This window comes from Phreatobacter sp., assembly GCF_052440005.1.
In the GTDB taxonomy this organism is placed as follows: domain Bacteria; phylum Pseudomonadota; class Alphaproteobacteria; order Rhizobiales; family Phreatobacteraceae; genus Phreatobacter.
This window is the reverse complement of sequence record NZ_JBQVQL010000008.1, coordinates 1-57062: the sequence shown is the minus strand read 5'-3', so window position 1 is coordinate 57062 and position 57062 is coordinate 1. Positions and strand designations below refer to the sequence as shown.

The window sequence follows — 57062 nt, the reverse complement described above, 5'->3', positions numbered from 1 at the left end:
CGGAACCCCTCCGCCTCGGTCAGCGCCTTCAGAAACCGCACATTGGTGCGCGGACCCGCCACCACCGTGCCGGCGAGCGCCTGACCCAGCCGGTCCAGCGCCTCGTCGCGCGTCGCGCCATGGGCGATGACCTTGGCGATCATCGGGTCGTAATAGGGCGAGACCTCCGCGCCCTCTTCCACACCCGTATCGATGCGCACGCCCTCCGCCGAACCGAATTCCAGCGCGTGCAGCGTGCCCGTCGACGGCAGGAAGCCCTTTTCCGGGTCCTCGGCATAGAGCCGCGCCTCGACCGCGTGACCCCCGATGGCGAGGTTCTCCTGGAGGAGCGGCAGCCGCTCGCCGGAGGCGACCCGGAGCTGCCATTCCACCAGGTCCTGCCCTGTGATCGCCTCGGTGACCGGATGTTCCACCTGCAGGCGGGTGTTCATCTCCATGAACCAGAACCGGTCCGGCTGCAGCCCCTGCGACCCGTCGGCGATGAACTCGACCGTGCCGGCGCCGACATAGCCGACCGCCTTCGCCGCCTCCACCGCCGCGCGGCCCATGGCCTCGCGCATCGCCTCGGGCATGCCGGGCGCGGGGGCCTCCTCGATCACCTTCTGGTGGCGGCGCTGCAGCGAGCAGTCGCGCTCGAACAGGTGGACGACATTGCCCTTGGTGTCGCCAAAGACCTGGATCTCGATGTGGCGGGGCGACAGAACATATTTCTCGATGAGCACGCGCGGATCGCCGAAGGCGCCCTGCGCCTCGCGCTGCGCCGAGGCCAGCGCCTCGTCGAAGTCCATCGCCTTGTCGACGCGCTTCATGCCCTTGCCGCCGCCGCCGGCAACCGCCTTGATGAGCACGGGATAGCCGATCTCGTAGGCCTTCTCCTTGAGGAATTTCGGCTCCTGCATGGCGCCGTGATAGCCCGGCACCACCGGCACGCCCGCCTTCTGCATCAGGGCTTTCGCGCCGTCCTTCAGTCCCATGGCGCGGATGGCGGAGGCGGGCGGGCCGACGAAGACGATGCCGGCCTCGGCGCAGGCTTCCGCAAATTCGGCGCGCTCGGAGAGGAAGCCGTAGCCCGGGTGGATCGCCTCGGCCTTCGCCTGTTTGGCCACGACGATGATCTTCTCGATGACGAGGTAGCTCTCCCGCGCGGCAGCCGGGCCGATGCAATAGGCCTCGTCGGCCATGCGCACATGCATGGCATTGGCATCTGCCTCCGAATAGACCGCGATGGTCCTCAGGCCCAGGCGCTTCGCCGTCTTCATGACGCGGACGGCAATCTCGCCGCGATTGGCGATGAGGACGGAGGAGAGCATGCACGCCTCGGGTTCAGGTCCAGGGGCGGCGAATGTACCCCGTTCGCGCGGCGATGCCAGCATGCCGAAGGGGAGAAGCCGGCGCATGGCATGTCCCCTGCCCCACGGCTTGCACGGGGGCGCGCGCGGCGGGACAAGGGCGCATCTGCCGGAGCCTGCCATGACCCATCTCGCCGACCTCACCGCCGCCGCGCTCTCCAAAGCCTATGCGGACAAGACGCTCTCGCCGGTGGAGGTGACCCGCGCCGTGCTCGCCCGCATCGAGGCCTGCGAGCCCGCCATCAACGCCATGTACATCGTCTCCTCCGACGCGGCGCTGGCTGCCGCGCAGGCCGCGGAAGCGCGCTGGGCCAAGGGCGCGCCGCTCTCGGCGCTCGACGGCGTGCCGGTCACGGTGAAGGAGAACATCGGCACGAAGGGCGACCCCGCCCCCATCGGCGTGCCGATCGCCGACATGACGCCGCGCGCCGAGGACACCCCGGTGCCAGCACGTCTCAGGGAAGCCGGCTGCGTCATCCTCGGCAAGACCACCATGCCCGACTACGGCATGATGTCCTCCGGGCTCTCCTCGCTGCACGGCGTCACCCGCAACCCCTGGGACCTCTCGAAGAACCCGGCCGGCTCGTCCTCCGGCGCCGGCGCCGCGGCGGCAGCCGGCTACGGGCCGCTGCACATCGGCACCGATATCGGCGGCTCGATCCGCCTGCCCGCCGCCCATTGCGGGTTGTTCGGGCTCAAACCTTCCTATGGCCGCGTGCCGATCCACCCGCCCTTCCTTGGCCGCGTCGCCGGGCCCATGACCCGCACGGTGGAGGACGGCGCGCTGCTGATGAACGTCATTTCGCGGCCCGACCCCCGCGACTATGCGAGCCTGCCCCATGACGGACAGGATTTCTCGACGGACCTCGGCGGCCTCGACCTCAAGGGCCTGAAGGTCGGCTTCATCACCGCCATGCCGGCGGGCCTGCCCGCCGATCCCGCCATCGTCGCGGCGGTGGAGGCGGCGGCCGCGGCGCTCGCGGCGGAGGGCGCCATCGTCACACCGGTCGAGGGCTATCTCACCGAAGCCATGCTCGACGGCATCTGCCGCTTCTTCGAGGCGCGCTCCCACGGCGACGTGGCGCGGCTCTCTGCGGCGGAGAAGGCGCGGATCCTGCCCTATATCGTCGAATGGGCGACCTGGCGCGCCGGCGCCTTCACCGGCGAGGACGTGATGAGCGGCTTTCTCGCGGTGCAGGCCATGCGCGAGGCCGCCACGAAGGCGATCCAGGGTTTTGATGTCCTGCTCTCGCCCTGCACCTGCCCGGTGAACTATGCGGCGGAAGCCCATTCGCCCACCGACGATGCGCACCGGGCGCTGGAACACATCCCCTTCACCGTGGCGCAGAACTTCTCCGAACAGCCCGCCGCCAGCGTCAACTGGGGCTGTGACGGAACGGGCTTTCCCATCGGCGTGCAGGTCACCGGCCACCGCTTCGACGATGCGGGGGTGATCCGTCTCTGCGCGGCGATGGAGACGCTGCGGCCGGAACAGAGGGATTGGCCGGTGGTTGCATAGATCGTTGCGTCTGCGCCCTGCATCAGCCAAGTGCGTCCTTCGAGGCTCGCCACCGGACGATGCTGCGCATCGCCGGGGCTCGCACCTCAGGATGAGGAGGGTAGTGGTTTGCACTTGAGGTGTTGAAGCGGGCCTCCTGAGCCTCTTTCGACGCTGATACCATACACTATCCTCCTCATCCTGAGGTGCGAGCGAAGCGAGCCTCGAAGGACGCAATTCGGTTTTGCCAAGAATTGCTCGCTACCGGAACTGCGCGCATATTCGCCTCATGCGGGCCTTCGTCTACATCCTGCGCTGCTCGGACGGGTCCTACTATGTCGGCTCCACCCGCGGAGAGGATATGGCGAGGCGCCTCTCCGAACATCAGCAGGGTCTTCATGACGGCTATACGGCCGCGCGCCTGCCGGTGACGCTCGCGTGGTCGGGTGAATTCGATCGCATCACCGAAGCCATCGCCTTTGAAAGACGGTTGAAGGGCTGGAGCCGCGCCAAGAAGGAAGCGGTGATCCGTGGCGAGTGGAACCGGCTGCCTGGCCTCGCGTCGCGCGCCCGTCGCCCCGCCTGAAGGCGTCCTCCCCTCAAATCGGCGCGACGCCCACCGTCATCCCGCCGCACACGTAGAGCACCTGCCCCGTCACGAAGCTCGCTCCCTCCGACAGGAAGAAATCGGCGGCATGGGCGATGTCCTCGGGCTGACCGAGACGCTGGACCGGCACGCCGCGGATGATCGCCTGGGTGCGCGGCGAATTGTGCGGGTTGGCCGACTTGAACAGCTCCGTCTCGATCGGGCCCGGGCCGATGGCGTTCACCGTGATGCCGTGGGGCGCGAGTTCCAGCGCCCAGGTGCGGGTGAGGCCGATAACCCCCGCCTTGGTGGCCGAATAGGCGGTGCGCAGCTCCTTTCCCAGCGCCGCACGGCTGGAAATGGTGACGATGCGCCCCTGCCCTGCCGCCTTCATGGCGGGCAGCGCCGCCTGCGCGGCGAGAATGCAGGCGCGCAAATTGATGGCCACGACCTTGTCGAAATCCTCCATCGTCGTCTCTTCCAGCGCCGCGGGCGCGGCGATGCCGGCATTGTTGACCAGCCAGAGGATGGCGTTCTCGGCGGTGATCTCGGCCAGCGCGGCCTGTGTCGCTGCGAGGTCGGTGAGGTCGCAGGCGACGTAGCGCGCCGCCGTCGGCTCGGCCGGCGCCTCACGGTCGAGGATGACCACCGGCAGGCCGCGGACCAGCAGTCTTTTCACGATGGCTGCGCCGATACCGCGGGAGCCACCGGTGACCAGGGCAGTGGGAGGAAGGGTATCGGTCATGCATTTCGTCCCCGTGATCGGCCGTTAGCGGCGCTTGTCGGGGTGAGACTAGACGGCTTGATGTAGGTCAGGCGAGCCGTTGGACTGCATGACCCAAGTGCGTCCTTCGAGGCTCGCTATCGCTCGCACCTCAGGATGAGGGAGGTAGAGCGTGGCATCAGCCTCCTCCGCAACGAGTCGTTCGCGCGCTTGCCCGTTGATGCAGGTCTCTCCCCTCCTCATCCTGAGGTGCTCGCCTGAAGGGCGAGCCTCGAAGGACGCACTTGCGTCGTGAAGCACTCGCCTTGTCGGGCCACCCTCACATCCGGAACACGCCGAACTTCGTCTCCGGGACCGGCGCGTTCAAGGCAGCGCTCAGCGCCAGCGCCAGCACCCGCCGGGTCTCGGACGGCAGGATGATGCCGTCGTCCCAGAGCCGCGCGGTGGCGTAATAGGGGTGGCCTTCGGCCTCGTAGTTCGCGCGGATCGGCGCCTTGAAGGCCTCTTCCTCCTCGGCGCTCCAGTTCTTGCCCTCGGCCTCGAAATTCTCGCGCTTGACGGTGGCAAGCACGCTCGCCGCCTGCTCGCCGCCCATCACCGAGATGCGCGAATTCGGCCAGGTGAAGAGGAAGCGCGGGGAATAGGCCCGCCCGCACATGCCGTAATTGCCGGCGCCGTAGCTTCCCCCCACCAGCAGCGTGATCTTCGGCACCTGGGCGCAGGCGACCGCGGTGACGAGCTTTGCCCCGTCCTTGGCGATGCCGCCGGCCTCGAACTGCCGGCCGACCATGAACCCCGTGATGTTCTGCAGGAAGAGGAGCGGGATGCGCCGCTGGCAGCACAGCTCGATGAAGTGGGCGCCCTTCTGCGCGCTTTCCGAGAACAGGATGCCGTTGTTGGCGATGATCCCGACAGGAATGCCGTGCAGGCGCGCGAAGCCCGTCACCAGCGTCGTGCCGTAGAGCGCCTTGAACTCGTCGAACTCGGAGGCATCCACCAGCCGGGCGATGACCTCGCGGATGTCGTACTGCGTCTTCAGGTTGGTCGGAACCAGGGCCTCGAGCTCGGCCGGGTCGTATTTCGGCTCGCGCGGCTCCGACAGCGCGATGTCGACGGTCTTCACCGAGTTGACGTTGGCGACGATGCGGCGGGCGATGGCCAGCGCGTGGGTGTCGTCCACCGCATAGTGGTCGGCGACGCCGGACTGGCGGGCATGGACGTCGGCGCCGCCGAGGTCCTCGGCCGTGACGATCTCGCCGGTCGCGGCCCGCACCAGCGGCGGCCCGCCGAGGAAGATGGTGCCCTGGCGGCGCACGATGACCGTCTCGTCCGACATGGCCGGGACGTAGGCGCCGCCCGCCGTGCAGGAGCCCATCACCACCGCGATCTGCGGGATACGCGCCGCCGAGAGGTTCGCCTGGTTGTAGAAGATGCGGCCGAAATGCTCGCGGTCGGGGAAGACCTCGGTCTGGTGCGGCAGGTTGGCGCCGCCGGAATCGACGAGATAGACGCAGGGCAGCCGGTTCTGCAGCGCGATTTCCTGGGCGCGCAGGTGCTTCTTCACCGTCATCGGATAGTAGGTGCCGCCCTTGATGGTGGAATCGTTGGCGACGATCATCACCTCGCGGCCCTCCACCCGACCGATGCCGGTGATCACGCCGGCGCCGTGGATGGGCTCGCCATACATGCCGTTGGCGGCGAGCTGGGAGAGTTCGAGGAAGGGCGAGCCGGGGTCGAGCAGCCCCATGACCCGGTCGCGCGGCAGCAGCTTGCCGCGGGCGACATGGCGCTGCCGGCTCTTCTCGTTGCCGCCGAGCGCCGCTTCCGCGCGCTTGGCCTGAAGGTCGGCGATGATCTCGCCCCAGGCCTCGGCATTGGCCCGGGCGTCGGGCGTGGCGGCGTTGAAGGATGACTTCAGGATGGCCAAGGCGTCACGGCTCCGGCAGGGTCTGCGGGGACGCCTTGGTTAGCGCGCCCCGGCGGGCCTGTCATCCGGGCGGAGCGGCGGAGGGCTCGCCCGGGGGTCAGGGCGTCACCGGCTCCATATGCGCCGCGCGGATGAGGGCCGCCGCCTCGGGGCTTCGCATCACCTGGAGAAAGGCACGCGCCGCCTCAGGCGCGGCGGGCGCTGCCGCGAGGCCTGCCGAATAGGTCGTGGTCAGCTGGATCTCGGCCGGCAGCGGGCCGATCATGCGCACGCCGCGCACCGGCATGATCTCGCTGATCTGGTGGAATACGACGTCTGCTTCGCCCTTCGCCACGCGCTCGGCGACGTAGCCGCCCATCTGCGGCCGGGCCCGCGCCGCGAGCTGGTCCTTCAGCCCCAGCCGCTCGGCGAGCTGCACGAAATAGATGCCGCTGGTGCCGCCGCCGGCCGGGTCGACATAGGCGACGCCCTTGGCCGCGAGGATGAGCCGCCGGATATCCTCGACCGTCGCGATGGCCGGTACCGGCGCGCCCTCGGCGATGCCGATGCCGATTCCCGTCCGCGCCATGTCCTGCCGCGATCCCGCGGCGAGACGGCCGCCAGCCATCAGCGCGTCGATCACCACCGGCGTCGCCACCACAACGTCGGCCGCCTCCCCGGCCTCGATGCGACGCCTGACCCCGCCGGCCGTATCGGTCACGAGGCTCACCGCATGGCCGCTGCGGGCCTGGAACAGGGCGGCGATCCGCTGGACGACCTCCTTCGAGGCCCCGGTCGCTATGACCCGGAGTTCGGCGGCGGAGGCCGGGGCGATCCCCCAGCCGAACGCCACGAGCGCCGCCATGGCGATAAAACCGCGTCGCGACATGGTCCTGGCTCCCACAACGACGTCTCCCGGAACGATTGAGCCCCGAACTCAGCCCTTCGGCTTCGGCGCCCATTCCTCCACCGGCCCGCCGGTCTTCTTCCACGCGCCGAAACCGCCCTCGACATGGGCGACGGGCTTCAGGCCCATGTCCTGCGCCGTCTTGGCGGCGAGCGCCGAGCGCAATCCCCCGGCGCAGAAGAAGACGAACTTCTTGTCTTCCTGGAACTGCGGCTTGGCATAGGGGCTCTCGGGGTCGATCCAGAACTCCAGCATGCCGCGGGTGCAGTGGAAGGCGCCCGGCACCTTGCCGTCGCGCTCCAGCTCGCGCGGGTCGCGGATGTCGACGAAGACCACGTCGTCGCGCCCGTGCAGGGCCTTGGCGTCCTCGATGGACAGCGTCTCGACGGCGGCATTGGCTTCGTCGATCAGGGCCTTGTAGCCCTTGGTGATGGTCTGCGGCATGTCATTCCTCCGGCCTTGCGGGCTGCGACAGTAGCACCATGCCTGCCCGGCCGGACACCCGCCGGACGGCGGACGAGTAGACGGGGCGGCCCGCCCCTTGCTACCGATGGTCCATGTTCGGCATGACTCTCCTCGACGGCCTCGCCTTCGGCTATTTCGCGCTCGCCTGGGCCGCCTATGCCTGGCTGGTGGAGGTCTGGGGCGGTAGGCGACGTGGCCTCACCGCCACCATGGCGGAATATCGCCGGCGCTGGATGGCCGAGATGCTGGTGCGCCCGAACCGCATCGTCGACACCCAGATCAACATGACCCTGCAGCAGGGTTCGTCCTTCTTCGCCTCCACCTCGCTGCTCGCGGTCGGCGCCTGCCTCGGCCTCATTAACGCCTCGGACCGGGCCCTGGAGGTTGTCCAGTCGCTGTCCTTCGGCCATGCCGGCTCGCGCGAGCAGTGGGAGATCAAGCTGGCAGGGCTGATGGTGATCTTCGTCTACGCCTTCTTCAAGTTCGGCTGGGCCTACCGGCTGTTCAACTACTGCGCCATCCTCATCGGCGCGACGCCCGAGGGCGAGCGCCGCAATTCCGAGGAGGCCGAGGCCATGGCCGCCCGCGCGGCGCGGATGAACACCATCGCCGCCGCCCACTTCAACCGGGGACAGCGGGCCTTCTTCTTCGCCCTCGGCTATCTGGGCTGGTTCGCCGGGCCGGCCATCTTCATGGTGGCGACCACGGCCGTCTTCGCCGTGCTCTATCGCCGCCAGTTCTTTTCCGAGAGCCGGCAGTCGGTGATCTAGCGTACCATCCCGCCAAGTGGATCACGGTCGGCGGATGAGGATGATGCGCCCAGATCATCGCTAGCCGCGCCTTCGCGGGTCCGGATGTCCGTCCAGGCGCATCTGGAAGAGAAAATAGGTCGGCGAGCAATAGCCGAGGCCGGCGACGCGCTCCACCTCCGGCAAATCGGCCGGCAAGGCCTGGCACATGAAGTCCTCGCGGCAGAGCCGCTCCGCCGAACAGGTTGCCCGCATGCCACGGACGATGGCGCCGCCGAGGCAGCTGGCGAAATCATTGGTGGCGACGCAGATGTCGAAGGCCCGCCCTCCCGCGAAACCGCAGATCTCGTTCGGCGGCGGCCCCCCCGGCCGGAAGGCGGCGAAGCGCCGGTCCGCCTCGTCGCACTGGCGATAGGCGAGGCCCGCCGGGGCGCCGCCCACCGGCGGCCGGCATGTGTGGTCGCGGGCGTTGATGCGGGCCGCGCGGCTGTTGATCTGGCCGGTGACGGCGAAGCGGTCGAGCCAGGGGCGCGCCGGATCGGTGGTGGTGATGCGCCCCGTGAGGCAGGCTTGGCCGGAGAATGCGTCGCGCCTCTCGTTCAGCACGCATTGGCCATAGGCGACGCCGACGGCGTCGCTCTCGGCGAGCTCGGAACAGCTGGCGCGGCCCTCGCAGGAAAAGCCCGCGGCGATATGGCGGCGCTGCGCCTCCGGCAGGCAGGCCTGGCCGAGCCCCGCGCGCCGGAAGGCCGGTGCGCCCTCCCCCTCCCAGCGCGCCGGCGGGCTGAGTGGCAGCGGCCTGTAGCGGTTCGGCGCGCGATCCTCCGCGAGCGCCTCGGCATAGGCGGTGCGGCGCGGCCGCTCGGCGAAGAAGTGCGGTGAATAGCCGACGAGTACGCGGTTGACCGGGGTCATCGCCCGCTCGTCCTCGCCGATGAGGTGGAAACCGGCCGTCGCGCCGGACTGGTGGCAGCCCTGGCAGGTGCCGGCATCGAGCCGTTCGACGAACCCGGCGGGGCTCGCGACGGTCGTCATCCCGCCGAAATCGAGGCCGGAGAAGGCATCGCCGGTGGCCCCGTAGATCTGCGCGAAGGGGCGGTTGGCGAGCCGGGCGGAGCCATAGGTCGAATAGGACAGGGCGCGGGTGGCGAGAAACCGCTCGGGAAGCAGGATGACCCCGCCGTCCACCGCCGCGGCCCGCTCGGACAGGAACCGGGCGAGATCGGCCCGCAGCGCCGCATCGCCCTGGAGCCGCGTGACATCGGGCGTGTTCTCCAGCCCCTTCTCGACGAGACGGACCCCGCCCCCGCCCGCGACGCCGAAGACACGCATCAGATAGGCCGCCTGGCCGCCGAAGGTCGTCTCCTGTCCGGAGGGGAAGCGGACGATCTGGGCGTTGATCTCGATCTGCCGCGGCAGACCGCGCGCTCCGGCCAGCGGCCCGTCGGCGAGCCATGTGGCGCGGGCTGCGGCATCGGTGCGTCCCTCCGGCACACGGAATCGGCGGGCGAGCGCCCCGCAGCCGTCGGCCGGCCGTGGCAGGTCGTGCACGACGTTCACCGAGAAGGGCATGCGCGAGGCATAGACGCGCCCGCCGCGCTGGAACCGATAGGCGAGCCGGTAGACGAGCCGGACCTCGCCGCAGCTCACCTCGCCCCGGGCGGGATCGGCGAAATCCCGGCGGTCGAGGCGCAGCACGACCCCCGCGAGGCCGAAGCGCGCGGTCGGCGACGACAGCCAGGCTGTCTCGAACACCCGGCCGACATTGCCGTCAGTTACCTCGTAGAGGCGGCGGCCCGTCGCCTCCATGGCCCGCCGCAGTTCGCCGATGTCGTCGGACACGGTCTCCGTGACCCGGCGCCAGGCGGGGCTCGCCGCATGCAGGGCGGCGTTGGTCGCATCGCCCTTTTCTCCCAGGGCCGCGCCGAAACCGAAGCCCCGCGCCTCCAGCGCGGCGAGGACCGACGGGTCCATCGTGTCGAGGAAGGGCCGGCCCGCCTCCCAGGCGCGCGCCAGGGGCGCAGCGAGGACCAGAAGCAGGGCCAGGGTGGCGCGCAGGACGAAGGGGCGGTTCATGGGGGCGACCATCGCCGCGCTTCGTTTCCGTCCCGTGCCGCAGACGCTCGACGCCCGTCGCGCCTTCGTGCATGACGGCGCCATGACCCAGACCGATTCAGACCTCGAGGCCGCGATCCTCCAGCTCGCTCAGGCGCGCGGGCCGGACAAGTCCATCTGCCCCTCGGAGGCCGCCAAACACGTCGCCGCCGCCCGCGGCACCGACTGGCACACGCTGATGCAGCCGGCACGGCGGGCCGCCGTCGGTCTGGCGCTCGCCGGCCGGCTCATCATCCTGCGCAAGGGCAAGCCGGTGGACCCCGCCGACTTCCGCGGCGTCTACCGACTGACCGTGCCGCGGGAAGACTGACGCCTCACGGCCCCGGCAGCAGCGCGTCGGTACGGCCGCCCACACGGTACGCGAGCAGCCCGACCCATTCCCGCGCCATGCGGTCGACGAGGTCGAGCCCACGGCTGACGGGAAGGATCGGCCGCCAGAGTTCATAGGGTCTGCCGCGCGTCTCGTAGTCGGTGGGATAGGCGACGACCTCCCAGCCGGCGCGGCGGAAGATGCCGATCGAGCGCGGCATGTGCCAGGCGGAGGTGACGAGCAGCCAGGTCTCACCGGGCTTCGGCTGGACGATGGCCTTCGTCAGCACGGCGTTCTCGAAGGTGTTGCGGCTCTCGCGCTCCAGCGTGATGCGGGCGGGATCGACACCGAGCCGGCGGAACAGCGCATCGGCGGCGCCGGCCTCGTCGGCCGGATCCTCCCCCAGCAAGGCCGCCGAGCCGCCCGTGAAGACGAGCCGAGCCGCGGGAAAACGCCGCGCGAGCGCCACCGCCTCGGTCATCCGGCCCGGTGCGGCGCCGATGGTCGGCTGGCCGCGCGCCGCGCTGGTGACCTGGTCCATCGAGCCGCCGAGCACGAGAATGCCGGTCGGGGCCGGCATGCCCTCCGCCGGCAGGGCGAAGCGGTTCTCCAGCGGCCGGGCGAGCCAGATGCCGAGAGGCGAGACGCCGCAGACGGCGAGGCCGAGCGCGGCGGCGATCACCAGCCGCCGCCCTCCCCCCGCCCAGCGCGTGAAGAGCATGAGGGCGCCCAGCGCCAGCATGGCCGTCAGCAGGTTCGACGGCGCCGCAAACCACCACAGGATCTTCGACAGGTAGAAGAACAGGTGGCTGGCGAGGCTCATGCCGTCTTCTGGAACAGCTCGCGGCCGATCAGCATGCGGCGAATCTCGGATGTGCCGGCGCCGATCTCGTAGAGCTTGGCGTCGCGCAGCAGCCGGCCCGTCGGATAATCGTTGATATAGCCGTTGCCGCCGAGGAGCTGGATGGCGTCGAGCGCCATCTTCGTGGCGTTCTCCGCCGCGTAGAGGATGGCGCCGGCGGCGTCCTCGCGCGTCGTCTGGCCGCGGTCGCAGGCCTTCGCCACCGCATAGACATAGGCGCGGGCGGCGTTCATCGACACGTACATGTCGGCGATCTTGCCCTGGACGAGCTGGAACTCGCCGATGGCCTGGCCGAACTGCTTGCGCTCGTGGACATAGGGCATGACCACGTCCATGCAGGCCTGCATGATGCCGATGGGGCCGGCGGCCAGCACGGCGCGCTCGTAGTCGAGGCCGCTCATCAGCACGTTGACGCCGCGGCCGACCTGGCCGATCACGTTCTCCTCCGGCACCTCGCAGTCCTCGAACACGAGTTCGCCGGTGTGCGAGCCGCGCATGCCGAGCTTGTCCAGCTTCTGGGCGCAGGAGAAACCCTTGAAGCCCTTCTCGATGAGGAAGGCGGTCATGCCGCGCGCGCCCGCCGCCGGGTCGGTCTTGGCGTAGACGACGAGAACGTCGGCGTCCGGGCCGTTGGTGATCCACATCTTCGTGCCGTTGAGCACGTAGCGGTCGCCCTTCTTCTCCGCCTTCAGCTTCATCGAGACGACGTCGGAACCGGCGCCGGGCTCGGACATGGCGAGGGCACCGACATGGGCGCCGCTCATCAGCTTCGGCAGGTAGCGCCGCTTCTGCTCGTCCGAGCCGTTCTTGCGGATCTGGTTGACGCAGAGGTTGGAATGGGCGCCGTAGGAGAGCCCGACCGAGGCCGAGGCGCGCGAAATCTCCTCCATGGCGATGCAGTGCTCGAGATAGCCGAGGCCGGAGCCGCCATACTCCTCCTCGACCGTCACGCCGAGCAGGCCGAGGTCGCCGAACTTCTCCCAGAGATCCATGGGGAACTGGTCGGTCTTGTCGATCTCCGCCGCACGCGGGGCGATCTCCGCCTGGGCGAAGGTGAAGACCGTGTCGCGCAGCATGTCGGCGGTCTCGCCGAGGTCGAAGTCGAAGGGGCGCGGCGTGTTCCTCAGCATGGCTTCATCCTTCACGCGCAGGCTTCGTGCGGCTGCGACATCAGGGTTATAGAAGCCGTGCGGCGGGCTGTCATGATCTGCCGAGCGGCAGGGAGACGACGATGACGGATGCGCCCCAATCCCCCTATGCGGAGCGGCCGAACCGCTTTCCGCTGCCGCCGCTCATCTTTCTGGCGTCCCTCGCCCTCGGCTACGGCCTCAATGCACTGGCGCCCGTCGCCCTGCCGCTCCCGACCCTCGCCAAGGCCCTCGGCGCGCTGGCGCTCGGCGCCGGCCTCGCTCTCATCCTGTGGGCCTCCTCCACCCTGGCGCGGGCGGGGACGGCCGTCCTGCCCCACCACGCCGCACGGCGCCTGGTCACGACGGGCCCCTTCGCCTGGAGCCGCAACCCCATCTATCTCGGTGAGGCGCTGATCATCGCAGGCTTCGGCGGGGTCGAGGGCGCGCTGGGTTATCTCGTCGCCGCGGCGGTCTTCGTGATGGCGATGACGCATTTCGCCGTCGTGCGCGAGGAAGCGCATCTGGCGGCAGGGTTCGGGCCGGACTGGGAGGCCTATGCGGGACGCGTGAGGCGGTGGGTGTGACGGGGTCGCCCCTGCACGACCGAAGTGCGTCTTCGAGGCTCGCCGCCGGACAATGCTTGCGCATCGCCGGGGGCTCGCACCTCAGCATGAGGATGGCGAGACTGGCATTTTGGCCTGCTGAAACCAGCCACGGCTGCGCCTCAGACGAGGCCGGGCACCGTCCTCCCTCATCCTGAGGTGCGAGAGAGCGCGACCGATCAGAACCGCGGCCTGGATGCCGGCAGCGGGGCCGTCGTCATCGCTGGCGCATCGGCGGCCGGAACCGCGGCGGTGGGCACAGAGGTCGTCGCCGTCGGCACCTGGGCGGGAGCCGTCTCGGCGGCGGCGAGTGCCACCGGCTGGGCTGAGGGTGCAGGCGCAGCGGCGACCGCCGTCGCCCCGTGGCCGCGATGGCGGAAGCCGGTCTGGGCGATCTGTTGCCACTGCTGGCGCGTGCCGGCGAAGACGTTGCGGTCGACCGGCGTGTTGATGCCGGCGACGCGGCCCGTGGCGGTGATCTGCCAGAAGGCCCAGCGCCGGCCGGGATAGCGCTCGTGCGGCACCGCCGCGACCGAGCGGACCCAGAACGGATACTCGGCGAATTCGTTGCCGGCGAGAACCTCGCGGTGGAACTTGATGTCGGCGTAGATGATCGGCTTCTTGCCGTAGTGCCGTTCCATGGCGTGCAGGAACTCGCGCATCTTCGCCTGAGCCAGCGCCACCGGCACGCGGCGCGGGCAGGTCGGCGACTGGAAGTTCCACTCCACGTCGAGCACCGGCGGCAGCGCGTCGGGCTCCACCGGGACGTTCCGCTTGAACCAGGCGATCTGGTCGGCCATCGGCCGGCACCAGTAGGTGAAGTGATAGGCGCCGCGCGGCACGCCCGCCCGGCGCGAGGCTTCCCAGTTCTCGCGGAAGCGGCTGTCGAGCCTGTCGCCGCCCTCCGTCGCCTTGATGAAGGCGAAGGAGACGCCCGCCGCCCTCACCTGCTCCCAGTCGATCTGCCCCTGGTACTTCGACACGTCGATGCCGTGCACCGGGTGGGCATGATGGCCCACCGTATGGGTGATGGTCGGGAACGGGTGGTCACCCGTCTGCGGGGCGGCGACCTCTGTCGGCACGCTGCCGCAGGCGGCGAGCATCAGCCCCATCAGGGTCACGGCGGTGAAGGCGATGGAGCGTCGTGTCATGGTCAGCGATGTGGCCAAGGATTGCGGCTGCGGAATGGCGGCCGCTCATCCCATCCTTATGCTTTACGACCCGTTTCCTTTTCGTAACGGGCCTTGGTCTCGGCGTTCGGCGGATAGAGGCCCGGCAGCGGGACGCCCTTGTCGATCTCGCCCATCAGCCAGCCCTCGAGATGCTCCTGCGCCTCGGCGGCCTCGAGCACGGCGTCGACCATGTCCTGCGGGATGAGAACCGCGCCGTCGCCGTCGCAGACGACGATGTCGTTCGGGAAGACGGCGACGCCGCCGCAGCCGATCGGCTCCTGCCAGTTGATGAAGGTGAGCGCGGCGACGGAGGCCGGCGCAGCGGCGCCCGAGCACCAGACCGGCAGGCCCGTGCCGCGAACGCCGTCGGCATCGCGCACCACGCCGTCGGTGACGAGGGCGGCGACGCCGCGCTTGGCCATGCGGGCGCAGAGGATGTCGCCGAAGATGCCGGCGTCCTTCGAGCCCATGGCGTCGACGACGGCGATGACGCCCTCGGGCATGGCCTCGATGGCACCGCGGGTCGAAATCGGATGCGACCAGCTGGCGGGGGTGGCGAGGTCCTCGCGCGCGGGCACGAAGCGCAGCGTGAACGCCCGCCCGACCGTGCGCTTGCCGGCGTGCGAGAAGGGCTGCGTCCCCGCCATCCAGATCTTGCGCAGCCCCTTCTTCAGCAGCACCGTCGTCAGCGTCGCGGTGGTGATGGTCTCGAGCTTCGCCTTGATGGCGGGATCGAGAGGCAGGACGTCGGTCATGGCAGGGGTCCGTCGGAAGGCATGAAAGAGGGTCGCGACCCTGCCCCAGGCGCGCCCCGCTGTCGAGAACACAAAATGCCGGTCAGCCCCTTCTCAGCCGCCTTGCGCGAGGATGTCGGTGGCGCAGTGGCTCTCGTCGACGCCCTCGATGAGGAAACAGGCCCCGCGGGAATGGTCACGCCGCAGCGGCAGGATCGCCTGGTAGGCGGGCGAACCGTACCAGGCGGCGGCGCGGGCACGATCGGGAAAGCCAATCACGATCAGATCGCCCGACCAGGCGCCTTCGAGAACCTCGGGGCGGCCGCCGTGGATGACGAAGCGGCCTCCGAACGGGGCGAGCGTGGCGTCGATCGCCTCGAGATAGGCGGCGATGGCGGGCCCCATCTCGACCGATGTCAGGTGGGCGATGGCATAGGCTGTCATGGCATGTCCTCGTGTGCGTACCGAGGCATGGTGGCGGCGTGGGAAGGCTGACGCGATGACCTCGCAGGTCATGCCACCGCGCGCTGTCCCTCGCCTGCACCCGGCGCGAGGCCAAACTGCGCCTCGAAGGCCGCGAGGGTCAGCGGCCGGCCGAAATGATAGCCCTGCATGCGATGGCAGCCGGCAGCCCTGAGGAAGCGGGCCTGTTCGGCGGTCTCCACCCCTTCCGCCACCACGGCGAGGCCGAGCGCCCGCCCGAGATTGACCACGCAGTGCAGGATGGTCGCAGCCTCCGCGCCATTGTCGAGATCGGCGACGAAACTGCGGTCGACCTTCAGCGCGTCGAGCTCGAACTTGCGCAGATAGCTGAGCGAAGAGAAACCGGTGCCGAAATCGTCCAGCGCGATCTTCACCCCGAGGGCGCGGATGGCCCGGATGGTATGGAGCGTCTGCTCGGCGCTCTCGATCATCACGCCCTCGGTGATCTCCAGCACCAGGCGGTCCGGGGGCAGGCCGGAGTCCGCCAGGGCCTGGCGGACGTTGAGGGTGAAGTCATCGCGACGGAACTCCAGCGGCGAGACATTGACGGAGACGAAGAGCCCGTTCCAGCGCGCCGCGGCCCGGCAGGCCTGCCGCAGCACCACCTGGCCGAGCTGGTGGATCAAGCCCGAGGTCTCCGCCAGCGCGATGAACTCCGCCGGCATGATCCGCCCGCGATAGCTGTGGTTCCAGCGCGCCAGCGCCTCGGCCCCCTGCAGCGTCTCCCCATCGGCGGCGAAGATCGGCTGCAGGTCGATGGCGATCTCGCCGTTGATCAGCGCGCCGCGCAGCTCCCGCTCCAGATAGCGGCGGTGCGACTCGTCGCGGTCCATGTCGGGGTCGAAGGCGACCGCACAGTTCCGTCCCGCCGCCTTGGCCGCATAGAGCGCACGGTCGGCCCGGCGCATCAGGTCGTCGCGGCTCGCGGTGCGATCCTCCGTCGACAGGAAGCCGATCGAAACGCCGACGCGCAGCGCGTGCCCGTCGCAGGGAATGGGCTTGCGGATCGCCGCGATGATCATGCGGGAGGCCGCGGCAATGTCGGTCGCCGCTGGCGACCCCTGGATCAGCACGGCGAACTCGTCGCCACCGAGACGGCCGATCACCGCCTCGGGACCGCAGACGAACCGCAGGCGACGCCCCACCTCGGCGAGCACGGTATCGCCGGCGTGGTGGCCGAACGTGTCGTTGATCTCCTTGAAATGGTCGAGATCGAGCAGCAGCAACGTCAGGCCGCCCTTGCGCTCGATGCCGTCGAGGCTCTCGTCGAAGGACCGGCAGAAGGCGGCGCGGTTGGCGAGGCCCGTCAGGCCGTCGATACCCGGCGGCAGGAAGAAGCGCGCGCCGGCGATGACGTTGCGCTGGGCGATGCGCAGGGACCAGAGCAGACCGAGGGCCGCCAGCGTCGCGGCAAGCGTCATGACGGTGAGCTGGGGCACCCAGGACCCGTCGCCGCCGAGCACCAGCCGGGCCGGATCCAGCGCGTGGAAACCGAGCACGCCGGCGAGAATCCCGGACGCGGCAGCGGCGGCACCGGCTGCCCAGACATAGCCACTCAACGCCGCGTCGGCACGGCGCTTCACCGAAATGGACATTCCCGTTCCCCGGACGGCAGGCCCTTGCCAGCCCGGTCTAGTGCGCGGGGACTTAACGTCGGGTTCCTGCGCCGGCTATCAGACGCATCGCCGGCCGCATGGGCGAGCGACGCCGATCCGACAACGTTTCCAGCGGCATGGTCCGGCCGGCGGACTCAGATCCTGAACCACCAGCTCGCGATCATCAGGAAGCTGAAGAATCCGGTCACGTCGGTCACCGTCGTGACGAAGGGGCCGGAGGAGATCGCCGGATCGACCTTCATCCGGTCCAGCGCCAGTGGCACGAGGACGCCGCCGAGCGAGCCCGCCACCAGATTGCAGATGAGGGCGAGGCCGATCACCACGCCGATGCCGGCATTGGTGAACCAGAAGCTCGCCACCGTGCCGGTGATGAGCGCGAAGGCGATGCCGTTGAACAGGCCGACCGAGACCTCGCGCCGGACGATGCGCCAGGCGTTGCGCGGGCCGAGCTCGCGGGTCGCCAGCGCACGGACCGCCACGGTCATGGTCTGGGTCGCGGCGCTGCCGCCCTGGCTCGCCACGATCGGTGCGAGGATGGCGAGCGCCACCATGGCCTCGAGCTGGTGCTCGAAGGATTTCAGCACCGTCGTCGCGAGGAAGGCGGTGACGAGGTTGATCAGCAGCCAGCGGAATCGGCTCTTGGCCGTCGTCCAGACGCTGTCGGAGATTTCCTCGTCCGCCTTGACGCCGCCGAGCGCCTTGATGTCCTCGTCGGCCTCCTCCTCGATGACGTCGACGATGTCGTCGACGGTGAGCACGCCGACGAGGCGGTTGACCTCGTCCACCACCGGCGCGGACAGGAGGTTGTAGCGTTCGAAGAGCAGCGCGGCGTCCTCCTGATCCTCTGCGGCGCCGACCGTATGCATCTCCTCCTCGAGGATCTCGGTGACCACCACCGGCCGCTTGGCGCGCAGCAGGCGGTCGAGGCGGATGTGGCCCTGGAGGTGGAATCCCGGATCGACGATGAAGATTTCCGTGAAGTCGTCCGGCAGGTCGGCGGCTTCGCGCAGGTGGTCGATCACCTGCCCCACCGTCCAGAACGGCGGCACGGCGATGAACTCGTCCTTCATGCGCCGGCCGGCCGATCCTTCGGGATAGTCGAAGGCGCGGCGGAGCGCGAAGCTGTCGGCCGGCGACAGCTTGTCGAGAATGGCCGAGCGCTCGTCCTCGTCGAGGTCCTCGAGGATCGCGACGGCGTCGTCGGTCTCCAGTGTCGCGATGCCCTCGGCGACGGTGGACGGCGCCATATCCTCGAGGATCTCGGCGCGGATGGTCTCGTCCACCTCGTTCAGCGCGTTGAAGTCGAAGTCGGCGCCGAGCAGCGAGACCACCCGGCTGCGGTCCTCGGCGTCGAGTTGGGCGAGCAGGGCGCCGAGATCGGCCTCATGGGCCTCCGAAACGAGGCTCTTCAGGCTGTCGCCGTCGTCGGCGCGGAGGATCGTCTGGACGAGGTCGACGACGGCAGGCAGCAGCTCGCCGTCCTCGTCGCGCCAGTCCTTTTCGCGCCAGTCTTCGGCCATGGCGGCGGGCGACGTGGTTTCGGCCATGGGGCCTCCCGGCGATGCGCGGCTCTCGGGTCAGGGATGGGACGTTCTTGGATGCACTGCAACGATTTGGCAAGCTGCGGCGCCCATTGAAGAGTGCGACGATACCGAAGGATGACGACGCCATGACGTCCCCGCACAGGCCCTCGCGCCGGGCGCTCCTCGGGGCGCTGTCCCTGTCCGCTCTTGCCGCAGGCGACACGGCGAGGGCGGCCGGATGCGGGCCGGACAGGCTCGGCACTTCACGGGTCATCCCCGTTTCCACCGCGGGCGGCCTGAGGGTCGGGCGCAAGAGCTATCCGCGGACCCTGCCGCTCGCCCCGGGTGAGGTTCTGCTCACCTTTGACGACGGCCCCCATCCCGGCACGACGGAGCCGATCCTCGCGGCGCTGGCGAGCGAATGCGTCAAGGCCACCTTCTTCATGATCGGCCGACAGGCGGCGGCGCACCCTGCCCTCGCCCGGCGGGTGCTCGCCGAGGGCCACACGGTCGGCCATCACTCCAACACCCATCCGATGACGCTGGCGCAATTGCCTCAGGCCCAGGCCGAGGCGGACATCGAGGCGGGCTTCGCCGCCGTCGACCGGGCGCTCTACGGGAGCTATTCCGGCCGGCCGCGCACGCCCTTCTTCCGTTTTCCCGGCTTCGGCGACTCCGAGCCCCTGAACCAGGGCCTCGCCGCCCGGCGGATCGGCATCTTCGGCGCCGACCTCTGGGCCAGCGACTGGAACGACATGGCGCCCGACGCCCAGCTCGCCCTGGTGATGCGACGCCTGAGACAGACCCGCGGCGGCATCCTGCTCTTCCACGACACGCGTCCGCAGACCGCCGCCATGCTGCCGGCCTTCCTCGAGGCCATGCGCCACGAGGGCTACCGCGCGGTCAATATCGTCCCGGCGTAAGGACGGGCGGCCGGAGCCGCCCGCCCGTGTTCCGTCAGGCCTTGCGCTCGATGTTCCACATCACGGGGAAGCCGAAGTCGATCACCCCCGAGAGTTCGGCGCGCCAGACGGCCGGGCTCTGGAACTGGCCGGCGATCGGGAAGGTCGCCGCCTCGATGGCGATCTTCTGGATCTGCTCGGCCAGCGCCTTGCGCTTCGCCGGATCGCTCTCCGCCTCGAACTGCTGCAGCACCGGCACCATGGGCTGCTCGCAATAGCCCCAGGGCTGGTTGCCGGTGCAGTTGAATCCGACGCCGAGGTTGGACAGCGGGTCGGACATGTCGAAGCCGGTATAAACAACCGGGATGACGCTCCAGCCGCCCTGGTCGAGCGGGTTCTTCTGCACCCAGCGCTGGGCGATGGCCGACCATTCCAGGCCCTGCACGTCGACGTTGAAGCCGGCGCGCTTCATCCGGTCGATCAGCACGGCGCCGAACGGGTTCAGCAGCGGGCTGTCCAACGGGTGCAGCACGACGATCTTTTCGTTCTTGTAGCCCGCCTCGGCCAGCAGCGCCTTCGCCTTGTCGATGCTGGGATTGGCGATCATATCGCTGCCGCCCTTGTTCTCGTACGGGGCGCCGCACATGAACATGGACGTGCAGTCGGGCTTGCCGAGCTCGCCGCCGAAGCCGGCGCCGCCCAGCACCTCCGCGCGGTCAAGGCACTGCTGGATCGCCCGGCGCACCAAGACGTTGTCCATCGGCGCCTGGAAATGGTTGATCGACACCGCATACATGAGGTTGGCGCGGCCGCTCGCCTGGGCGAAGACGAGGTTGCGGTCGCGCCGCATCCGCGGGATGAGGTCCACGGGGGCATATTCGAGATAGTCGACCTCGCCGCGCGTCAGCGCCGCATAGCGCAGCGCGATGTCCGGCATGGTCAGCATCTCCACCCGGTCGATCTTGGCGATCTTGCCGCCGGCGAGGCCGTCGGCCGGCTCGCTGCGGGGCACGTACTTGTCGAACTTGCGGAAGGTCGCCCGGTCGCCCGGGATCCACTCGCTCCGCTGGAAGACGTAGGGGCCGGAGCCGACGATCTCGGAGACCTGCTGGGTGGGCGGCGTCGCCGAGGCGATGCGCGCCGGCATGATCATCGGCACGTGGACGGAGGGCTTTCCGAGCGCGTCGATGACGCCGCCGAAGGGGCGCGACAGCTTCAGGGTGAAGGCATCGGGACCATCGGCGGTGAGCTCGGCGGTCGCCGCCATCAGCCGGCGCCCGATCGAATCGCGGCCGCCCCAGCGCTTCAGCGAGGCGATGACGTCCTCGGAGGTGACCTTCTGGCCGTCGTGGAACGTCAGGCCGCCGCGCAGCTTGAACTTCCAGGTCAGCCGGTCGGCGCTGACGTCCCAGCCCTCCAGCATCTGCGGCTTGTATTCGCCCTTGCCGTCCAGCGAGACGAGCGTGTCGAAGACCATGTAGCCGAAATTGCGCGTCACAAAGGACGGCGAGGAGATCGGGTCGAGGTTCTGCAGGCCGACATTGACGACGAAGCGCAGGGGCCTGGCCTGGCCCTGGGCGAAGCCGACCCGCGGCGCGGCGAGGATCGCGGCGGCTGCGGCAAGGCCCTGGCGACGGGTGATGCGCATGGAAAGCTCCCTCGGTCGGTCGGGTGTGCGGCACGAGGTGGGCGCACCCCGACGACGGCGCCACCTTCCCTGACGGAGCCTATGAAACTTGGCCCATAGCCAGACATGCGAAGTTGGCAAGACAGCCGGCACGGAACGGCACAGCACTATCGATGAGCGATACGGGAGATGTGGAGCGCAGCCCGGACGGGTTCAGCTGTGGCGACGGGTCGCGCCCGACCGAAGAGGCCAGTTGAAGTTTCAGATGATGCATCCGGGCACCGCTCTCGCGGCGCGGACGTCAGCAAATTGCTCAGAAAGAAGCCAATACCCATACAGATCCGGCTCACCAGCCGCGCGCGACTCCTCGTCGTTGCTTGCCGATGCACGGCCATGTTGCCTATGAATGCGGCGGGCTGGGATCGTTGAACGTCCATCCCGCATTCAGCGCACAATCAAATACGACCAACAGACGGGAGGACCTCCACGTGCTGCGCATTGATCTTCGCGACCTCATCGGAGGCGGCCTGCTCTTCACGCTCGGGGCGTGGTTCCTCTTCCGCTCTCTGCAGATGCATGTCGGAACCAGCACGGCGATGGGACCGGGATACTACCCGATGCTCGCCGCCGGGGCGCTGATTGCGCTGTCCCTGATCATCGCGGGCTCGTCGCTCTTTCGCCCGGGGGATGTTCCCGAGGTCTCCTGGCGTCCCCTCGTGAGCGTCTGCGCGTCCATCCTCTCGTTCGGCATCGTCATGGATTTCCTCGGCCTCATGCCGGCGATCGTCTCCACCGTGGTGATCGCGTCCCTGGCAGACCGGAGGTCACGCATCCTGCCGACCCTCCTGTTGGCGGCCGGCCTCTGCGTGGCGGCCTACGTCCTCTTCATCTCGCTGCTCGGCATGCCCATGCAGCCCATCAAGTGGTACTGACATGGATCTGCTGTCCAACATGGCGCTGGGCTTCCAGACCGCCTTCTCACCCGAGAACCTCGCCTACTGCTTCCTCGGCGTCTTCCTCGGCACCTTCATCGGGGTCCTGCCGGGGATCGGCGCCCTCGCCGCCGTCTCGATGATCCTCCCGGTGACGTTCTACCTGTCACCGACCGCCGCCCTGGTGATGCTGGCGGGGGTCTATTACGGCGCCGAGTACGGCGGCTCCATCGCCTCTATCCTGCTCAACCTCCCCGGCACCCCCTCGGCGGCGGTCACCTGCCTCGACGGCTATCCGATGGCGCAGCAGGGCCGCGCCGGCGAGGCGCTGTTCATGACGACCGTCGCCTCCTTCGTCGGCGGCAGCGTCGGCATCGTGCTGCTCATGGGCTTTGCGCCCCTGCTCTCGCAGGTGGCGCTGGCCTTCGGCGCGGCGGACTACTTCGCGGTCATGCTCTTCGGACTGCTGGCGGCGAGCGCCATCAGCCAGGGCACGCCGATCAAGGGCATCGTCATGGTGGTGCTCGGCGTCCTGATCGGCTGCATCGGCGCCGACCTCGAGACCGGCGCGGACCGCTTCACCATGGGCTTCCACAACCTGTTCGACGGGGTCAGCATCATCGCCCTCGCCATGGGCCTCTTCGGCATCTCGGAGATCATCGCCTCGATCCGCGGAAGCCAGCGCCAACCGCCGAAGGTCATCACCTTCCGCTCCATGCTGCCGAGGCCCGGCGAGCTGAAGCGCTCCATTCTCCCCATGGCGCGCGGTGCGACCATCGGCTCCTTCTTCGGCACGCTTCCCGGCACCGGCCAGACGATCGCCGCCTTCATGAGCTACGCGGTCGAGAAGAAGGTCTCACGCACGCCCGAACGCTTCGGCAAAGGGGCCATCGAGGGCATCATGGGTCCGGAATCGGCCAACAACGCCGCCGCCCAGACAGCCTTCATCCCCACCCTCACCATGGGCATTCCCGGCGCCGCCACCATGGCGCTGATGCTCGGCGCGCTGATGATCCACGGGATCACCCCCGGACCCATGCTGATGACGAGCCAGCCGCAGTTGTTCTGGGGTCTCGTCGCCAGCTTCTGGATCGGCAACGTGCTGCTGGTGATCCTCAACGTGCCGTTGATCGGGCTGTGGGTGCGCATCCTCACCGTGCCCTACCACCTGCTCTACCCGGCCATCCTCGTGCTCATCTGCATCGGCGTCTACAGCGTCAACAACAACGTCTTCGACGTCTATCTGGCTCTCGCCTTCGGCGTGATCGGCTACACGATGCGGGTGCTCGGCTTCGAACCGGCGCCGCTCCTGATCGGCTTCGTGCTGGGGCCGATGATCGAGGAGAACTTCCGGCGCGCCATGCTGATGGCCCGCGGCGACTATCTCAGCCTCTTCGACAGGCCGATCAGCGCGACGCTGCTGGCGCTCTGTGCGCTGCTGCTCGCCTGGACCTTCTACACGACGGCGCGGCAGGCCTTCCGGCGGCCTCGGCCGGAACCGGAGGCGGCGGTCTGATCCAGCCGAACCGGCACGCAACAAGGCCCCGGAGGACTTATCGTCCGCCGGGGCCCTTTTTTACGCGGTCGCGCGCTTACCAGACGGTGCGACCGAACATCGAGAAGGGCGTGTTCTCGTCGCGATGACGACCGCCGAAGGCGGCGCCCGCACAGGCCGCGGCCAGACCGATCAGGAAGGTCGCGGCCACCGTGAAGGCGGTGAGGACGCTGGCCTTGCGGGCGCGGTCCGCCTGCTCCCGGGCGCGCACCTCGAGCGTGCGCAGCTCGGTTACGGCCTCCGTCACCCGCTGACGGGCCTCCGCAGCCGGCAGGCCGGCCCGCCTCTCGACGATGGTGGCGAGATAGTCGCGGTCGCGGACCGTCAGTTCCCGGCTGGTGGCGATGGACGAAAACAGCCGGGAGATCTCCTGGCGGACCGCCGGGTCAGCCGGGGTAGCCGCCGCCGCGCCTGCAGCCGGCGTCGCCGCAGGGCGCAGCAGCAGGTCGGTCGCATAGGTGGCAGGGCCCATCCCGTTCTGGCCCGCCGCACCGACCGCCGTCGCTGCGCCGGCCGCGACGGTGCTCGCCGAGCGCGCCGCGACGCCGCCGCCGAAGGCCGTGACGAGCGCCATCATGATGATGCCGACGCTCCAGACGAGGAAACCGTGGGCGCCGTCGCGAAACTGGCGCTCGTCCGTGCCGACGTCAGCGGCTGCCGGACGCAGACGCCCCGCGATATAGCCGCCGAGGGCGAAACTCAGGATCTGCACCAGGGCGGTCCAGTACATGATGAAGACGCCGGTCGCCACGAGGGAAAGGCCGGAACCCGGCCAGGGCGAGGTCAGGGTCAGGCCGATCGCAGCGCCGAAGGCGATGAAGACGAGGCTGAGGGCGGCGGCGCCGATGGCGCCAGCGAAGACCGGCGCCCAGTCGACGGACGCAATGCGGGACGCCGTGGAGGCAGGGGTGAGCGTTGCCATGGCGCCCTCACCGAAGTCCGATGAGCGACAGTACCGCCATGACCACGACGACGAGCCCGACCAGATAGATGATGCCGTTCATGTTGTTCTCCTGATTGTTTGCAGTTCCGTGAGCATTGCGTCCGCCTCAGCGGCCGTCCGGAACCTTGATGGTGAAGGTCTGGCCGCCTCCGCCGAGCCGGCCCGTCCCTGCCAGAACGGCGGCGCCCACGAAGATCACGAGCATGGCGCCGACCAGGACACCGAGAATTCCGCTACCGTCAGACATTGAGGTCCCCCTTGCTGAGAGCCGACGCGCGTGTCGGCTGCGGATTGAACGGCTGGCTGGCACGTCAAGTTCCCCGACCCGCGCGCAGCTGGTTACGGCGCAGCCGGATCGACGGGCCGGAACGCATCCACGGACGACGTCCGGCCGCGGGATCGCGGCGGCCTCGGAGCAATGGGATGGGAGCGGAAGGGCCGCCCGGCGCGCGGCGAGGAGGGCGACGAGACCGGCGGATCAGGCTGTCGAACGGGAGAGCGTCATTCGGGCGGAGCCCTCGGACGTCGCGGCGATCGATGGGGCGGAAGGCGGGGCGCGATTGCGGCCCCCAGAAAAACCGATCCCCGCACCTCGGGAAAGGTGCGGGGATATCAGTCCCGGATAAACCCCCGAAGGGATTATGGTGCGGTCGAGAGGACTCGAACCTCCACTCGGTTAAGAACTACCACCTCAAGGTAGCGCGTCTACCAGTTCCGCCACGACCGCAACGCCGGATTTCTCCGGCGAGGCGCGCTGTCTAGCAGAGCGTTTCGGTGCCTGCAAGGCACAAAGAACGCTCTGTCGACAACCTCATTCGAACTCCATGATGACCGCGTCCACGGCCAGGCTGTCGCCCGCCTTGGCGGCGATGGACTTGACCTTCCCGTCGCGCTCGGCGCGCAGCACGTTCTCCATCTTCATGGCCTCGACCACGCAGAGCGCCTCGCCCGCCTTGACCTCCTGGCCGACGGAGACGGCGATCGACTTGACCAGGCCCGGCATCGGGCAGGTGAGCTTCTTGCCCGTGTCGGCGGCGACCTTCACAGGCATCAGGGCGGCGAGCTCGGCCTCGCGCCGGGTGTAGACGTGGGCGGTGGTGGCGATCCCGCGATAGGCGAGCGCGACGCCGTTCGGCACGGTCCGCACCAGGAGGTTCACCGGACGGCCGTCGACCTGGCCGGCGAGCACAGGCTGGCCCGGCGTCCAGGACGAGGCGACCGTGTGGGTCTTGAGCTCGGCCCCGCCTGCCCCGTCGAAGATTCGCACCGCGATCTTGCCGCCCTCATCGATGACCTCGACGTCATGGCGCGTCCCGGCCATCAGCACGACCCGGTCGCGGTCGAAGGCGACGCGGTGACCCTGGCGCATCTGGCCGGAAATCTGCCGCTTGCGGGTGTTCAGCACGTGGTCGATGAAGGCCGCCACCGCCGCCATGACGCCGGCCGCCTCCCCTTCCGGCGCGCGAGCCTTGAACCCTTCCGGATATTCCTCGGCGATGAAGCCGGTGGACAGCGTCCCCGACTGCCAGCGCGGATGCTGCATCAGCGCGGAGAGGAAGGGGATGTTGTGCTGGATGCCCTCGATGGCAAAGGCGTCGAGGGCGTCGGCCTGCGCCGCGATGGCCTTCTCGCGGGTCGGAGCCCAGGTGACCAGCTTGGCGATCATCGGGTCGTAGTAGAGCGAGATCTCGCCGCCCTCGAAGACACCGGTGTCGTTGCGCACCATGGCCTCGCCCGCAGGGCCCTCGGCCGGGGGCCGGTAGGTCACGAGCCGTCCGATGGAGGGCAGGAAGTTGCGGTACGGATCCTCGGCATAGATGCGGCTCTCCACCGCCCAGCCCTTCAGCTTCACCTGGTCCTGGGTGAGGGCGAGCTTCTCGCCGTAGGCCACGCGGATCATCTGCTCCACGAGGTCGATGCCGGTGATCATCTCGGTCACCGGATGCTCCACCTGCAGGCGGGTATTCATCTCGAGGAAGTAGAAGGACTTGTCCTGCCCCGCGACGAATTCCACCGTGCCGGCCGAATCGTAGTCCACCGCCTTGGCCAGCGCCACGGCCTGCTCGCCCATGGCGCGGCGGGTCGCCTCGTCCAGCAGGGGCGACGGCGCCTCCTCGATGACCTTCTGGTTGCGGCGCTGGATCGAGCACTCGCGCTCGCCGAGATAGATGACGTTGCCGTGCTTGTCGCCCAGCACCTGGATTTCGATGTGGCGCGGATTGACGATGAACTTCTCGACGAAGACGCGGTCGTCGCCGAACGAGGACTTCGCCTCGGACTTGGCCAGCGTGAAGCCCTCGGCCACCTCAGACGCGGAATTGGCGATGCGCATGCCCTTGCCGCCGCCGCCGGCCGAGGCCTTGATCATCACGGGATAGCCGATCTCGTCGGCGATGCGGGTGGCGTGCGCCGCATCCTCGATCACCCCGAGGAAGCCCGGTACCGTCGAGACCTTGGCGGCCGCGGCCGCCTTCTTCGATTCGATCTTGTCGCCCATGGCGGCGATGGCGCGCGGATTGGGGCCGATGAAGACGATGCCGTTGTCCTTCAGCGCCTGGGCGAAGGCCTCGCGCTCGGACAGGAAGCCGTAGCCCGGATGGATCGCCTCGGCGCCGGTCTGCTTGGCGGCCGCGATGATCTTGTCGATGACGAGATAGCTCTCTGCCGCCGCCGGCGGGCCGATATGGACGGCCTCGTCCGCCATCTCCACATGCATGGCGTCGCGGTCGGCGTCCGAATAGACGGCGACCGTCTTGATGCCCATCCGCCGCGCGGTCTTGATCACGCGGCAGGCGATCTCGCCGCGGTTGGCGATCAGGATCTTCTTGAACATGCGGGAAGTCTTTCAGGCAGCACGCAAAGTGGAGCAGATCGGACGGGTTCTAGAGCCAAGCCCGCCCGTCCGTCCACTCAGCTAATGGGATGACGATCCGGCTTTGTCGGCCCGATCGTCTTGTCCCATGCAAATCGCCTGCCGGAAACGCGACCCTCAGCCGCGCAGCGGCTTCAGGGCTCCCGCCCACTTCACCAGCTCGTCGAGGACCTCCTTGGCGCTGGTGGCCATGAGATCGTTCGGCGTGAACTTGGCGTCCGGGCCGAGGAAGGAGCCGAAGCCGGGCACGGCCACCGCCTGCGGGATCGGCATCATCTTCAGCGTGGTCAGCGTCGGCTTGATCTGCTGGACGGCGCGCAGGCCGCCCGAGACACCGCCATAGGCGACGAAGCCGACCGGCTTGTAGGCCCACTCGTTGGCGAGGAAGGTCAGCGCGTTGTAGAGCGCCGGCGAGACGCCGTAGTTGTACTCCGGCGTGACGAAGACGAAGGCGTCGGCGGCCTTGACGCTCGCGGCCCAGGCCTTGGTGTGGTCCTTCTCGTATTTCGCCATGCGCGGATGGTTCGGCTCGTCGAAGACCGGCAGGTCGAAGCTGGCGAGATCGACGAGGTCGGACTTGAAGCCGCCGTGGGCATTGGCGACGTCGTTGAACCACGTGCCGAGTTGCGGACCGACGCGTCCCGGCCGGGTGCTGGTGACGATCGTGTGGAGCGTGAGGCTCATTCTGTTCTCCTCAGCGGGGCCGCATCGGGCTCCCGCGAACCAATTTCGTGGTTACTCTTTGTAACCGAGGATAGTCTGGTAACTTATGCTGCATCGCGCAAGAAGGCACAGCGGAGGAACGAGGGAACATGGATGTGACCGACAGCCACGACGGGCCTGAAGATTGCGCTGCGGTGAAGCCGGTCCTCGCCCGCATCGGCGACAAGTGGGTGGTGCTGGTCGTCCGCCTGCTCGGCCGAAAGGGCCCCCGCCGCTTCAACGAACTCCGGCGCGAGATCGGCACCATCTCGCAGCGCATGCTGACCCTGACCCTGCGGGCACTGGAGCGCGACGGACTGGTGACGCGGACGGTCTATCCCACCATCCCGCCGCGGGTGGAATACGACCTCACGCCCCTCGGCCGCTCGCTGATGGTGCCGATCGAGGCGCTCGGCAACTGGGCCTTCGCCCACCGCGAGGAGATGGACGCCGCACGGGCGCGGTTCGACCGGCTCCATGGCGTCGCCGATGCCGCCGCTCCGCCTGCCCTCGCCACAGGGGCGCCGGCTCCGGCCTTCAAGGGATGACGCGCAGCTCGGTGTCGCGGCCGACGAGGCGTCCGAGGGTGCGCAGCCGGTTGGACAGCCGGTCTCCCGCGAGTCCTGAGAGATCACCTGCGAGCGTCAGCACGAGCCGCCGGTCCTCGACGCGCAGCGGCGCGCGCGGCAGCGCGCCGGGCATGGCCGCCGAGACGAGATAGGCGACACGCATCGCCGCGCCGAGGATGCGGGCGCGGTCGAGCAGCCTCACCCCGACGAGTTCGCGGATGCGCGGGGACATGAACTCGTCGAGCAGGCCCTCGTGACGGTAGAAGCTCGCCAGCGCCAGATAGGCGCGGCCGGGATGGTCGACACCGACGAAATTGGCGTGGGCGATGATGTTGAGGCTCTGCTCGCCGCGATAATCGGGATGGGCGCGCCAGCCGATATCGGCGAGGAGGCAGGCGGCGTGGCGCAGGCGCTGCTCCTCGGCGCTCTCCTCCAGATGCGTGACCTGCATGAACCGGTCGGTCCAGGCGATCAGCTCCTCGCCGTGGCGGGGAGAGCGGGAGCGCAGCAGGCAGAGCTCGCGCGCCGCCGCGATCAAGGGATCGGCGGCCTGTTCCTCCGGCGGCAGGAGCGAATAGAGCAGTCCCTCGCGCACGCCCGTGACGGAGATCACCACCCGCTCGATCCGCGCGGCGCGCACCACCGCCTCCAGCACGAGGGCACCGTAGGCCAGCAGCGGCCGGCGGCTCTCGGCCACCACGTCGATGCGCGAGATGGAATCGGTCGGCTGGCGGCTGACGAGATAGCAGAAGTCGGCGATTTCCTTCCCCGTCAGCGCATAGCCATGCATGACGTTGAGCGGATAGCCGCGCTGGGCCATGTGCAGCTTGGCGAGCGAGCGCCAGGTGCCGCCGACCGCATAGAAAGTCTGGCCCCTGCCCTTCTTGAGGAGATCGACCTTGCCGACGAGCTTGGCGGCGATGCGCTCGGCCTTCTTCACCGACTGGCCCGACGTGTCCTGCAGCGCGAGGCCGCCGAGCGGCAGCGTCACACCCGTGCCGATGGCCCCGCCCCTGACGTCGACCAGTTCGAGGGAGCCGCCACCGAGATCGCCGACGATGCCGTTCGGCTGGTACATGCCGGAGGCGACACCGAGCGCGGCGAAGGCCGCCTCCTCGCGCCCCGACAGGAGCTGCAGCGGCACGCCGCAGATCGCCTCGCAGGCCGCGACGAAGTCGGGACCGTTCTTGGCGTCGCGCACGGCCGCGGTGGCCAGGATGTGCAGCTCTCCCACCCTGAGCTGGGTGCACAGCGCCCGGAAGCGGCGGATGGAGGCAAGCGCCCGCGCCACCGCATCGTCCGCGAGCCGTCCGGAGGTCTGCACGTTGCGGCCGAGGCCGCACAGCGTCTTCTCGTTGAAGATCGGCGTCGGCGAGCGCGTCAGCGCCTCGTAGACGACGAGGCGGACGGAGTTCGATCCGATGTCGATGACGCCGATGGTCGGCCCGAGCTGGAGCCGTCCGGGGGCGATCTCGAAAACGTCACTCGGCAGCCCGCTCGGCCCTGCTGGCGAAGCGGCGGGGAGACGATTCTTTGAGCGATTTTCCACGTCCGGACAGACTCGGATTGGTCATGAAGTATTTGTGGGCGTTGAAGGCCTCTTCGCCCTTGGCGGGCTTGATACGCTCCGAGGTCCCGTCGGGCAAGAGACGCCAGCTCTGCTCGTTGTCCTTGAGGTTGGCGATCATGATCTGGTCGAGAACCTGCTCGTGGACCGTCGGATTGACCAGCGGACAGAGCACTTCGACGCGCCTGTCGAGGTTGCGCGGCATCAGGTCGGCCGAGGAGATGTAGACCTTGGCCTTGGCGTGCGGCAGCCCATGGCCGCCGCCGAAGGCATAGATGCGGCTATGTTCGAGGAAGCGTCCGACGATGGACTTGGCGTGGATGTTGTCGGAGAGGCCGGGGACGCCCGGCCGCAGGCAGCAGATGCCGCGCACGACGAGATCGACCCGCACGCCAGCCTGACTGGCGTCGTAGAGCGCGTCGATGATCATCGGGTCCACGAGCGAGTTCATCTTCAGCCAGATGGCGGCAGGCTTGCCGGCCTTGGCGAAGGCGATCTCCTCGGCGATGTGCTCCAGGAGCTTCTTCTTGAGGCTCAGGGGCGAGATCGCCATGGCCTCCAGCTCCTGCGGCTCGGCATAGCCGGTGATGAAGTTGAAGATACGGGCGACGTCGCGGCCGATCACCGGATCGTCGGTGAAGTAGGACAGGTCCGTATAGATGCGCGCCGTGATCGGGTGATAGTTGCCGGTACCGACATGGCAGTAGGTCACGAGGTTCTCGCCCTCGCGGCGGATCACCATGGACAACTTGGCGTGGGTCTTCAGCTCGATGAAGCCGAAGACCACCTGCACGCCGGCCCGCTCGAGGTCGCGGGCCCAGCGGATGTTGGCCTCCTCGTCGAAGCGGGCCTTGAGCTCGACCAGCGCCGTGACGGACTTCCCGGCCTCGGCCGCCTCCGCCAGCGCCTTGACGATGGGCGAGTCCGACGAGGTGCGATAGAGCGTCTGCTTGATGGCGACGACGTTGGGGTCGCGCGCCGCCTGATTGAGGAACTGCACCACCACGTCGAAGCTCTCGTAGGGGTGGTGGACCACCAGGTCCTTCTGGCGGATCGCCGCGAAACAGTCGCCGCCCTGGTCGCGGATGCGTTCGGGATAGCGCGGCGCATAGGGCACGAACTTCAGGTCCGGCCGTTCCAGCGAGACGAGCTGGGAGAGTTCGTTCAGCGCCAGCACGCCCTCGACGCGGAAGATCTCGTCATCGACCACGCCGAGCGCGCCGGCGATGAAGTGCCGCAGGTCGTCGGGCATGGAGGCCTCCGCCTCGAGCCGGATCACCGAGCCGCGCCGGCGCCGCTTCAAAGCCGATTCGAAATGGCGGACGAGGTCCTCGGCCTCTTCCTCGATCTCGAGATCGCTGTCGCGGATGATGCGGAAGGCGCCCTGTCCCTTCACATCGTAGCCGGGGAAAAGCCGGTTGATGAAGAGGCCCACCGTCTGCTCGAGCGTGACGAAGCGGCGCGCGCCGGTCTCGGCGAGGTCCGGCAGCTTGATGAAGCGGTCGATCTTCGCCGGCACGCGGATCAGCGCCCGCATCGGCCGCCCGTCGGCCATGCGCTGCAGGGCGAGGGCCACGGTGAAGCCGAGGTTGGGAATGAACGGGAAGGGATGGGCCGGGTCGATGGCGAGCGGCGTGAGCACGGGGAAGACGTGGCCGAGGAAATGGTCCTCGAGCCAGGCGCGCTCTGCCTTGGTCACGTCCGGTGCATCGACGAGCACGATGCCCTCGTGCAGCACCTCCTCGCGCAGCTCCCGCCAGCGCTTCTGCTGGTCGGAGGCAAGGCTCGCTACCGCCTCGGAGATCTTCGCCAGCTGCTCTACCGGGGTCAGCCCATCCGGCGAGACGGTTCCGACGCCCTGCAGCACCTGCCCGCGCAGACCCGCCACGCGCACCATGAAGAACTCGTCGAGGTTGTTGGCCGAGATGGACAGGAAGCGAAGCTGTTCGAGCAGCGGATGATTGCGGTTGGAGGCTTCCTCCATGACCCGGCGGTTGAACTGCAGCCAGGACAGCTCGCGGTTGATGAAGCGCTCCGGCTTGTCGCGCAGGTCGCTCTTGGCCACCTCCTGCGCCACCTCGCGCACCGCCGACGCCGCCGCCTGGGCCTGGCTGCGGCCAAAACCCTTGACCTCGGCGGCCACGCGGGCCGTTGCATCCTTCTTGGTGTCGCCAGCCGTCATTGGAGCCCCGCGGTGAACTGCGCCACCCATCACCCGCCATCATGACGGGACTGTGACGACCGTCAAACAGGTCGCGGACCCCAACGGCTCAGATGAGGTTCGGTTGCATGATCCGGTCGAGGACCTGGGCTGCGAGAGGCCGCGTCAGCCGCCGGCCCGTCTCCAGCGCCTCCCGGTCCAGCGCCGCCACCAGGCGCCGTGCCGCGTCGAGCGAGCGCTCCATCCGCCGGGCGAGAAATTCCACCACGTCCGCGTCGACCACCAGCTGCCGGTCCGCGAAGAGCTTCACCAGCACGGCGCGCAGGAGCCCGTCCTCCGGTTCGGCGAGGGCGACGGAGGGCAGCGCCCTCAGGCGCGAGGCGAGATCCTTCAACGCGACGCCCCAGGAGACCGGCGCCTCCCGTGCCGTCATCAGCACGAAGGCGTCCTCCTCCCGCGCGCTGTTGAGGAGATGGAAGAGCGCCACTTCCGAGGTCTTCGGCCCGGCATCTTCCAGCAGCAGCGCGCCGGTCGCGAGCGCATCACCCGGCGCGGTGCCGGCGAGGTCGCGGGCGGCGAGCCGGCGCGCGCCTGCGAGATCCGCCCAGATCGCGCCGAGATGGCTCTTGCCTGCGCCCGGCGGGCCGACGAGCGCGACCACCCGCGCCGGCCAGTCCGGCCAGGACTCGACGAGTTCGAGGGCCGTTTCGTTGCAGGGCGCGGCGAGGAAATCGTCCCGCGACAGGCTTTCGGGCAAGGCGAGGTCCAGCGCCATCTGGCGCGGCCCGCCCCGCGGTGCGGTGGCAACCATGCGTCACATCTCCGGCCGGCCCGGACCCTCGTGCGGCCGCGGCCGCGCGACACCCGTGAACAGCGGGCTGGCGAGGTACTGCCGGATCGCGAACCGCGTCAAGACGCCGAGCGAGGCGGCGAGCGGCACGGCCAGCATCAGCCCGGCGAAGCCGAACAGAGCGCCGAACGAAAACAGCGCGAACATCAGCCAGACCGGGTGCAGGCCGACGGATTCGCCGACCAGGTTCGGATAGAGCACATAGGCCTCGAAGAAGATGCCGATGCCGAAGATGGCGAGGATGACGATCACCATGGTCCAGTCCGGCCAGAACTGCACGATGGCGACGCCCACCGCCAGCGTCAGGCCGGTGATCGAGCCGACATAGGGGATGAAGCTGAGGAAGCCCGTGCCGAGGCCGATCAGCAGGCCGAAATTGAGCCCTGCCCCGCTCAGCGCCATGCCGTAGTAGATCATCAGCACGAAGCAGACGGTGGCCTGCCCGCGCACGAAGCCGGCCATGGCGACGTTCATCTCGCGCATCAGGCCGAGGATCGTCTCCCGGTGCTGCAGCGGCAGCCAGGAATCGATCTTCTCCATCATCCGCGGCCAGTCTTTCAGCAGGTAGAAGGCGACGACGGGCGTGATGATGAAGAGGCCGAAGATGTAGATGAAGGTGGCACCGCCCGCCCACAGGCTCTGCTGGACGAAGCTGGCGATCCAGCCGGTGGACTGCGTGACGAGTTCGGCGACGCTGCGCGAGACGTCGGGCAGCCGGTCACCGAGCACGCGCTGCAGCCATTCGCGGTTCTGTTCGGTGGCCAGCGCCTGGAGCTGCACCACATAGCTCGGCAGGCGGGCGACGAAGGCGGTGAGCTGGTTGGCGAGAACCGGGACGATGACCACCGTCAGCACGATGAAGACGACGACGAAGGTGCCGATCACCGCCAGGGCCCCGGCGACGCGCGGCACCTTGAGTCTCTCCAGCCGGCTGACGATCGGATCGAGGAAATAGGCCAGCGCCAGTCCTGCGATAAAGGGCAGCAGGATGCCGCGCAGCACGTAGAGCGACAGCGCCAGCACGGCGAGCCCGCCGATCCAGAAGCCGACCTGTCTCTGCAACGTCAAAGGCGGAACCTCTCTGGCTCGGGAAGCGGCGGCAGGGGCACCGTCGCAAGGCGGACGGCGGCTTTCAAGCGCCGATTGGCGGCATCGTGCCGCTCAGTTCGCCATGTGGCGCGTCCAGCTGACGAGATAGGCGCCAGCCGAGGCGAGGGTGAGCGCCGCCACCGCCCACATGCAGAGGAAGATGGCCCAGTCCAGGTCGATCTTCAGGCCCTTGGCGGCCAGCACCAGCGCGGCGAAGACGATCTGTGCCACCGTATTGGCCTTCGAGACCATCAGCGGCTGGATGGTGAGCGGCCGCTCGATCAGCGTCGAAAGGACCACCGCCCCGACGATCATGATGTCGCGCGAGACGACGAGGATCGCGACCCACGGCGGAATGAAGCCGAAGATCGCCAGCGACACGTAGATCGAGACGATCAGCGTCTTGTCCGCCAGCGGATCGAGATAGGCGCCGAGTTCGGTCTGCTGGTCGAAATGCTTGGCGATATAGCCATCGACCGCGTCGGTGATGCCGGCGATGACGAAAGCGGCCAGGGCGAGAGCCATCTGCCCCTGCGAGATGGCCCATACCACCACCGGCACCAGCAGGATGCGCAGCAGCGTCAGAAGATTGGGAATGTTCACTGTTGCGCTGTCGCGATAGCCCCCGGGAACGCGACATTAGAGTGCGCGCCCCCCACTGCCAAGGCGGCGGAACGGCACATCGAACGCGCAGCCGTCAGGCCGCGTCGCAGCGCCGCACGAAGGCCTGGATGCGGCCGATAGAGAGCGGATCGGTGAGGAGGGGCGCATGGCCCTGGCCCTGCACGGTCAGGACGTCGAGATCGGGGCGCCTGTCGGCCATGGCGCCGACCGTCGCCGCGCTGAGGATGTCGGAATGCTCGCCGCGGATCACCATCACAGGCACGGCGGCGAGGCCGTCGAACTGCGGCCAGAGGGTCGGCATGGGCGCATCGAAGCTGACGCTCTCCAGGGTCTTCGCCAGCGCCGGATCGAAGGCGGCGGCGAGCCGCCCGTCGCGCTCCGTCCAGATGCTGCCCGCCTGGCCGCGCCAGTCGGCGTCGGTGAGTGCGGGAAAGCGCGACTGGCCGATGCTCTTCAAGAGCGCCACTGCCTCGTCCCAGGTGGCCGGCTCCGGCAGGCGACCGAGATAGCTCTTGATGCGGGCGAGCCCCGCCCCCTCGATCACCGGGCCGATGTCGTTGAGGATCGCCCCGGCGAGGAGCGTCGGGCGCGCCGCGGTCGTGAGCATGGTCAGGAGGCCGCCGCGCGAGGTGCCGAGGAAGACGGCGCGGGCGAGACCGAGCACCGTCGTCACCGTCAGGAGGTCGTCGAGTTCCACCGGCAGGGCATAGTTACGCCAGTCGGGATCGGCGGCGGAGAGCCCGCGTCCGCGATAGTCGAGGGCCACCACCTGCCGCTCCTCGGCGAGCGCCCGCGCCACCACGTCGAAATCGCCGGAATTGCGCGACAGGCCCGGCAGGCAGAGCACCGGCAGGCGCCCGTCCTGGGGATGGCCGTAGAGCCGCGCATGGAGCTTCAGCCCGTCGCTCGCCGTGACGAAGCGGCTCTCGTACGCGCCCTCCCCCGCCACGGCCGCCATCACGGCTTCTTCGGGTCGATGGCGATGCGGATGGAGAGCTCGCGCAGTTGCTTCGGGCTCGCCTCGTTCGGCGCGCCCATCAGCAAGTCCTCGGCACGCTGGTTCATCGGGAACAGCGAGATTTCGCGCAGGTTCTGCACGCCGCAGATCAGCATGACGATACGGTCGATGCCCGCCGCCATGCCGCCGTGCGGCGGGGCGCCGTAGTGGAAGGCGCGGTACATGCCGCCGAAGCGCTCGATCACCGTCGCCTCGTCATAGCCGGCGAGTTCGAAAGCCTTGACCATGGTCTCGGGACGATGATTGCGGATGCCGCCCGAGGCGATCTCGTAGCCGTTGCAGGTGATGTCGTACTGGAAAGCCTTGATCGACAGCGGATCCTGCGTCTTCAGGGCATCGAGGCCGCCCTGCGGCATGGAGAAGGGATTGTGCGAGAAGTCGACCTTCTTCTCGTCCTCGTTCCACTCGTAGAAGGGGAAGTCGACGATCCAGGCGAGTTCGAACCGGTCCTTGTCGATGAGGTTGAGCTCCTCGCCCACCTTTGTGCGGGCGAGCCCCGCGAACTTCACGAACTTCTCCGGGTCACCGGCGACGAAGAAGGCGGCGTCGCCCTCCTTGAGGCCGAGCTGCTCGCGGATCGCCGCGGTGCGCTCCGGGCCGATGTTGTTGGCGAGCGGCCCCGCGCCTTCGCCGCCCTCACGCCACATGATGTAGCCGAGGCCCGGCTGGCCCTCGCCCTGCGCCCAGGCGTTCATGCGGTCGCAGAAGGCGCGCGAACCGCCCGTCGGGCCCGGAATGGCCCAGACCTGGTTCTTCGTGTCCTCCAGCAGGCGGGCGAAGACCTTGAAGCCCGACCCGCGGAAGTGCTCGGAGACGTCCTGCATCACCAGCGGATTGCGCAGGTCCGGCTTGTCCGAGCCGTATTTGCGCATCGACTCGGCGTAGGGAATGCGCGGGAACTCCTTCGTCACCGGCTTGCCCTCGGCGAAGTCCTCGAAGACGCCGCGGATGACCGGCTCGACGGCGGCGAAAACGTCCTCCTGCTCGACGAAGCTCATCTCGAGGTCGAGCTGGTAGAACTCGCCCGGCAGGCGGTCGGCGCGCGGGTCCTCGTCGCGGAAGCAGGGCGCGATCTGGAAGTAGCGGTCGAAGCCGCTCATCATGATGAGCTGCTTGTACTGCTGGGGCGCCTGCGGCAGGGCGTAGAACTTGCCGGGATGGATGCGGCTCGGGACGAGGAAGTCGCGGGCGCCCTCCGGCGAAGAGGCCGTGAGGATCGGCGTCTGGAACTCGAAGAACCCCTGCCCCTTCATGCGGCGGCGGATGGCGTCCACCACCTCGCCGCGGGTCATGATGTTCTTGTGCAGCTTGTCGCGGCGCAGGTCGAGGAAGCGGTACTTCAGACGCGTCTCCTCCGGATACTCCTGCTCGCCAAACACCTGAAGCGGCAGTTCGTCGGCCTTGCCGAGCACTTCGAGGTCGGTGATGAAGACCTCGACGTCGCCGGTGGGGATCTTCGCGTTCTTCAGGCCCTCGTCGCGCGCCTTCACCTTGCCGTCGATGCGGATGACCCACTCGGCGCGGCAGGCCTCCAGCGCCTTGAAGGCCGGCGAATCCGGATCGGCCAGGCACTGGGTAATGCCGTAGTGGTCGCGCAGGTCGACGAAGAGGATGCCGCCATGGTCCCGGATGCGGTGGCACCAGCCGGACAGGCGGACGGTCTCGCCCACATGGGCGGCGCGCAGCTCGCCGCAGGTCTTGGAGCGATAGCGGTGCATGGAAGCCTCGAGGTCTCGACGGCGGCGCGGAGAGCGCGGCCCAACAATTCAGCGTCGCGTCCCTTTAGCCGATGGATGCGCCCGCTTCAAACGGAAGCGGCACGGCGGCAAGCAGCGGAGGGGACGATGGAATTCCGCCGCCCGTCGCCGGTCAGCGGGCGATGATCTCGATGCGCCGGTTGCGCGCCTTGTTCGCCGGCGAATCGTTCGCCACCAGCGGCTTCGACGCACCATGCCCTTCGGACAGGAGGCGGCTCGCCTCGACGCCCTGGCGGACCAGAACCGCGACCACGGCCTGGGCCCGGCGGTGGCTCAAATCGACGTTCTGCGCGGCGACGCCATCGGAATCCGTGTGGCCCTCTACAGAGAAGCGCATCGTCGGACAGGCCGCCATGAGCGCGGCGATGCGGCGGAGCCGGGCCTGGCTCTCAGGGCGCATGACGTCGCGGCCAAACTGGAAGACGATGCCGCCATCCGCCATTTCGCGGGTGATCTGCGCGACGCAGGCCGGGGCTGCCGGCGGCGGTGGGGGCGCGGCGGCGGCCGGAATGGGGAGAGCGGGCGCAGTTATCGTGTGCGCGACCGTGAAGCCGTAGGGTGCCGAGCCCTCGATGGCGGCGCGCACGGCGACGGCAGCCGTCGGCGACGAGGCTTCGCCGGAGACGATGAGACGGGTGTCGCGAAGGTTCGCGCGCCCGCGCTCGAGGAAGACGAGCTGGCCCATGGCCGCGACGGCGGCAGGCGCGAAGCCGTCCGGCGCGCCGGCCGCGACTTCCTGCGCGTCGGTGAGGGCCAGCGGCGCGAACAAGGCCTCGGCCGCGGCGCGAATCTCCGCACGCGCGGCCTCAGAGGGTACATAGCCTTGCAGCCGGACACCGGACGCGGTCTTCTCGGCGAACCAGTCGTAGGGCGACACGACGGGAGCCGCCACGGCGGCGCGCGCCAGGGTCAGCCCCGCCGGCAGCGCACCGGCAAGCGCGAGGTTGACGGCGGCGAAGCCGGCCCGGTCCGTCGGCCGGCCTTCCAGCGTCAGCGCGCGATCGGCGATGGACGCCGTTCCCGCGGTCAGCCGGGCGAGCTGGGTGAACGCAAAACGTGCGGCGGCAGCCCGATCGAAACCGTCGGGAGCACCCGCCGCGACGACCAGCCCGTCGGTGACGGAGCCGAGGCCGAGCGAGCCGGCGAAGGCGACGAGCACCCGCCTCTCCTCTTCCTCCGCGACGACACCCGACAGCGCGAGCCCGCTGCCCGTGCGCTCCATGGTGAGCGTGAAGGGCTTCACGACCGGCGGCAGCAGGGCCTGGCGACGCAGCCGCAGGCCCTCGGGGAGCACCGCGAGGGCCGCGGTGACGGCAGCCTGGCCCGAGAGACCATCCGGGCGGCCCTCGACGTCGATCTCGCTGCCGGAGAGGAGCACGGCGCCAGGCTTGAGACGCGCGGCGAGGCCCGCCGCGAAGGTCGCCGCCGATGAAAAGCCCGGGGGCGCGTCGGGGGCGAGCATGGTCGTGTCGATGACCGAGACGTCGGCCGCGGCCGCGCGGATCGCGCCGAGGACAGCCTCGCGCAGGGCCTCGTCGGGCACGGAGCCGCCGAGGACGACGACGTCTCCCTCGCGGACGACCGAGAGCTGGGTGGGTTCGGCGGCCTGCGCCAGGGCCGGCCCAGGCGCGCCGGCGAGGGCCAGGACCGAAAGGGCGGCGAGGCCAAGGAGACGACGGGCGAAGCGCCGCCCTCCATCCCGCCAGCGGATCGTCACCATGCCTGCTCTCCCCTCGTGGTGCGGACGGCACACCGCCTTGGGGCAGCCCGCGAATCCGCCGGGAGAATAGCGCGACGGAAGCGCCGGCACCACGGACGGCTGCGGCCGGCAGTCGTCAGCCCCGCTTGATTCGATTCCTTGAAATTCCCGCGCAAGACATTGACGTGTCTTGGCTTCTGGCGCGAGAGCCACTCGCCGCACGAGGCCGGAGGCACCCCCGCGAACGGCCAGCATCGCGCGCTCTGCATCCTGATCTGAGCACAAAAAAGAACCCCGGCGGTTTCCCGCCGGGGCCTTTGAGACTGGAACCGGTCTTTCGACCGGACCCGATCAGAAGTTGCGCTGGACGCGGAACACGCCGGACCAGGCGCCCTGCGTGCCGATGACCTGAGCACCGGTGTAGCCGATGCCGGAAGCGCGCGAGTTCAGGTTCGTGTAGACGACCTCGACACCGAGGTCGAGGTTGCGAACCGGCGACCAGATGGTGTTGACGCCAACCTGCCAGAACTTGATGTCGTTCAGGTTGTTGCCGACGGCGCCAGCGACGCCCGGAGCGTCGATGCTGACGTACTTACCCCACAGGGCCGACCGCAGAGCGGGGGTCCAGAAGTGGCGGAAGCCGGCATGGATGCCCCAGGACTTCGACAGGGCAACGCGGTCGGTGGCGGTCAGAAGACCGTCAGCGTAGAGACCCGTGACCAGACCGGCGCCGATGGCGTTACGGGTCTGGACGAGGCCGTCCGAGTTATCCTGGTGAGCCGTGTAGGCGATGGCGCCTTCACCGTAGGCAGCCTGCAACCACAGCACGTCGCCGCGGGCGAGCATGTCGAGGTTCAGGCGGACGCCGGCGCCGACAGCCCAACCGGAAGCCGTGCGGTTGAAGCCGCCAGCGTTCGTGGTGCGGACCTCGTGATAGGCGGCCATGACCTGGGCGGAGCCCCAGCCCTGGTCGACGCGCAGGTTACCGACGACGTCGGGGATGACGTTGCCGTTGTACACGACGCCGTTGGCCTGCGACGGAGCGGTGATCGCGCCGGCGCCGCTGATGGCACCGAGAGCGCCGATGCGCTTGAACTGCGGATCTTCGACCGACACCGTGGCCGAGAAGCCCGAGCCGAACGAGGCAGTGTAGGCGATGAGGTTCGAGGAACCGCGGGCCGGGTCGAAGGCCGAGCCGGCAGCCGTCACGAACTGGACGTCGCCCTGGTAGAAGTTGAAGAACGAGGCCGAGTTACCGAAGGTGAAGCCGGCGAACTGGATGAAGGCGCGCGACATGTAGGTCGCGGAAGCCTGCACCGTCGAACCCTGGCCGGTCGCGGCGTTCAGAAGGGCACCCTGGAGGGCGTTGCCGCCCGGGCCGCGCTGGACGAAGAACTCGCCGTAGGCGCGCAGGAGGCCGTACTCGGTGTTCGAGCGGGCGTCGAAGTTCAGCAGGAGGCGGGTACGCGTCGAGTAGACGTTGGTGCCCGGGGTGAACTGCTGAGCCAGGTAGCTCTCGTGACGGACGTAGCCGCCGATGCGAAGGCAGGTGTCGGTACCCGGGATGAAGAAGAAGCCCGCGCCGTAGGTGTCGCAGATGCGAACGTACTCGGCGGGAGCAGCCTTGCCCGGGAGATCCGCTGCCTGAGCGCCGGTCAGGCCGATAAAGCCTGCGGCAGCGCCGAGAAGAAGGCTCTTAACCGTCTTCATTGTGTAGACCTCCAAATGTTTCTCCTGAGGGAGCTTGGTTCCGCGCCTTTTGACGGCTTTGGTTCCGATATTCCCCGTGTGGCCGCCTTTTCTGCTGTCGTGGCAACTTGCCGTTCGACCCCAGGAAGGGCGGTGCGACCGGGGTGCCCCCCTTCGTCGCAGGGTCACCATTACCGATGCCCCGGTGCCGATCAATCGAAAGAACACCTCCAAACAGGCCCCCGGCAGGCTTTGGCCGTCACTGTTGCACGAAGGACACGGGCGTCTTAACCACGGCCAAAGCCCGGGAAACCTGCTCAAGTTTATGAAAATCATCGGCTTTCGGCCATTCACGGGGCCGTGAGCACGTTAACGGCCAATGCCGCGGCCCGCCCTGCGATAGGGGCCCCCAGGGCAGGGAACCTTGCTGTCGCGGTGTCGCTGCACCGTTCGGAATCGGCGGCAGACGGACCGGCAGGGCGGAAACCCGCCCGTTTCCACGCCGAATCGTCGGTCGGGGGCGTCGGCTCGGCGCCCGTCGGCCCGCATGAAGCGACTCGGCGCTGCCCCGTGCCGGCAATTGGCCCCTCGGAAGCGTGCCGCTCAGGGGGGTGACGAGCCTTCTTCTCGGCGCTGCTGCGGGCTTCGTTGCCCTCACCGGTGCTCAGGCAGCGGATCTCCCGGGCAAGGCTGCTCCCGCCGAATACGTGCGCATCTGCGACACCTACGGCGCGGGCTTCTTCTTCATCCCGGGCACCGACACCTGCCTTCGCATCGGCGGCTACGTCCGCATGGATGCCTACGCCACCCAGACGTTCGGTGCCGGCACCAATGCCTACACCACCCGTACCCGCCTGCTGCTGAACTTCGATGCCCGCTCGAACACCGAGTACGGCCTCCTGCGCGCCTACGGCGAGTTCTTCATCCAGCGCGGCCCGTCGAACAACGTCGTCCCGGCGACCCTCGCCACCGGCGCCGGCTCGACCGGTCAGGCTTCGGCCGCCTACATGTCCCGTGCGTTCATCCAGTTCGCCGGCTTCACCTTCGGCAACTCGGCCTCGTTCTTCAACTTCTACCAGGGCGACGTCCAGTTCGTGGCTTCGTCGGGCTCCGCCATGGACCCGTCGCGCAACTCGTCCAACCTGATCGCCTACACCGCTTCGTTCGGTTCGGGCTTCTCGGCCACGATCTCGGTCGAGGATCCGCAGTTCCGTCGCATCGGCGCGATCGGCTCGCTCACCACGGCCGCCTCGCAGACCAACGGCGTCGTCTACAACGGCAACCAGATCCCGGACATCGTGGGTAACCTGCGCGTCGACCAGGGCTGGGGCTCCGCCCAGGTCATGGCCGCCTATCACGAGGTGCGCACCAACCTGACGGCTGTCGCTCCGACCACCGGCGCTTCGACCTCCGGCTGGGCTGTCGGCGGCGGCGTTCGCCTGAACCTCGACATGCTCGCCCGCGGCGACGTGCTCTGGCTGCAGGCCACCTACGCTGACGGCGCCCTCGGCTACGTCTTCACGAACGACAACTCGGACGGTCTCATCCAGACCCGCCAGGCTGTCGGCGTCGGTCTCGTCAGCGCTCTCTATGCCGACGGCAACCTGAACGCGGCCGGCACCGGCATCGTGAAGTCGAAGGCCTGGGGCATCCATGGTGGCTTCCGCCACTTCTGGACCCCGGCTCTCCGCTCGGCCATCTGGGGCAAGTACGTCAACATCGACGCCCCCTCCGTCGCCACCAGCAACCTCGCCGACATCCGCTTCTGGCAGGTTGGCGTGAACACGATCTGGTCGCCGGTTCGCAACCTCGACCTCGGCGTCGAGGTCGTCTACTCGAACCTCAGCGCGCGCCAGAACGGTTCGGGCAATGCGGCCGTCGTCTCGAACGGCATCTCGAGCCAGGGCAATGCCAACGCCTGGTCGGGCATGTTCCGCGTCCAGCGCAACTTCTGATCCGGCCCGGTCGCAAGACCGGTTCCAGACCGACAGACCCCGGCGGGCGACCGCCGGGGTTTTGCCTTTTCCGATGGTGCCTGTTCGCGCAGACGCAGGGCGGAAAATCCGCCCTCCCCTCAGACCGGAGGCCGGATCTTGCGCAACTCGGATTCCATCGCGGCGATCGAAACCGCGCCGTAGCGTCGGGAGGTCGTTGGCTGGGCATGGCCGACGATCGCATCGGTGATCTTTTCGGGAATGCCGGCCGCGAAGGCCTGCTCCTTGAACCAGTGCCGCCAGGCATGGTTCGGATCCTTCTTCGCCGCGCGGCCGATTTCGAGACCGAGCCCGTGCAGCCATTCGGTCACCCGGCGGATCGTCGAACGGGCGGGATTGTAGGGTCGGGCGCCCTGCCCGACCGGCGGATTGCTGCCCGATCCGGACACTGCGCCGTCGGATTCGCCAAAAAAGAGCCGTTCGCGCTGCGTTTTCTCGACGAAAGCGAGGAACCCGCGCTCGAGGATCGCCGGATGGATCGGCACGATCCGCTCCGACGCAGCGGTCTTGATCGGGCCGGCCTGCCGGCTGATGCGCAGGCACCACACGCCTTCCACCTCGATCACGTCCTGTTTGCGCAGGTTGGCGATGGCCGCGACCCGGCTTCCGGTCATGGCGGTGAGCCAGGGAATCCAGCGGCGCGAGGGAATCGTCTGGCGGTCGGCGGCCGACAGGATCGCCCTCGCCTCGTCTGAGGAAAAGGCCGACATGGTCTCGGCCGCGGCGAGCCGGTCGGCCTTGAACTTGACGCCGATCGTCGGGTTGGTCGGAACGAGCTCGTTCTCGACGCCGAAATGATAGATCGCCCGCAGCGCGGCGAAGTCGGAGTGCCTGGCCGTGCGGAGCCTTCGACCGTTCGCGATCAGATGGTCGCGATAGGCCCTGATGTCGTGGGAGGTCACGTCGGCCGGCCGGTCATGACCGAGAAACGTGGCGAAACGGGTGATCAGCACCTGCCAGTACGGCGGCGTCGTCGGTGCACCGCCGGTGCTCAGATGATAGCGCGACCAGGCGGCGAAGAGCGCGGCGAAGGTCGTCACGCCGCGATCGCGCTCAGGGGCGGGAACGGGAATCGGGTTCGGCCGATGCAGAACGACGACCGAAGCGGGGCTTGCCGACGCGGCCGGCCGCGGCGCGGCCGCCGGCTCTCGTGTCCTGGTGACCTGCCCCGTCTGGCGGGACTGAAGGAGCGCCGACATGATCTGGATCGACACCGACATGACGATGTCCTTGGCCTCCCTGAAGGAGGCGCAGTTCAGCGGCAGGGGGATGTCCTCCCCGATCACCACGGAAAACCGCAGGCCTTCCACGTCGACGTCCACCGAGTGGCCGTCGAACTCCCGCCGCACGGCGGGCGGGATGGGCGGCGTGAAGGTCACGCTCCCCCCGTCTGCAAAATTCACCAGTGGTTCGCCACGAACCGCCAACACGACGCATTCCCCCTTCGGCAGGCCCGAAGGCCCGCATGCAGACTCAGACAGGGTGGTCTCGGCACTTCAAAGGAAAGTGAACTTCCCCATCGGCACCCAAATCCCATCCGTGCACCGGTGCAAATGCCAGTTGTTTTCACATGGCTTCTCTGCACAGTCATAGTATCAACTTTCCGTAACGGAGAGGGAAGCACCAAGGAATTGTAACTGCGTTGTCATAGTGGCGATTTCTGCTTGCCGCTCTTGGGCGTTTTCCTAAGAGAGGAACAACAGTCACGCTTGGCCGTACTGGAGCACCGCCCGCAAGCGTTGCGCTTTCGACATGCGGGGAGAACAACCGTGGAGCGGTCCATTTGCCGCCCATGACCATCACGGAGCCGTGAGCCGAACGGCAATTTCGCGCAAAAGTGGTTTCTAGCTACCGCTGCAACGCGTTGTCTCTAGGAAAATTCGCCGCTTCATGTGGCGACCGGCGTGCTCCTCACGGGACTCGGCGGCTGCCCAAAGAGGCGATTGCAACCGGAAGCTGCCGGCGCAAAATCCTGCAATGGGACGACAGCCCTGCCGAAGGCGGCTTCCGTCTCCCCGGCAGAGGGCGGTCCGACCGGCCCGGCCTCACGCCTTGACCGGCTCCGGCACGTCGTAGGCCGTCGTCGACTTGATGCGCTCCATGGCGAAGCGCGAGGTGACGTTCTTCAGCGGGATGGTGTCGATCAGCCGCTTGTAGAAGGCGTCGTAGGCCGCCATGTCGGTCACCACGACGCGCAGCATGTAGTCCACGTCGCCGGCCATCCGGTAGAACTCCATCACCTCCGGCATGCCGGAGACGGTGTCGGCGAAACGCGCCAGCCACTCGCGCGAATGGTCCGAGGTTTCGATGGAGACGAAGACCGTCAGGCCGAGCCCGAGCTTCTCCGGCGAGACCAGCGCCACCCGCTTGATAATGTAGCCGAGCGCCTCGAGCTTCTGGATCCGTTTCCAGCACGGCGTCTGCGACAGATTGATCCGCGAGGCGAGCTCGGCGATCGAGATGCTGGCGTCGTCCTGCACGATCGTCAGGATCTTGCGGTCGGTGGCGTCCATGGTCCGCTCCTCGGGACGGGCGCCCGGATATCGACGCCCCGTAGAAAACCGTTCCTATACGGATGCGACAACTTGGCACAATCAGAAAATTATTCTTCGCTGGGCATACGAGCGGTGACGCGCCGGAATGTGCCTCACGACGCTTGCATCGACGCGGGCCTGCCAGCACCTTGGGGCCGCAGCGGCCGTGACAAGGCCGCGGAGGAGATGCCATGCCCCTGATGCCTGCCCCGGCTCCGCGCCGGCCGTCGCCCGCCGCCCGTCAGCGGAGGCCCGCACGATGAGCGCCCCCAGCACGTCCCTCTCGCTCGCGGGTCTCAACGCCCTCGTCATCGGCGGCTCCAGCGGGATCGGCGAGGCCATCGCGCACGGCTATGCCGAGGCCGGCGCCCGCGTCGCCATCGCCGCCCGCAGTCCGGACAAGCTGAACGAGGCCGCGGCGCGCCTCGCGGCGGTCTCGCCCGGCGCCAAGGGCTATGTCGCCGACGTCACGGACGGCGCGGACCTCGCCCGTCTCGCGGAGACCGTGACGCGCGATTTCGGCCCCATCGACGTGCTCGTGCCCTGCCAGGGCACCACGATCATCAAGCCGACCCTCGACTTCACCCCCGAGGAAGTCGACCTCATCTTCCGCACCAACCAGACCAGCGTCTTCTTCTCCTGCACCGTTTTCGGCCGCATGATGCTGGAGCGCGGCAGCGGCGCCATCATCAACATCGCCTCGCTCTCCGCCCATCGGGGCTGGCCGAAGGCCTGTCCCTACGCCATGACGAAACACGCGGTCGTCGGCCTCACGCAGACCCTCGCCGCCGAGTGGGCGCCCCAGGGGGTCAGGGTCAACGCCATCTCGCCGGGCTTCTTCATGACCGAGCTGAACGCCGCGAAGATGCCGCCCGACCGCAAGGAGAACGCCCTGCGGCGCACGCCGATGGGGCGCTGGGGTAAAACGCAGGAGCTCGTCGGCGCCGCGGTCTATCTCGCTTCGCCCGCCGCGAGCTTCGTCACCGGCACGGTGATCGCCGTCGACGGCGGCTATCTCGCCTCGGGCATCTGAGGTCGCAGGGCGCGCCCGCTGCGCGCCTGCGTTGCCTCGGAGGGTCGCCGTCCCCATAATGGCTGAACCGGCGCCACGGCGCCGGTTCCCCGCCATGATGACACAGGATGGAGGCGCCCCCGATGCCGCATGATACCCCGTTGATCGCCACCATCGTCGCCGGTCTGGGGCTCGCGTTCATCTTCGGCGTCATCGCCAACCGCCTGAAACTGCCGACTCTCGTCGGCTATCTCCTCGCCGGCATTCTCATCGGGCCTCATACCCCCGGCTTCATCGCCGACCAGAAGCTGGGCACGGAACTGGCCGAAATGGGCGTCATCCTGCTCATGTTCGGCGTCGGCCTGCACTTTTCCCTGAAGGATCTTCTCTCCGTGCGGGCCATCGCGGTGCCGGGCGCCGTGGTGCAGATCAGCACCGCGACGGCCATGGGCATGGCGCTGGCCTGGGCGCTCGGCTGGACCATGGGCGCCGGCATCGTCTTCGGCCTCGCCCTGTCCGTCGCCTCGACCGTGGTGCTGCTCCGTGCGCTGCAGGAGCGGCGCATCATCGAGACCGAGCGCGGGCGCATCGCCGTCGGCTGGCTGATCGTCGAGGACATCGCCATGATCCTGGCGCTGGTTCTCCTGCCGGCGCTCGCCGGCATCCTCGGCGGCGAGAACACCGCCAGCGCGGCGAGCGATCCGCTCGTGCAGTGGCTCGGCCTCGGCATCGGCGGCGTCATCCTGGTGACGCTGCTGAAGGTCGCCGGCTTCGTCGTTCTGATGCTGGGTCTGGGCCGCAAGGTCATCCCCTGGCTCCTGCACTATGTCGCCCATACCGGCTCGCGCGAGCTCTTCCGCCTCGCCGTGCTCGCCATCGCCCTCGGCGTCGCCTTCGGGGCCGCCAAGCTCTTCGGCGTCTCCTTCGCACTCGGCGCCTTCTTCGCCGGCATGATCATGAGCGAATCCGAGCTCAGCCACAGGGCGGCGGAGGAATCGCTGCCGCTGCGCGACGCCTTCTCGGTGCTCTTCTTCGTCTCGGTCGGCATGCTGTTCAACCCGTGGACGCTGGTGACCGCGGCCTGGCCGATTCTGGCGGTGCTCTTCATCATCATCATCGGCAAGTCGCTGGCCGCCTTCCTGATCGTCATCGCGTTCCGCTATCCGAAGGGCACGGCCCTGACGATTTCGGCATCGCTGGCCCAGATCGGCGAATTCTCCTTCATCCTCGCCGAGCTCGGTGTCGGGCTGAAGCTCCTGCCGCAGGAGGGCCGCGACCTCATCCTCGCCGGCGCCATCCTGTCGATCATGCTGAACCCCGCCGTCTTCGCTGCCGTCGGATGGATCAAGCGGCGCATCGACCAGGTTCCGGCGACGGCGGCTCCCGCCGCAGCTTCCTCCGATCCGGCGGCGGACATCGCTCCTGCGCCGCCGGCGCCTCCCCCCACCGACGACGAGGAGCCGCAGAGCACTGCCCTCACCGGTCACACGGTCCTCGTCGGCTATGGCCGCGTCGGCAGCCTCGTCGGCGAGGGTCTGAAGGCGAAGGGCATTCCCTATCTCGTCATCGAGGACGCGACCCGGCCCCAGGCCCGCCTGCGCCAGGAGGGCGTGGAGACCATCACCGGCAACGCGGTGCAGGGCGACATTCTCTCCAGCGCCAACATCGCCGGCGCCCGGCGCCTCATCGTCGCCATTCCCAATGCCTTCGAGGCCGGCCAGATCGTCGAGACGGCGAAGGCTGCCAACCCCGCGCTCGTCATCATCGCAAGGGCCCATTCGGACGCGGAGGTCGAACACCTCACGAATCTCGGCGCCGGCACGGTCATCATGGGCGAGCAGGAGATCGCCCGCGGCATCATCGCCGAGATCGCGCGGGCTGCGGAAAGCAATCCCCCGCCTGCGTCCATGGCCGACAGCCCGGTGGCGGCCGCCCCCCACGGGGACCTGCCCTTCGTGCCCCTCGACGAGCCCGGCACCCCGGTCGCCCCGACGACCCCGCCGCGCGAGGGCTCTCCCACCTGACTCCCCGACGCAAAAGGCCGGGCGCGGAGCCCGGCCTTGGCAAGGAGGGAGGAGGAGAGCGGCCTCAGGCCCGCTTGAGGCTCCAGGGATAGGGCGCCGAGCCGTGCGGCATGCCGGTCAGCGTCTTGCGATAGGCGGTGCGCAGGGTGAACTGGCCCAGCGGAACGGTCGCGACCTCCTCCAGCGCCAGGCGGCCGAGTTCGCGCGCAGCCTTCTGCTGGCCCGCCTCGTTCGGCGCATAGAGCCATTCCTCCGTCAGCGCCTCGGCCTTCGGGCTGTCCCACCAGCCGAACCAGCCGCGGGCGCCCTGTCCGCGCACCAGCAGCGAGGTGGCGGGCGTTCCCCAGCCCGGCGCCGGGCCGGTCGTATGGAAGATGCTCCAGCCGCCCTTCTCGACCGGCTCGCGGCTGCCGCGACGCTGGATCACCGTGCCCCAGTCGGTCTCGGCGAGTTCGACGTTCATGCCGATGCGCTTGAGGATGTCGGCGGTGACCTGTCCGAGCGGCCCGATGTCGGGGAAGTCCGTCGGATTGATGATGACCACCTTCTCGCCGGCATAGCCGGAGGCCTGCAACGCCGCCTTCGCCTTGTCGACCGACTGCGGCATCAGGTCTTCCTGCTCGCCGGTGTAGTAGGGCGTGCCCTTGGGCCAGAGGCTGCGGCAGGTCTGCCAGGCGGAGGTGTCGTCGCCCTGGGTGGCGCGCATATAGTCCTCCTGCATCGCCGCCATTCGCACGGCGGCGCGCACCTTCGGGTTGTTGAAGGGCGGGTGCAGGTGGTTGAGCCGCATGATGGCGATGCGGCCGGAGGGGTCGGTCACCTCCCGCGTGATGTCGCGCGAGCGCGCCAACAGCGGCTGCAGGTCGGCGGGCGGACGCTCCCACCAGTCCATCTCGCCGCGGATGATGGCGTTGGCCGCCGTCGAGGGGTCCGGCAGGATGTGCCACTCGATGCGCGGGAAATGCGCCACCTTTCCGCCGGCACCGCGGCTGGCGGGCTCGGAGCGCGGCACATAGCCGTCGAACTTCTCGTAGACCACGCGGCTGCCGGAATTGTACTCGCCGGCGACGAACCGGTAGGGGCCGGAGCCGACCATCTCGGTTACCTGCTTCGTGGCCTCGGTCTTGGCATGGCGCTCCGGCATGATGAAGGCCGGCGTGTCGGGCTTGCCTAGCGCGTCGAGCAGCAGCGGGAACGGCCGCTTCAGCTTGATGTCGAAGGTGCGGTCGTCGATGACCTGCGTGCTGTCGACCACCTTGCCGAGGAGCTGGCCGAAGGAATCGCGCTGCGTCCAGCGCATGATCGAGGCGATGCAGTCCTGCGACCGCACGGGCTCGCCGTCGTGGAATTTCAGGCCCGGCCGCAGCTTGATGCGCCAGCGCAGCCCGCCGTCGAGCACCTCGTGCCCCTCGGCCATCTGCGGCTGCGGCTTGAACTGCATGTCCGCCGCGAACAGCGTGTCGTAGACGTAGTAGCCGTGGTTGTTGGTGACGGTGGCCGTCGTCCAGATCGGGTCGAGAGACGAGAGGTTCGCCTGCGGGATGAACCGCAGCGTGGTCGCCCGCCAGTCCTGCGCCAGAGCCGGTGCCGCGACCAGCGAGGCCGCTGCGCCCTTCAGCAGCGTGCGTCTGTCGAACATCATCCAATCCCCCTGACCCGGCCTAGGCCGGCCTTCCCATGCGATGCGACATGGTTGCGCGCCACGCCGCGTCTGGCAACCGCGTGACGTCCCTCAGTCGAAGCCCATGAACCCGGGCATGGCGCTGATCGGCGACGCTGCCGCGAGCCTGGCGACGTCGGGGATCGGGCGGGCCGTGCGCGGATCGCCGGCGAGTTCGCGCTCCAGCGCCGCCGCCACGGCCAGCACCTTGGCGTCGCCGCCGCGGGGCCCGACGATCTGCAGGCCGAAGGGCATGCCGGCATGGTCGAGGCCGACGGGCAGAGAGATCGCGGGGTAGCCGACCGTCGTCACCGCATAGGCGTTGGCGAGCCAGTGGAAATAGGTCCGCGTCGGCGTGCCGTCGATGTCGGCCGGATAGAGCTCCGACCAGGGCCTGGGGCTCAGCGTCACCGCCGGCGACAGGATGACGTCGTAGCCCGCGAAGAAGCGGCCCCAGTTCTTGTAGAGCACCGTCTGCTGCTTCAGCGCCTTCGTCACGTCGAGCGCCGAATAGGTCAGCCCCTCCTCGACATTGGCCCGCACGTTCGGGCCGACGAGCTCGGGCGTATCCCTGACGCGCTCGTACATGCCCGCCATGAAGGCGACGGAGCGCAGCACCTCGAAGACCTCGTCGGTGCCGGTGCAATCGGGCGTCGCCTCGTCGACGCCGGCGAAGAGGTGCGCGAAGAGCCCGACCTTCTCCGCCAGCACCGCGCGGATGTGCTTTTCGGTCGGCGTGAAGCCGAAATCGGGTGTCACCGCCACCTTGAGCGAAGCGAGGTCGATCTCCGCAGGGACGGCGAAATCCTCCGGCCGGCGCACCGCCTTGCCGTGGATGGTGGTCGCCAGCGGATCGCAGGAATCGTCCGAGACCATGGTGGAGAGGAGCAGGCAAAGGTCCGGCACCGTGCGCGCCATGGGTCCGAGCACGCTTAAGGGGTTCCAGCCGAGCGGCCGCTTGTCGCTCGGCACCAGGCCGGGGGACGGGCGAAAGCCGACGATGCCGTTGAACGCGGCCGGGTTGCGCAGCGAACCGCCGGTGTCGGACCCCGTGGCGATCGGCACCATGCCGCAGGCGAGCGCCACGCCCGAGCCGCCGGAGGAGCCGGCCGCCGACTTCGTCGGATCGAAGGGATTGCCGGTCGCACCATAGACGGCGTTGCGGGTATTGGCCCCCGCGCCCCATTCCGGCGTGTTGGTCTTGCCGGCGACGATGGCGCCGGCCTCGCGCACCGAGCGGACGATGAGCTGGTCCTCCTCCGGCACGAAATCCTTGAAGATCACGCTACCGTAGGTCGTGCGCAGGCCCTTGGTGTTCTCGAGATCCTTCACGCCGACGGGAAGGCCGTGCAGGGCCCCGAGCGGCTCGCCGCGGGCCACCGCCGCGTCCGCCGCCTTCGCCGCGGCGCGCGCGGCCGCATCGTCCCGCGCCACCATGCAGTTCACGGCCGGGTCGACCGTGTCCATCCGCTTGAGGCAGCTCTCCAGGAGTTCGGTTGCGGACAGCTTCTTCGCGCCGATCAGGCGGCGGGCCTCGACGGCGGTGAGGTCGCAGGGGTTCATGACGGGCGGCACTCGGGAATGAGGAGGATCGGGGTACGCCATCCTGCGGCGGCGACGGCCGGCCTGGCAATCGCGCCAGGGCCGAGGCATGGCTGCCGCGCATGGCTCGGCGCGCACGCCCGCAGCCCTTGCATGGCGGCCTCCGCAGACGGCAGCTATGGTCCCTCTCCCCGGCCCCGCGCCGCCCATCGCACGAACGATCAGGCCTCCCATGCCGATTCCCGAGAAGATCTCCGCCCTCGCCCCCGAGATGACCGCCTGGCGCCACGACTTCCATGCCCATCCGGAGATCGGCTTCGAGGAGACGCGCACCTCCGAGATCGTCGCGAAGGCGCTGGAGGGCTGGGGCTGGGAGGTTCATCGCAACGTCGGCAAGACCGGTGTCGTCGGCCGCCTCAAGGTCGGCACCTCCACCCGCTCGGTCGGCCTGCGTTGCGACATGGACGCGCTGCCGATGCACGAGATCACCCAGCTCGCCTACCGCTCCAAATACGAGAACCGCATGCATGCCTGCGGCCATGACGGCCATACCGCCAGCATGCTTGGAGCGGCGAAATACCTCGCCGAGACCCGGAACTTCGACGGCACCGCAACCCTCATCTTCCAGCCGGCGGAAGAGGGCGTCGGCGGCGCCAACGCCATGCTCGCCGACGGCCTGTTCGAGCGCTTTCCCTGCGACGCCGTCTTCGGCTTCCACAACTCGCCGAAGCTCGACGTCGGCAAGTTCGCCATCCGTCCGGGACCCATGATGGCCGGCGGCGCCTTCTTCGACATCAAGGTGCAGGGCCGCGGCTCCCACGGCGCCCATCCCGAGCATTCCGTCGACCCGGTGCTCACCGCCTGTCAGATCGTGACGGCGCTGCAGTCCATCGTCTCCCGCAACATCGGCGCGGTCGACCAGGGCGTCGTCTCGGTCACGCGGATCGAGGGCGGAGACGCCTACAATGTCGTGCCGGACACCGCTTTCATCCGCGGCACGGCGCGCTACTTCAAGCCCGAGACCGGCAAGCTGATCGAGGACAACATGCGGCGGATGGCCAAGGGCGTCGCCGCCGGCTTCGGCGCCACGGCGGAAGTCGACTGGCGGTTGATCTTCGCGCCGCTGTACAACACCCCGGAACACGCTGATTTCGCCGCGGATGTCGCCGCCGAGCTGGTCGGCGAGCAGCATGTCGAACGCAATCGCTCGCTGATCATGGGCTCGGAGGACTTCTCCTTCATGCTGGAGAAGGTGCCCGGCGCCTACATCAACATCGGCAACGGCGATTCCGCCCAGGTCCACAACCCCGCCTACGACTTCAACGACAAGCTCCTGCCCTATGCCGCCGCCTTCTATGCGCGCGTCGTGGAAAAGAAGCTCGCCGCCGCGTGAGCCCGGTCCGGCGCCGCTTCACCATGGGGAACGGCGCCGCTTGGCCGCGGCCCGGCCGCCATGCCACAGTCTCCCGGCAGGAATGACGGGGGAAAGACCATGGATGCCTGGCTGAGCTCAGCGCTCGACTACGTGCCGCGCTGGATCGATTTTCAGGTCCAGCATGTCGACCAGCCCGGCTGTTCGATCGCCGTCGCCCATAAGGGCGAGATCGTGCTGGAAGAGGCCTTCGGCACGGCGAACCTGTCGACTGGCGAGGCGCTCACCCCCCGCCACCGCTTCCGCGTCGCCTCCCATTCCAAGACCTTCACCGCGGCCGGCATCCTGAAGCTCAAGGACCGCGGCCTGCTGCGCCTCGACGACGCCGCCGGCACCTTCGTGCAGGGCCTTCACGAGGAGGCTGCCGCCGCCACCGTCCAGCAGCTGCTGTCGCACAGCGCCGGCTATGTCCGCGACGGCGCCGACGCCGGCTATTTCAGCGATCTCCGGCCCTTCCTCACCGCCGCGCAGCTGCGCGAGGAACTGGCCCTTGCCCCGCCCCTGCCCGCCGGCCAGCGGTTCAAATACTCGAACCACGGCTACGGCATCCTCGGCCTGATCATCGAGGCGGTCACCGGCGAACACTACCGCGATTGGATCATGCGGGAGATCATCGGCCCCGCAGGCCTTTCCGAGACATATGCCGACATCGGCCTGATGAGCGAGGGCACACTGGCGAGCGGCCATTCCACCCGCCTGCCCCTGGGCAAGCGCCTGGTCATCCCCGGCACGGCTGCGACGGCGGACCTTGCCTCCGCCACAGGCTTCGTCTCGACAGCCGCGGACCTCGCGCGGTTCTTCTCGCAGCTCGCACCCGCCTCGCCCGCCGCCCTGCTCTCGTCGGCTGCCCGGCGGGACATGACCCGTCGCCACTGGCGCGACAACGAGTCGACGCTCGAGCGCTACTATGGCCTCGGCACCATCTCGGGCTCCGTCGCGGGCTGGGACTGGTTCGGCCATTCCGGCTCCTTCGCCGGCACCTTGTCGCGTACGGCCGTCTTCCCCGCGCAGGACATCGCCATCTCGGTGCTCACCAATGCCATCGACGGCCCGGCCCAGCTCTGGCTCGACGGCATCGCCCACATCCTCAAAACCTTCGAGAAGAACGGCCCCCCGACCGACGAGGTCGCCGACTGGGCCGGCCGCTGGTGGACGCTCTGGGGCGCGGTCGACCTCGTGCCGGTCGGCAACAAGGTTCTGGCCACCCCGCCCGTCCTGCACCCGCCGCTGTCCGAGGTCAGTGAGATCACGGTCACCGGGCTGGACGCCGGCCTCATCACCCGCGCGCCCGGCTTCAACCAGGCGGGCGAGGCGGCGAGCAGGGTCCGCGACGCTGATGGCGAGATCGCGCAGATCTGGCTCGGCGGCGTCCGCCTCACGGCCGAATTCGCCTTCGCCGAGGAGGCCGCCGGGCGCTACGGCGCCTGAGGGCCGTCAAAAAAAGGGTGCCCGACCCTTCCAGGCAGGGGGATCGCCGGGAAGGATCGGGCGTGAGGCCATTCCCTGGCCTCTGGACCTCGTCAGGCCGCGTGCTGCGGAAACGGCGCGTCCCAATGGGGCAGCGCCAGCAGCCGGTCATTCCAGCGCGCGACGGCGGGGTAGTCGCGGAGCGGGATATTTGCCTTCTCCGCATAGGGGAACGTGACGGCCACCGAAACGTCGGCGAGGGACAGCCGGGAGCCGAGGATAAAAGTCCTTTCGGCCATGTGCGTGTCGAGAACGGCCAGCCCGCGGCGGGTGCGGGCCAGGGCTTCGGCCTCCGCCGCGGCGTCGACCTCACCCATGCCGAACATCGGCCGGATCACGTGCTCGAAATAGAGCGTGCCCGCCTGCGGGTTGAACTCGTGCGCCGCCCAGCTCAGCCAGCGCTGCGCCTCCACCTGTCCGCGCGGGTCGGACGGCCAGAGGTCGGAGCCGGCGCCGAGGGCGAGATGCACCATGATGGCGTCCGACTCCCACAGGGCGAGGTCGCCGTCGACGAGCAGCGGCACCTTGCCGTTGGGGTTCAGCGCCCTGAAGGCAGGCGCCTTGTGCTCGCCCTTGGCCATGTCGACGGCGATGAAGTCCACCGGCGAGCCGAGATGCCGCGCGACGAAGCACGCCTTCCGCGGCATCAGCGTCTCGGCGTAGTGCAATTGCATGCGATCGGGGGAACGCGTCATGCCGGTCAGGCCTCCCGTGCCATGTAGGCTTCGAGCTTGTTGAGCGAGGCGGTCCAGCCGCGCGTATGACCGAGGCGCGCCGCCTCGTCGAAGAACTGCTCGTGGATGAGGGTGAGCATGCAGCCCTCCCCGTCGGGCCGGCAGCGCACCGTCACCAGCGAGACCCGATCGGGCGTCGACTTCCAGAACCAGGAGAAGACCAGCTTTTCGCCCGGCACGACCTCCTGGTAGGTGCCGTGGACGTCATGGCGCTCGCCGGCATAGGAAAAGCCGATGTGGAAGTCGCCGCCCACCCTCACGTCGAGGTCGGCGACCAGCATGTCGTCCGGCGTGCCGGGACCCCACCACTTCGCTAGCTTCTGCGGGTCCGTCCACGCGGCGTAGACCCGGGCGGGCGGGGCGTTGAGCCATCGCCGGAGGGTGAGGCTGGGTTTCGCCTCGGCGAGGACGCCACCGGGGCGGGCTGAAGGTGCGAGGGGCTGGGACTGGGCGGACATGTCTCTTCCTCCAGGAAGGCTTGCAGCCGGTCGAGCCGGCGGGTCCAGAAGATCTGGTAGTGCGTGAGCCAGTTCACCGCCTCCTCCATGGGAGCAGCGTTCAACCGGCAGAGGACGGTTCGCCCCGCCTTGGTGCGGGTGACGAGATCGGCTTCGGCCAGCACGTCGAGATGCTTCATCACCGCCGGCAGCGACATGGCGAAGGGCCGCGCGAGGTCGCTGACCGACATCTCCTCGGCCGAGGCGAGCTGGGCGAGAAGCGCCCGCCGGGTCGGATCGGCGAGGGCCTGGAAGGTACGATTGAGCGGCATGCCTTGATGCTTAACCATAGAGTTAAGTTTTAGGGCGGCGTCGCGCCGCTGTCAAGCAGCACGCGCGCAGTCAGGCGGCGGCGAATAGGATCCAGGGATGACCCTGTGTGTCGAGCCGGCGCGTCACGGTCACGAGGCGGGGGTCGCTGCGCGAGGTGCCGAGCGTGAAGCCCGCCCGCGCCGCCAGCGCCAGCATGCGCCGGTTGCCCGGCAACACCTCGCCGTGGAGATGGGCGGCGCGCGGCGCGATGCGGCGGGCAAGGCTCGCCAGCAGCGCCCGGCCGATCCCCCGCCCCTGCCAGGCGTCGGCGACGGAGAGCGCGAACTCGGCACGGTCGTCGGCGCCGAAGGCCGCGATCGCCTCTCCCACCATGACGGGTCCGTACGGCCCGCCGACCATCGCCGCAAGGGCGAGGACGCTGGGCCCGGCGACGAGGCGCAGCGCCTCGCGCTCGGTGATGACGTTGACGCCGCCGAGGAAGCGGCTGTGCCGCGAGGCCGGGGCGAGCTCCGCCACGTGGGCGACGAGCAGCGGCGCCTCCTCCGCGCCCAGCGGCCGGATGGTGACGACCGCGGCGTGGGGCGAGGCGCGGGCCACGCCTCAGGC

Annotated in this window: 48 protein-coding genes, 1 tRNA gene and 1 pseudogene (1 of these 50 running past the window's edge); 14 read left to right on the top strand and 36 right to left on the bottom strand. The window is 68.8% G+C overall.

Features of this window, described 5'->3' with window-relative positions; translation table 11 throughout:
* A protein-coding gene (locus ACT6XY_RS03620; RefSeq protein ID WP_444746967.1) for an acetyl/propionyl/methylcrotonyl-CoA carboxylase subunit alpha crosses the window boundary here: on the bottom strand, positions 1-1310 show its 5' portion. It extends 709 nt beyond the left edge of the window; only the first 1310 of its 2019 coding nucleotides appear in the window; its start codon is at positions 1308-1310; the stop codon falls past the left edge of the window.
* Positions 1311-1470: 160 nt separating this feature from the next.
* On the opposite strand from ACT6XY_RS03620, the gene ACT6XY_RS03615 reads away from it, so the two are divergent.
* Complete coding sequence (locus tag ACT6XY_RS03615) at positions 1471-2868, top strand: amidase (protein WP_444746966.1); 1398 nt, start codon at positions 1471-1473, stop codon at positions 2866-2868.
* A gap of 268 nt (positions 2869-3136) precedes the next feature.
* Positions 3137-3433: a GIY-YIG nuclease family protein gene (locus tag ACT6XY_RS03610; RefSeq protein ID WP_444746965.1), complete on the top strand. Its 297-nt coding sequence runs from the start codon at positions 3137-3139 to the stop codon at positions 3431-3433.
* 13 nt (positions 3434-3446) lie between these two features.
* On the opposite strand, the gene ACT6XY_RS03605 is transcribed toward ACT6XY_RS03610, so the two are convergent.
* The 4 genes from ACT6XY_RS03605 to ACT6XY_RS03590 form a co-directional block, all read right to left on the bottom strand.
* Positions 3447-4178 (bottom strand): SDR family NAD(P)-dependent oxidoreductase, encoded by a 732-nt coding sequence (locus tag ACT6XY_RS03605; protein ID WP_444746964.1) that lies wholly within the window; start codon positions 4176-4178, stop codon positions 3447-3449.
* A gap of 298 nt (positions 4179-4476) precedes the next feature.
* Complete coding sequence (locus tag ACT6XY_RS03600; RefSeq protein WP_444746963.1) at positions 4477-6084, bottom strand: carboxyl transferase domain-containing protein; 1608 nt, start codon at positions 6082-6084, stop codon at positions 4477-4479.
* 97 nt (positions 6085-6181) lie between these two features.
* Positions 6182-6952, bottom strand: a complete 771-nt coding sequence (locus tag ACT6XY_RS03595) for a molybdate ABC transporter substrate-binding protein (RefSeq protein WP_444746962.1) — start codon at positions 6950-6952, stop codon at positions 6182-6184.
* Positions 6953-7000: 48 nt separating this feature from the next.
* Complete coding sequence (locus ACT6XY_RS03590; protein ID WP_444746961.1) at positions 7001-7414, bottom strand: rhodanese-like domain-containing protein; 414 nt, start codon at positions 7412-7414, stop codon at positions 7001-7003.
* Positions 7415-7527: 113 nt separating this feature from the next.
* Here ACT6XY_RS03590 and ACT6XY_RS03585 point away from each other — a divergent pair, with 113 nt between their 5' ends.
* Positions 7528-8205, top strand: a complete 678-nt coding sequence (locus ACT6XY_RS03585; protein WP_444746960.1) for a DUF599 domain-containing protein — start codon at positions 7528-7530, stop codon at positions 8203-8205.
* A 60-nt stretch (positions 8206-8265) separates the two neighbouring features.
* Here the strand turns inward: ACT6XY_RS03585 and ACT6XY_RS03580 are convergent, their stop codons facing one another.
* Positions 8266-10272, bottom strand: a complete 2007-nt coding sequence (locus ACT6XY_RS03580) for a hypothetical protein (RefSeq protein WP_444746959.1) — start codon at positions 10270-10272, stop codon at positions 8266-8268.
* On the opposite strand from ACT6XY_RS03580, the gene ACT6XY_RS03575 reads away from it, so the two are divergent.
* Positions 10259-10609: a DUF3253 domain-containing protein gene (locus ACT6XY_RS03575; protein ID WP_444746958.1), complete on the top strand. Its 351-nt coding sequence runs from the start codon at positions 10259-10261 to the stop codon at positions 10607-10609. The genes ACT6XY_RS03580 and ACT6XY_RS03575 overlap by 14 nt on opposite strands.
* Before the next feature lie 4 nt (positions 10610-10613).
* On the opposite strand, the gene ACT6XY_RS03570 is transcribed toward ACT6XY_RS03575, so the two are convergent.
* Positions 10614-11432 (bottom strand): YdcF family protein, encoded by an 819-nt coding sequence (locus ACT6XY_RS03570; RefSeq protein ID WP_444746957.1) that lies wholly within the window; start codon positions 11430-11432, stop codon positions 10614-10616.
* On the bottom strand, positions 11429-12601 hold the full coding sequence (locus tag ACT6XY_RS03565) for an isovaleryl-CoA dehydrogenase (protein ID WP_444746956.1): 1173 nt from the start codon (positions 12599-12601) through the stop codon (positions 11429-11431). The genes ACT6XY_RS03570 and ACT6XY_RS03565 overlap by 4 nt, the downstream gene beginning before the upstream one ends.
* Before the next feature lie 101 nt (positions 12602-12702).
* On the opposite strand from ACT6XY_RS03565, the gene ACT6XY_RS03560 reads away from it, so the two are divergent.
* A complete protein-coding gene (locus tag ACT6XY_RS03560; RefSeq protein WP_444746955.1) occupies positions 12703-13185 on the top strand; it encodes a methyltransferase family protein in 483 nt (160 codons plus the stop codon).
* A 197-nt stretch (positions 13186-13382) separates the two neighbouring features.
* Here the strand turns inward: ACT6XY_RS03560 and ACT6XY_RS03555 are convergent, their stop codons facing one another.
* The 5 genes from ACT6XY_RS03555 to mgtE all read right to left on the bottom strand — a co-directional run bounded on the left by ACT6XY_RS03555 (position 13383) and on the right by mgtE (position 18755).
* A complete protein-coding gene (locus tag ACT6XY_RS03555) occupies positions 13383-14372 on the bottom strand; it encodes a glycoside hydrolase family 25 protein (RefSeq protein ID WP_444746954.1) in 990 nt (329 codons plus the stop codon).
* 38 nt (positions 14373-14410) lie between these two features.
* Positions 14411-15130 carry a ribonuclease activity regulator RraA gene (locus tag ACT6XY_RS03550; protein WP_444746953.1) on the bottom strand — a complete coding sequence of 240 codons (720 nt, stop codon included), beginning with the start codon at positions 15128-15130 and terminating at the stop codon, positions 14411-14413.
* Positions 15131-15223: 93 nt separating this feature from the next.
* On the bottom strand, positions 15224-15553 hold the full coding sequence (locus ACT6XY_RS03545) for a DUF1330 domain-containing protein (protein ID WP_444746952.1): 330 nt from the start codon (positions 15551-15553) through the stop codon (positions 15224-15226).
* A gap of 68 nt (positions 15554-15621) precedes the next feature.
* On the bottom strand, positions 15622-17187 hold the full coding sequence (locus tag ACT6XY_RS03540) for a putative bifunctional diguanylate cyclase/phosphodiesterase (protein ID WP_444746951.1): 1566 nt from the start codon (positions 17185-17187) through the stop codon (positions 15622-15624).
* A gap of 155 nt (positions 17188-17342) precedes the next feature.
* Positions 17343-18755: a magnesium transporter gene (gene mgtE / locus ACT6XY_RS03535; protein WP_444746950.1), complete on the bottom strand. Its 1413-nt coding sequence runs from the start codon at positions 18753-18755 to the stop codon at positions 17343-17345.
* A 122-nt stretch (positions 18756-18877) separates the two neighbouring features.
* Between mgtE and ACT6XY_RS03530 the strand changes: the two genes are divergently transcribed.
* Positions 18878-19654: a polysaccharide deacetylase family protein gene (locus ACT6XY_RS03530; protein WP_444746949.1), complete on the top strand. Its 777-nt coding sequence runs from the start codon at positions 18878-18880 to the stop codon at positions 19652-19654.
* Between the two features lie 34 nt (positions 19655-19688).
* Here ACT6XY_RS03530 and ACT6XY_RS03525 read toward each other — a convergent pair whose 3' ends face one another.
* Positions 19689-21281, bottom strand: coding sequence for an ABC transporter substrate-binding protein (locus tag ACT6XY_RS03525; RefSeq protein ID WP_444746948.1), 1593 nt, complete (start codon positions 21279-21281; stop codon positions 19689-19691).
* Between the two features lie 467 nt (positions 21282-21748).
* On the opposite strand from ACT6XY_RS03525, the gene ACT6XY_RS03520 reads away from it, so the two are divergent.
* Together ACT6XY_RS03520 and ACT6XY_RS03515 are read left to right on the top strand one after the other, a co-directional pair.
* On the top strand, positions 21749-22192 hold the full coding sequence (locus ACT6XY_RS03520; protein WP_444746947.1) for a tripartite tricarboxylate transporter TctB family protein: 444 nt from the start codon (positions 21749-21751) through the stop codon (positions 22190-22192).
* A 1-nt stretch (position 22193) separates the two neighbouring features.
* Complete coding sequence (locus ACT6XY_RS03515) at positions 22194-23708, top strand: tripartite tricarboxylate transporter permease (protein WP_444746946.1); 1515 nt, start codon at positions 22194-22196, stop codon at positions 23706-23708.
* 76 nt (positions 23709-23784) lie between these two features.
* Here ACT6XY_RS03515 and ACT6XY_RS03510 read toward each other — a convergent pair whose 3' ends face one another.
* From ACT6XY_RS03510 to ACT6XY_RS03490, 5 genes are all read right to left on the bottom strand, one after another.
* Entirely contained in the window at positions 23785-24669 is an 885-nt protein-coding gene (locus ACT6XY_RS03510) for a hypothetical protein (RefSeq protein ID WP_444746945.1), read from the bottom strand.
* 127 nt (positions 24670-24796) lie between these two features.
* Positions 24797-24937 (bottom strand): hypothetical protein, encoded by a 141-nt coding sequence (locus ACT6XY_RS03505; RefSeq protein WP_180267844.1) that lies wholly within the window; start codon positions 24935-24937, stop codon positions 24797-24799.
* Between the two features lie 395 nt (positions 24938-25332).
* Positions 25333-25417, bottom strand: a tRNA-Leu gene (locus ACT6XY_RS03500).
* 84 nt (positions 25418-25501) lie between these two features.
* Positions 25502-27523: an acetyl-CoA carboxylase biotin carboxylase subunit gene (locus tag ACT6XY_RS03495; protein ID WP_444746944.1), complete on the bottom strand. Its 2022-nt coding sequence runs from the start codon at positions 27521-27523 to the stop codon at positions 25502-25504.
* Between the two features lie 156 nt (positions 27524-27679).
* Entirely contained in the window at positions 27680-28246 is a 567-nt protein-coding gene (locus ACT6XY_RS03490) for an NADPH-dependent FMN reductase (RefSeq protein WP_444746943.1), read from the bottom strand.
* A gap of 128 nt (positions 28247-28374) precedes the next feature.
* On the opposite strand from ACT6XY_RS03490, the gene ACT6XY_RS03485 reads away from it, so the two are divergent.
* Positions 28375-28812 (top strand): winged helix-turn-helix transcriptional regulator, encoded by a 438-nt coding sequence (locus ACT6XY_RS03485; RefSeq protein WP_444746942.1) that lies wholly within the window; start codon positions 28375-28377, stop codon positions 28810-28812.
* Here the strand turns inward: ACT6XY_RS03485 and ppx are convergent.
* The 9 genes from ppx to ACT6XY_RS03440 all read right to left on the bottom strand — a co-directional run bounded on the left by ppx (position 28802) and on the right by ACT6XY_RS03440 (position 41308).
* On the bottom strand, positions 28802-30382 hold the full coding sequence (ppx, locus tag ACT6XY_RS03480; protein ID WP_444746941.1) for an exopolyphosphatase: 1581 nt from the start codon (positions 30380-30382) through the stop codon (positions 28802-28804). The genes ACT6XY_RS03485 and ppx overlap by 11 nt on opposite strands.
* Positions 30315-32612 (bottom strand): RNA degradosome polyphosphate kinase, encoded by a 2298-nt coding sequence (locus tag ACT6XY_RS03475; protein ID WP_444746940.1) that lies wholly within the window; start codon positions 32610-32612, stop codon positions 30315-30317. The genes ppx and ACT6XY_RS03475 overlap by 68 nt, the downstream gene beginning before the upstream one ends.
* A gap of 58 nt (positions 32613-32670) precedes the next feature.
* Positions 32671-33372: an HdaA/DnaA family protein gene (locus ACT6XY_RS03470; protein ID WP_444746939.1), complete on the bottom strand. Its 702-nt coding sequence runs from the start codon at positions 33370-33372 to the stop codon at positions 32671-32673.
* Between the two features lie 3 nt (positions 33373-33375).
* Entirely contained in the window at positions 33376-34479 is a 1104-nt protein-coding gene (locus tag ACT6XY_RS03465; RefSeq protein ID WP_444746938.1) for an AI-2E family transporter, read from the bottom strand.
* Positions 34480-34572: 93 nt separating this feature from the next.
* The gene (locus ACT6XY_RS03460; RefSeq protein WP_444746937.1) at positions 34573-35103 is read right to left on the bottom strand and encodes a CDP-alcohol phosphatidyltransferase family protein; all 531 of its coding nucleotides are present in this window, start codon (positions 35101-35103) and stop codon (positions 34573-34575) included.
* Positions 35104-35197: 94 nt separating this feature from the next.
* The gene (locus tag ACT6XY_RS03455) at positions 35198-36082 is read right to left on the bottom strand and encodes an alpha/beta fold hydrolase (protein ID WP_444746936.1); all 885 of its coding nucleotides are present in this window, start codon (positions 36080-36082) and stop codon (positions 35198-35200) included.
* The gene (aspS, locus tag ACT6XY_RS03450; RefSeq protein WP_444746935.1) at positions 36082-37860 is read right to left on the bottom strand and encodes an aspartate--tRNA ligase; all 1779 of its coding nucleotides are present in this window, start codon (positions 37858-37860) and stop codon (positions 36082-36084) included. The genes ACT6XY_RS03455 and aspS overlap by 1 nt, the downstream gene beginning before the upstream one ends.
* 151 nt (positions 37861-38011) lie before the next feature.
* Positions 38012-39619: an OmpA family protein gene (locus tag ACT6XY_RS03445; protein WP_444746934.1), complete on the bottom strand. Its 1608-nt coding sequence runs from the start codon at positions 39617-39619 to the stop codon at positions 38012-38014.
* 330 nt (positions 39620-39949) lie between these two features.
* Positions 39950-41308, bottom strand: coding sequence for a porin (locus ACT6XY_RS03440; RefSeq protein WP_444746933.1), 1359 nt, complete (start codon positions 41306-41308; stop codon positions 39950-39952).
* Between the two features lie 590 nt (positions 41309-41898).
* Here ACT6XY_RS03440 and ACT6XY_RS03435 point away from each other — a divergent pair.
* A complete protein-coding gene (locus tag ACT6XY_RS03435; RefSeq protein ID WP_444746932.1) occupies positions 41899-43242 on the top strand; it encodes a porin in 1344 nt (447 codons plus the stop codon).
* A 119-nt stretch (positions 43243-43361) separates the two neighbouring features.
* Here ACT6XY_RS03435 and ACT6XY_RS03430 read toward each other — a convergent pair whose 3' ends face one another.
* Positions 43362-44660 carry a hypothetical protein gene (locus tag ACT6XY_RS03430; RefSeq protein WP_444746931.1) on the bottom strand — a complete coding sequence of 433 codons (1299 nt, stop codon included), beginning with the start codon at positions 44658-44660 and terminating at the stop codon, positions 43362-43364.
* Between the two features lie 666 nt (positions 44661-45326).
* Positions 45327-45794 (bottom strand): Lrp/AsnC family transcriptional regulator, encoded by a 468-nt coding sequence (locus ACT6XY_RS03425; protein ID WP_444746930.1) that lies wholly within the window; start codon positions 45792-45794, stop codon positions 45327-45329.
* Between the two features lie 280 nt (positions 45795-46074).
* Here ACT6XY_RS03425 and ACT6XY_RS03420 point away from each other — a divergent pair, with 280 nt between their 5' ends.
* Both ACT6XY_RS03420 and ybaL read left to right on the top strand, forming a co-directional pair.
* Positions 46075-46848: an SDR family NAD(P)-dependent oxidoreductase gene (locus ACT6XY_RS03420; RefSeq protein WP_444746929.1), complete on the top strand. Its 774-nt coding sequence runs from the start codon at positions 46075-46077 to the stop codon at positions 46846-46848.
* 122 nt (positions 46849-46970) lie between these two features.
* The gene (gene ybaL / locus ACT6XY_RS03415; protein WP_444746928.1) at positions 46971-48851 is read left to right on the top strand and encodes a YbaL family putative K(+) efflux transporter; all 1881 of its coding nucleotides are present in this window, start codon (positions 46971-46973) and stop codon (positions 48849-48851) included.
* A gap of 64 nt (positions 48852-48915) precedes the next feature.
* On the opposite strand, the gene ACT6XY_RS03410 is transcribed toward ybaL, so the two are convergent.
* Both ACT6XY_RS03410 and ACT6XY_RS03405 read right to left on the bottom strand, forming a co-directional pair.
* Positions 48916-50493 (bottom strand): ABC transporter substrate-binding protein, encoded by a 1578-nt coding sequence (locus tag ACT6XY_RS03410; RefSeq protein WP_444746927.1) that lies wholly within the window; start codon positions 50491-50493, stop codon positions 48916-48918.
* 90 nt (positions 50494-50583) lie between these two features.
* Positions 50584-52074, bottom strand: coding sequence for an amidase (locus ACT6XY_RS03405; protein WP_444746926.1), 1491 nt, complete (start codon positions 52072-52074; stop codon positions 50584-50586).
* 211 nt (positions 52075-52285) lie between these two features.
* Between ACT6XY_RS03405 and ACT6XY_RS03400 the strand changes: the two genes are divergently transcribed.
* Positions 52286-53446 (top strand): M20 aminoacylase family protein, encoded by a 1161-nt coding sequence (locus ACT6XY_RS03400; protein WP_444746925.1) that lies wholly within the window; start codon positions 52286-52288, stop codon positions 53444-53446.
* A gap of 99 nt (positions 53447-53545) precedes the next feature.
* Positions 53546-54913 (top strand): serine hydrolase domain-containing protein, encoded by a 1368-nt coding sequence (locus tag ACT6XY_RS03395; protein ID WP_444746924.1) that lies wholly within the window; start codon positions 53546-53548, stop codon positions 54911-54913.
* A 92-nt stretch (positions 54914-55005) separates the two neighbouring features.
* On the opposite strand, the gene ACT6XY_RS03390 is transcribed toward ACT6XY_RS03395, so the two are convergent.
* The 4 genes and pseudogenes from ACT6XY_RS03390 to ACT6XY_RS03375 form a co-directional block, all read right to left on the bottom strand.
* Complete coding sequence (locus tag ACT6XY_RS03390) at positions 55006-55647, bottom strand: glutathione S-transferase family protein (RefSeq protein ID WP_444746923.1); 642 nt, start codon at positions 55645-55647, stop codon at positions 55006-55008.
* Positions 55648-55652: 5 nt separating this feature from the next.
* Positions 55653-56009 (bottom strand): annotated as a pseudogene (locus tag ACT6XY_RS03385) (SRPBCC family protein); the annotation flags it as partial.
* Positions 56000-56455, bottom strand: coding sequence for an ArsR/SmtB family transcription factor (locus ACT6XY_RS03380; protein ID WP_444746922.1), 456 nt, complete (start codon positions 56453-56455; stop codon positions 56000-56002). The pseudogene ACT6XY_RS03385 and the gene ACT6XY_RS03380, both read right to left, overlap by 10 nt.
* Positions 56456-56525: 70 nt before the next feature.
* Complete coding sequence (locus ACT6XY_RS03375; protein ID WP_444746921.1) at positions 56526-57053, bottom strand: GNAT family N-acetyltransferase; 528 nt, start codon at positions 57051-57053, stop codon at positions 56526-56528.
* Positions 57054-57062: the final 9 nt, after the last annotated feature.

Bases quoted from the DNA above. Each gene is read 5' to 3' on its own strand.
- ACT6XY_RS03470 (WP_444746939.1), bottom strand. From the start codon at position 33,372: ATGGTTGCCACCGCACCGCGGGGCGGGCCGCGCCAGATGGCGCTGGAC.
- ACT6XY_RS03585 (WP_444746960.1), top strand. From the start codon at position 7,528: ATGTTCGGCATGACTCTCCTCGACGGCCTCGCCTTCGGCTATTTCGCG.
- ACT6XY_RS03420 (WP_444746929.1), top strand. From the start codon at position 46,075: ATGAGCGCCCCCAGCACGTCCCTCTCGCTCGCGGGTCTCAACGCCCTC.
- ACT6XY_RS03590 (WP_444746961.1), bottom strand. From the start codon at position 7,414: ATGCCGCAGACCATCACCAAGGGCTACAAGGCCCTGATCGACGAAGCC.
- ACT6XY_RS03395 (WP_444746924.1), top strand. From the start codon at position 53,546: ATGGATGCCTGGCTGAGCTCAGCGCTCGACTACGTGCCGCGCTGGATC.
- ybaL (WP_444746928.1), top strand. From the start codon at position 46,971: ATGCCGCATGATACCCCGTTGATCGCCACCATCGTCGCCGGTCTGGGG.
- mgtE (WP_444746950.1), bottom strand. From the start codon at position 18,755: ATGGCCGAAACCACGTCGCCCGCCGCCATGGCCGAAGACTGGCGCGAA.
- ACT6XY_RS03390 (WP_444746923.1), bottom strand. From the start codon at position 55,647: ATGACGCGTTCCCCCGATCGCATGCAATTGCACTACGCCGAGACGCTG.
- ACT6XY_RS03570 (WP_444746957.1), bottom strand. From the start codon at position 11,432: ATGAGCCTCGCCAGCCACCTGTTCTTCTACCTGTCGAAGATCCTGTGG.
- ACT6XY_RS03455 (WP_444746936.1), bottom strand. From the start codon at position 36,082: ATGGCGGCCGTGGCGGGGGAGGGCGCGTACGAGAGCCGCTTCGTCACG.
- ACT6XY_RS03615 (WP_444746966.1), top strand. From the start codon at position 1,471: ATGACCCATCTCGCCGACCTCACCGCCGCCGCGCTCTCCAAAGCCTAT.
- ACT6XY_RS03610 (WP_444746965.1), top strand. From the start codon at position 3,137: ATGCGGGCCTTCGTCTACATCCTGCGCTGCTCGGACGGGTCCTACTAT.
- ACT6XY_RS03380 (WP_444746922.1), bottom strand. From the start codon at position 56,455: ATGCCGCTCAATCGTACCTTCCAGGCCCTCGCCGATCCGACCCGGCGG.
- ACT6XY_RS03540 (WP_444746951.1), bottom strand. From the start codon at position 17,187: ATGTCCATTTCGGTGAAGCGCCGTGCCGACGCGGCGTTGAGTGGCTAT.
- ACT6XY_RS03525 (WP_444746948.1), bottom strand. From the start codon at position 21,281: ATGCGCATCACCCGTCGCCAGGGCCTTGCCGCAGCCGCCGCGATCCTC.
- ACT6XY_RS03560 (WP_444746955.1), top strand. From the start codon at position 12,703: ATGACGGATGCGCCCCAATCCCCCTATGCGGAGCGGCCGAACCGCTTT.
- ACT6XY_RS03575 (WP_444746958.1), top strand. From the start codon at position 10,259: ATGGGGGCGACCATCGCCGCGCTTCGTTTCCGTCCCGTGCCGCAGACG.
- ACT6XY_RS03550 (WP_444746953.1), bottom strand. From the start codon at position 15,130: ATGACCGACGTCCTGCCTCTCGATCCCGCCATCAAGGCGAAGCTCGAG.
- ACT6XY_RS03505 (WP_180267844.1), bottom strand. From the start codon at position 24,937: ATGTCTGACGGTAGCGGAATTCTCGGTGTCCTGGTCGGCGCCATGCTC.
- aspS (WP_444746935.1), bottom strand. From the start codon at position 37,860: ATGCACCGCTATCGCTCCAAGACCTGCGGCGAGCTGCGCGCCGCCCAT.
- ACT6XY_RS03530 (WP_444746949.1), top strand. From the start codon at position 18,878: ATGACGTCCCCGCACAGGCCCTCGCGCCGGGCGCTCCTCGGGGCGCTG.
- ACT6XY_RS03400 (WP_444746925.1), top strand. From the start codon at position 52,286: ATGCCGATTCCCGAGAAGATCTCCGCCCTCGCCCCCGAGATGACCGCC.
- ACT6XY_RS03580 (WP_444746959.1), bottom strand. From the start codon at position 10,272: ATGGTCGCCCCCATGAACCGCCCCTTCGTCCTGCGCGCCACCCTGGCC.
- ACT6XY_RS03440 (WP_444746933.1), bottom strand. From the start codon at position 41,308: ATGAAGACGGTTAAGAGCCTTCTTCTCGGCGCTGCCGCAGGCTTTATC.
- ACT6XY_RS03485 (WP_444746942.1), top strand. From the start codon at position 28,375: ATGGATGTGACCGACAGCCACGACGGGCCTGAAGATTGCGCTGCGGTG.
- ACT6XY_RS03605 (WP_444746964.1), bottom strand. From the start codon at position 4,178: ATGACCGATACCCTTCCTCCCACTGCCCTGGTCACCGGTGGCTCCCGC.
- ACT6XY_RS03495 (WP_444746944.1), bottom strand. From the start codon at position 27,523: ATGTTCAAGAAGATCCTGATCGCCAACCGCGGCGAGATCGCCTGCCGC.
- ACT6XY_RS03490 (WP_444746943.1), bottom strand. From the start codon at position 28,246: ATGAGCCTCACGCTCCACACGATCGTCACCAGCACCCGGCCGGGACGC.
- ACT6XY_RS03510 (WP_444746945.1), bottom strand. From the start codon at position 24,669: ATGGCAACGCTCACCCCTGCCTCCACGGCGTCCCGCATTGCGTCCGTC.
- ACT6XY_RS03545 (WP_444746952.1), bottom strand. From the start codon at position 15,553: ATGACAGCCTATGCCATCGCCCACCTGACATCGGTCGAGATGGGGCCC.
- ACT6XY_RS03405 (WP_444746926.1), bottom strand. From the start codon at position 52,074: ATGAACCCCTGCGACCTCACCGCCGTCGAGGCCCGCCGCCTGATCGGC.
- ACT6XY_RS03475 (WP_444746940.1), bottom strand. From the start codon at position 32,612: ATGGGTGGCGCAGTTCACCGCGGGGCTCCAATGACGGCTGGCGACACC.
- ACT6XY_RS03425 (WP_444746930.1), bottom strand. From the start codon at position 45,794: ATGGACGCCACCGACCGCAAGATCCTGACGATCGTGCAGGACGACGCC.
- ACT6XY_RS03410 (WP_444746927.1), bottom strand. From the start codon at position 50,493: ATGATGTTCGACAGACGCACGCTGCTGAAGGGCGCAGCGGCCTCGCTG.
- ACT6XY_RS03565 (WP_444746956.1), bottom strand. From the start codon at position 12,601: ATGCTGAGGAACACGCCGCGCCCCTTCGACTTCGACCTCGGCGAGACC.
- ACT6XY_RS03595 (WP_444746962.1), bottom strand. From the start codon at position 6,952: ATGTCGCGACGCGGTTTTATCGCCATGGCGGCGCTCGTGGCGTTCGGC.
- ACT6XY_RS03445 (WP_444746934.1), bottom strand. From the start codon at position 39,619: ATGGTGACGATCCGCTGGCGGGATGGAGGGCGGCGCTTCGCCCGTCGT.
- ACT6XY_RS03515 (WP_444746946.1), top strand. From the start codon at position 22,194: ATGGATCTGCTGTCCAACATGGCGCTGGGCTTCCAGACCGCCTTCTCA.